Here is a 40,892-nt window from a genome sequence, read left to right as displayed (position 1 = left end):
TGAGCGGTGAGCGAGCACAGCGAGTGAACCCGAGCGGAAAAAGGTCCATCTGTGAGCCTGGCGGGTGTGGCGGTCGTCGACGCACAGCAGGAGTAGCGTGATTCGGAGCCCGAAGGGCGAAATCACGAGACACGAGCGGGGAACGAAGTGACCCGCGAGTAGCGAGGGATCGTCGATCCCTCGAGCGAACGGGCGCAAGCGCCCATTCGCCTCGAGTCACACCCAATTCACGGGAGTCTCGGTTCCGCGCAGGTAGCGCAGTCCCACCGCGCACGCGGGGCGGCCCACTCGAGCTCTCGATCCGTTCGACCGCTCGCTGCAAGGGACCCGATATTTTTTGTGCGATTATCGCCCAGCGGTGTACAGACACGCTAATGGATCCGACGACCGAGAACGCGACGTCCGAACCCGCTCGAGTCAGCCGAACGCCGTCCCGACGACGACTCCTCCAGGCGGCCGGGACGGCCGGGGCCGTCGGGCTCGCGGGCTGTATCGGGCTCCTCGAGGATGGCGGCACCGACGGCGGCGACACCGTCGAGAACTGCGCGAACGCCGAGCCCGCGGAGTCGGTGCCCGAGTACGCGACGCATCCGGACGACGACGTCTCGCTGTTCCGTCGCGGACTGCGCCGGCTCGGCTACTTCCCGGACGAGGTCGTCCCGCAGTCGGTCACCGTCGACTGGTCGGTTCCGCTCAACGAGGTCAGCCACACCGCGGCGAAGGCGAGTCCGGTGCCGACGCCCGACGGGGAGACAATCGTCTTCGCCGGCGACAACGGGGTCGTCTACGGCTACACGCCGGCGGGCGAGGAACGGTGGGCGACCCAGACGGGCGCGACCGACCTCGGCTTTCACGGCTCGGCCGCCATCGTCGGCGACACCGCCTACATCGGCGGCTACGACGGCGACCTCTACGCGATCGATATCGACGGCGGCGAGATCGTCTGGCGAACGCGCTCCGCGGAACTCGAGAACACCCTCGCGATCGGCTCGAGTCCGGCCTACTACGACGGCTCGCTGTACGTCATCGCCGAGTACGGCTCGCCCTCCTCCGGGGCGCTGTGGGAGTTCGACGCCGAAACCGGCGAGCCGACCTGGTACGACGACCGCATGTGGGGCCAACCACACCCCTCGCCGACGATCGATCTGGACGCGGGGAAGATCTTCGCGGGGTCGAACGACGGCGTCGTCTACTGCTGGGAGTTCCCCTCCCTCGAGTTCGCCTGGGAGTTCGACGTCGAGGCCGACGGCGACGAGCGCGAGGACGGCGCGTTCCGCGCGGGCGGCGAGATCAAGGGAACGGTCGCAGCGTACGACGGCTACGGCTATTTCGGCAGCTGGGACGACCACTTCTACTGTATCGACCTCGAGGACGGCTCGGAGGTCTGGTCGTTCGAGACTGACCGCTCGATCATGTCGAACCCGGCCGTCGACATCGAGGAAGCGGTCGTCTACATGGGCAGCGACGACGGCTTCGTCTACGCCCTCGAGGCCGACTCCGGCGACGAACTGTGGGCGGAGGACGTCGGCGGACGCGTCATCGGCGCGCTGAGCGTCACCGCGGGGACGGTCCTCGCGGGATCGTACGATTCGTACCTCTACGCGCTCGACAAAGAGACCGGAGACCGCTGCTGGCGCGTCGAGAACCGCGGACGCGTGACGAGCGCGCCCGTTCCCGTCGACGGGCGGATCTACTACGCCGAGCGCGGCGTCTTTTCGAACTACTACGACGACGACGCGGAGACCGTCCTCGAGGAGCCGGGTCGCGCATACTGTCTGGTCGCAGACGAATAGAGCCACCGCGCCGAGCCAGCCGAAGACGAGCGAAGCGTCGGTCTTTATTATCCGCTCGTCGACAATCGACTAGAGTTCGCAATGGAGCTTCCGAGCCGAGACGTCGAGACGCCATCAGATCGCGTTCGTGGGACCGCCCTTTCGCGGCGCCGGCTCCTCGGTGCGGCCGGGATTGCGGCGGCGTCCGGGTTTGCCGGTTGTGTCGACTCCCCGTCAGTCTTCGGCGACCGCGTCGGCGCCGACGACGACGTGTCGCTGTTTCACGGCGGGCTGCGACGACTGGGTTACTACCCCGACGAAACCGTCCCCGACTCCGTGCGCGTCTCGTGGTCGGTTCCGCTCAACGAGGTCGGCCACACCGCGGCGAAGGCGAGTCCGGTGCCGACGCCCGACGGGGAGACGATCGTCTTCGCCGGCGACAACGGCCGGGTGTACGCCTACGCGCCGAACGGCGAACTGCAGTGGTCGACGCCGACCGGCGCGACCGACCTCGGCTTTCACGGTTCGGCCGCCATCGTCGGCGACACCGCCTATATCGGCGGCTACGACGGTGACCTCTACGCCTTCGATATCGACGGTGGCGAGATCGTCTGGCGGACGCGCGCGAGCAGGCTCGACGACGCGCTCGCAATCGGCTCGAGTCCGGCCTACTACGACGGCTCGCTGTACGTCGTCTCCGAGTACGGCTCGCCCTCGACGGGCACGCTCTGGGAGATCGATCCGAACACGGGCGAGCCGACCTGGAGCGACGATCGGATGTGGGGCCAACCCCACCCCTCGCCGACGATCGACCTCGAGACGGGCCGAATCGTCGCCGGATCGAACGACGGCGTCCTCTACGGCTGGGCGTTTCCCTCCCTCGAGTTCGAGTGGGAGTTCCAGGCGGACGCGGTCGGCGACGAGCGCGAGGGCGGCGCGTTCCGCGAGGGTGCGGAGATCAAGGGAACAGCTGCGGCGTACGACGGCTACGGCTACGTGGGTAGCTGGGACAACCACTTCTACTGCATCGACCTCGAGGACGGCTCGGAGGGCTGGTCGTTCGAGACCGGCGGCTCGATCATGTCGAATCCGGCCGTCGACACCGACGCGGGGATCGTCTACATGGGCAGCGACGACGGCTTCGTCTACGCCCTCGAAGCCGACTCGGGCGAGGAGGTGTGGTCGACGGACGTCGACGGGCGCGTCATCGGCGCGCTGAGCGTCACCGCCGAGACGGTGCTGGCGGGATCGTACGACACCCACCTCTACGCGCTCGACAAGGAGACCGGCGACCGACGCTGGCGCGTCGAGAACCGCGGGCGCGTGACGAGCGCGCCCGTTCCCGTCGACGGGCGGATCTACTACGCCGAGCGCGGCGTCTTTTCGAACTACTACGACGATGACGCGGAGACAGTTCTCGAGGAACCCGGTCACGCCTACTGTCTGGTCGCGGACGAGTGAGCGGTCGGTACTCTGCGAGCGGACACAACGAGGGGCGACGGGCCACGACTCGTTGCATATAAATATCCGCCGGGACTGGTTGCGTGTATGCAAGACCAGGGACGCTCCACGCGAAAGCGAACCGGCGGCCGACTGAAGAACGTTCGAAAGCGCCGTAAAGACGAACTCGGACGCCTGCCGACGGAGACGCAGGTCGGCGAGCCTCGATTCCGAACCGTCGACGTCCGCGGCAACGGCACGAAGACCCGCGCGCTCGCGACGAACGTCGCCAGCGTCAACCAGGACGGCGAGACGGTCGCCGCCGAGATCGAGGACGTCGTCGAGAACGACGCCAACCCCAACTACGTCCGCCGAAACATCATCACGAAAGGCGCCGTCATCGAGACCGCCGAGGGCACCGCCCGCGTGACGTCCCGACCCGGCCAGACCGGCCAGGTCAACGCCGTCCTGCTCGACTGATCGACTCCGACTAACTGCTCCTGTTTCACCCCGCCGCCGCCGCTCGGCGGCGACGTTTTCACGGTCTCGAGCGATAGCGCTCGGGTTAGTCGACCCCAACCGGGTTAGACGCGAGTAGCGCCGTGACGACTCCCCTCGATTCGAAAAACCGACGGCGACCGACGTCTTAGGGTCGCGGCGCCGCCTTCTGTAACGCCGTCTCGGCGATGTTGCCGCCGTAGTCGGCGCTTCGCGAGAGGGAGTCGACGATCAATCCGAGCGACTGGGCCTGCACGGGCTCGAGGTCGCGCAGCATGTCGTCGATCGTCCGCGTGTGTTCGTCGATCTCGAGGACGGCCTCGCGGGCGGCGTGACCGAGCCGATTTGCCTCCTCGGTGTCGTCGGCGACCAGCGCGTCCATCGACTTCTCGAGGACGTCGGAGGCGTCGGCGTGGAGCGCGACCAGCGCATCGGCGACGTCTTCGGGAATCTGCTCGAGTTTGAGCGCCAGGTTCGAAATCTTGGCCGCGTGGTCGGCGACGCGCTCGAGTTGCCGGGCGCTCGAGTGGTAGTCGAAACAGTCCTCTCGGGGGACGCCGAGTTCCTCGGCGGCCCGGGGCGAGCGCAGCGTCGCGCGAAAGATTCGCGAGACGACCAGCCAGAGGCGGTCGACGTCGTCGTCGCGGTCGATCACATCCCGCGCGATATCGTCGTCGTTCTCGACAAGGCCCGTGACGGCGTCCTCGAGCATCGAGCGGGCGATCAAACGCATTCGTGAGACGGCGTTGACGATCGAGAGCTCCGAAGAGTCGAGCAAGTCCTGGATGACGACGCTGTCGGTCGTTTCCTCGAGCACCTCGACGCCGACCAGGCTCTGGGTCGCGCTCCGAATGGCGCGTCGCTGGTCCGTCGTGATCCGGCCCGCCTCGAGGCGGATGATGTCGAAGCCGCTGACGTACATCGTCATGACGGCTCGGGTGAGGCGCTCGCCCTCGAGGTCTGCGATGTCGAGGGTCCCTTCCTGACGATCGGTTTCGCTCTGTGGCGTGAGCAACAGCGAGTCCTTCTCGGGGAAGAACTCGACGATCGTCCCGGCGCTGACGTCGTTTGCCGTCGCCCAGGATTTCGGCAGCGAGACGGTATACGTTGACCCGCCCGTCACCTGGACCTTGCGCGTCTCCATACGGACCGGTTCCGACCGGATATGCATAAATCCTCCTTCCTCTATAGTCGTCGTCCCTTCGCGCGTCGTCATCCGAATCGCCGCTTCTGGTAGTCGTGATCCTATATTGACTGTTCGATGAGCACTGTTACTTTGTGTCGTACATAGGGATATATAGATAACATAGTAGGGTATTTAGACGGCACGTGGGTAGAACAGGGCGATGGGTACCGAGCCGATATCCGGTGTAGACGGCGTCTCTCGTCGTCGCGTTTTACTCGGTGTCGCAGGATCGAGTGTGATGGGGCTGTCGGGGTGTATCACTCGCGGCGAAGACAGCGGTCTCGAAGGAGAGATCGTAGTCGATGGTTCGAACACCCTTCGACCGAACACTGCCCTAGTCGCTGAACAGTTCATGTGGCAAAACAACCAGGTCGAAATTCCCGTCAGACCCGCGGGCACTGGTGCTGGATTCCAGCAGTTTTGTCGGGGTGAGACCGATCTTCAAAACGCGAGTCGTGAGATCGCCGACGACGAAGCAGAAATGTGCGAGGAGAACGGAGTCGACTGGTTCCGACTCGACGTCGTCCGAGACGGTATCGCGATTATGAAACACGAAGACAACGATTGGTGTGACTGTCTCACGACCGAGCAGTTGGGGCTGCTCTGGGAACGCGGCTCGGAGATCGAAACGTGGCGGGATTTGGTCGTTGAATCGGACGAGGACGACTGGTCCGACGACATCGACGTTCCCGATGAGAGCGACTGGCCCGACGAACCGATATCGCTGTACGGCCGCGATTCGGCGTCGGGGACCTTCGACTACTTTACCGAGGAGATCACCGGTAACGTCGGGAATATTCGGAACGATTACAGCGGAACGCCCGACACGAACGCGATCATCCGGGGCGTCCGAGACAACCGACACGCGATCGGCTTCGGTGGTGCCGGCTACTACTACGAGAACGAAGACGATCTCGAATTGATCGAGGTCGACGACGGCGACGGCTGTGAAAAACCCGAACCGGAAACGATCCGGGAGGGGACCTACAGCCCGCTTTCCCGACCGATGTACCTCTACGTACGGGAGCGTTCACTCGAACGCGAAGAGGTGCGAGCGTTCCTTCGATTCTATCTCGATAACACGCAAGCGGCGTCCCTGGACGTCGGCTTTTTCGAGGTCGAAGACGAGACGATCGAAGAACAACACGAGCGACTCGACGAACTATACGAGGACTACGAATGAGCTCGGAACCACTCGACCTCAGCCGAGAGAGCAACGACGTCGGGAACACGGTCGACAAGGCTGCAAAATGGATTTTCTTCTCCTGTGCCCTCGTAACCGTCCTCACGACGGTAGCGATTATTCTCGTGCTCGTAGACGGGGCGATCGACTTCTTCTCGGAGGTGTCGCTCGTCGAATACCTCACTGGGACGGAGTGGAACCCCCGTGACTCGGCCGATCCGAGCTTCGGCGTGTTGCCGCTCGTGTGGGGGACGATGGTGATCACCGTCGGATCCGCGCTCATCGCGATCCCGGTGGGGACGCTGACGGCAATCTACCTCTCGGAGTACGCCGACGAGCGGATTCGCAGTGCGTTGAAACCGACACTCGAGGTGCTCGCCGGCATTCCGACGATCGTCTACGGCTTCTTCGCACTCTCGTTTATCACGCCGATTATCCAGCTATTCTACCCGGACGTCGGTGTGTTCAACGCGCTTTCTGGTGCGATTGTCGTCGGCATCATGATCATCCCGATGGTTTCGTCAATCTCTGAAGACGCGATGAGCTCCGTCCCTGATTCGCTTCGTAACGCCGCCTACGGTCTCGGGGCGACGAAGTTCGAAGTATCGACACAGGTCGTGCTTCCAGCATCACTGTCGGGTATTCTCGCCGCGTACATCCTCGCTATCTCGAGAGCGATCGGTGAAACGATGGCAGTCACGCTCGCAGTCGGAATGTTACCGCAGATCACGATGAGCCCGTTCGCGGAAATGCAGACGATGACGGCGTACATGGTCGAAATCGGAACGGGTGACGCGTCGGTCGGTTCGATCGGCTACATGAGCCTCTTCGCGCTCGGACTCACCCTGTTCTTGATGACGTTTACCATGAACCTCGGCAGCATGTGGATACGGTCGCGGTACCGGGAGGAGTACCAATGAGTACGCCGGAATCCGGAACCGAGGAAGACGCGTTCGCGGTGAACGATCCATCGATCCGCCGAATGCGGCGCTACGGACGGATCTTTCTCGGCCTCTGTATGGTCGCGGCATTGGTCGGAATCGTCGCCCTGATCGCGCTACTGTACGACGTCGTTTCGGAGGCGTGGGGGTGGGTAACGTGGGAGTTTATCACACATCCTCCGTCGATGATCGTCGACCACTATAACCCGTCCAACTACGGAGACCTCCCTACCGGACCTGGTGGGATCTATCCCGCGCTCGTGGGCTCGATCTATCTGATCGTCTTTACCGCGATCTTTACCCTCGTACTCGGTGTCGGCGCCGCGATCTACCTCGAGGAGTACGCCGGCGATAATCGTCTCACGCAGTTAATCGAGGCAAACATCGCGAACCTCGCGGGCGTTCCATCGATCGTGTACGGACTGCTCGGACTCGCGCTGTTCGTTCGCGCGATAGGGGCCGGATCGAGCCTCATCGCGGGTGCGTTAACACTGACGCTGCTGATCCTCCCGATCGTCATCGTTCAAACCCAGGAGGCGCTCCGTGCAGTACCCGACTCGATGCGGCAGGCGTCCTACGGCGCTGGGGCTACCAAGTGGCAAACGATCCGTAGCGTCGTCCTTCCCGAAGCGATCCCCGGTATTATGACCGGTATCATTCTCTCACTCTCCAGAGCGATCGGTGAAACGGCGCCGATCATCATGGTTGGTGCGGCGACCTCGATGTTCGGCCCACCGAACTTGACCGATCCGACGGGGTCGTTCGCAGCGATGCCGATGCAGATTTTCGAGTGGGCGAAAGCACCTGAAGCCGAGTTTCAACACGTCGCCGCCGCTGGGATCGTCGTCTTGCTGACGGTACTACTGCTCATGAACGCGGTCGCCATCTACATACGAAACAAGTACGACCGGCGAGGCTAACCGGACAGCCGACCGGGGCGAACGCTCACCCACTTCAGTGGTGGGGTGAACTCGACGCGGTGTTGCACTACGAGCTCACTATCGCGACAACTGGGACGGTTTACAGATTGATCGCACAGCAGTCGTGCGATCGGGTGTGCAGCGACGGTCAGTGGCTACTCTCGTCACCGCGATGAGACCGCAGTTGACCGTCGATCCTCGAACGATCTCGGAATAGCCACAAGAGTAATACGCCCGTTCTCGCAATCGCTCACAGGGAGCGTCGGTAATGAGACTCGTCTATCGGTTTGGTATCGCATTCCTCGTCGTCGTGGTCGTCACCGGCGGTGTTCTGACGGTCACGTTCGATACCCACCGGTCTGGCGTCGAGCAGACAACGGACGAGGCGATCGCCGACCGAGCCGAGCTCTCGGCGTCGATTCTCGACGACCGGCTCGAAGAACAACAGCGGACCGTCGAAGTCGCCGCGACGAACGCTGAACTTCGGGGTCACGGAACCGACGAACAAGACGCGGCCCTCGAGTCGTTCGTCGCGGCCGGTACCTTCGACGGTGCGACGGTCGTCTCCGAGAACGGCACCGTGCGTTCGTACGCGACGAGCGACGACGCGACCGACGGCGGAGACCTCGTCGAAACCGAACTCGGTGACCGACCGTACGTCGATCGGGCGCTCGAGGGGGAATCATCCGTCAGCGACCCGCTCTCGGCGCGCACCGGTAACACGATCGTCGCGTTCAGCGTGCCCCTCTTCGACGACGGCGAGGTCGTCGGCGCGCTCAACGCCGCCTATCACCTCGAGGAAACAGACTTCTTCGACGCCATCGACCGCGGAACCGAGCACGACGCCGTTACCGTCACCGCCGGGGGAGAGACGGTCTATACGAGCGCAGCGGCGTTCGACGACAGCACGACGCAGAACGCGACCCTCGAGACGACCGGCTGGATGGTCACCGCCCACCGCGACCGGGCGGTGATCGACGAGCAACTGAATCGGCTGATCGTCTTCCAGGCGGGTGCCGGACTCGCCGTCCTCGGCGTCATCGCCGCGTTTGGAACCTGGATCTATCGATCGAAGATCCGTCGAATCGGGCGCGTAACCGAACGCGTACAGGCGCTCGAGCGCCGGGAGTACGACGGCGGACCGTCGGTAGACGGGCCCGCGGAGTGGCAGCGCATCGAAGACACGCTCGATCGGCTTGCAACCGCACTGTCGCGTCGCGAACAGATGCTGCTGGTGTTGAACCGAATCCTGCGACACAACCTTCGGAACACGCTGAACGTCGTCGCCGGACGAGCGAGCAACCTCGAGGGCCGCCTGGACGACGAGAACCGCGACGCCGCCCGCGAGATTCGTCTCGCGACGGACGAGTTACTCGACTTGGCCGATCGCGCGCGGATGACCGAAACGCTCCTCGAGCCGGTCGACGAATCCGAGACGACGCCGCGGACCGATCTGGCTTCCGTGGTCCGCGACCGCACAGCGGCGTTCGTTCGCGAACAAACGGACGACGATTCCGCTCCCGACGTAACCGTCGAAACGCCGGAACGAGCCGTCGCTGCCTGCGGAGACGAAGTCGCGGCCGCCGTCGACGAGTTACTCGAAAACACCGTCGACCACGCCGGTCCGGCGCCGACCGTCGCGGTCGCGGTCGAGACGACCGACGAACGGGTTCGGATTCGGATCACGGACGACGGGAGCGGAATTCCGACCGACGAGGCTGCCGTCGTCACCGGCACGCAAGCGATCTCGCAGGTCACCCACACCGGCGGCATCGGCCTGTGGCTGGTCGACTGGATCGCGACCCGGTACGGCGGCCGATTGTTGATTCCGCCTCCCCGTCCGGACGACGGATCCGACTCCGAAGACCGTGGTGCGACGGTCGTCCTCGAGTTTCCGATCGCGGACCACGACGCAGACGGTGCAACCGACCCAGACGACGCCAGCGGTGCCGACGATGTCGGCGACTGACGACTATATAGCGCTATAGAGCCGACGGGAGCAGGATAGAGCGATCATAGTATTCTACTTAGCCCGTCGGCTGCTTGGTGTCGCTAATGGTAGCAGGAACGCGAGGCGAGCGTGTATCCGACCGACGAGGGCTCGCGCGGCCGAGTTACCGGCCGTCGAACCCGAGCGAATCGAAGCGCATTCCGCAACAGGTAACTGCCCGAAGTTCGTGGATCAACTACCGCAAATGACCGCCAACGGACCCCAGACCGTCGCGTCGTCCGAATCGAGCGGTTCCGCAACCGACGCCGCGATGACCGACGACGCGCCGCTCGGATCGCCGCGGGTCGACGATGCCGTCATCGAATCGCGGGACCTCGACGTCTACTACGGCGACGATCAGGCGCTTCACGGGATCAACATGGACATTCCCGAACGGAAGGTAACGGCGCTCATCGGTCCCTCGGGCTGTGGCAAATCAACGTTCCTGCGCTCGATCAACCGGATGAACGACTTGATCGACATCGCCCGCGTCGACGGGGACCTCTACTTCCACGGGAAGGACGTTTACGACGACGACGTCGATCCCGTCGCCCTCCGACGGAAGATCGGCATGGTGTTCCAGAAGCCGAACCCGTTCCCCAAGAGCATCTTCGACAACGTCGCCTACGGCCTGCGCGTCCAGGGCAAAGACGACGGCGACGTCGAGAAGAAGGTTCGGACCGCACTCGAGCGCGCAGCCCTCCTCGACGAGGTCGAAGACCAACTCGACTCGAGCGGACTCGACCTCTCGGGCGGCCAACAACAGCGCCTCTGTATCGCCCGCGCGATCGCGCCCGACCCCGAAGTGATCCTGATGGACGAGCCGGCGTCGGCGCTCGACCCCGTCGCGACCTCGAAAATCGAGGATCTGGTCGAGGAACTCGCCGAGGAGTACACGGTCGTCATCGTCACCCACAACATGCAGCAGGCGGCCCGCATCTCCGATAAAACGGCGGTCTTTCTCACCGGGGGCCACCTCGTCGAGTTCGACGACACGGGCAAGATCTTCGAGAACCCCGAGAGCGATCGCGTCGAAGATTACATTACCGGGAAGTTCGGATAGCGAACGGCTCCGTTCTCGATTCTCTGTTCGTCTCGATCAGTCCGATCGACGCTCGAGCCCTCGGTCAGACACGAGGCTTGAGTCGCTCATCGCTACGGGACGAGAACGACCATCAGCAGCACGTAACAGACGACGGCGAGCGTCGCCCAGCGGACGCCGCGGTGATTGACGAGAAATCGGAGCGGCGTATCGTCGACCAGTCGCTCGCGAGCGCCGCGCGGTTCTCGTCGGATCGCGACCGCCGGCGAGGCGAAGAGGCTGGGTCTGACCGACGCGTCCGTTCGCCGGCGCGTCAATTCGTGGGTCGAAAACTCGTGGTTCCCGGTTAGACCGTCCCGCGTACACGCGGGTTCCGCCTCGAGTACCAATCCGGCACACGGTTTGCACAGCGTCTCGTGGTCCGTTTCGGAGCCAGATGCCGCGTCCGTCGGATCGGTCCAGGCGACGAGTTCGGTCGGATCCGCCCGTTCGCCGCCACAGCGGCTACAGCACTGATCGTCGGGCGTTCGCATTCGAGCGACCGGTGCGGGCGCCGTCCGATCGGGAAACAGCGGTGCGTCGTCGCGCACGTCGTCGAACGCCCGATTCGACTGGTGGATGACGCCGTGACAGGGCCGACAGACGGTGACGAGGTTCTCGAGTTCGTCCGGACCGCCGGCCGACCGCGGAACGACGTGGTGGGCCTGAAGGGTCCGGTCGTCGGCCCCACAGCGCCGACAGGCGTAGCCGTCACGGCGCAGCGTTTTCGCTCGCAGCTCATCCCAGCCAGGTCCGTAGCCGCGGTCGTCGGGTCGCTCGGTGTGATCCGTCCGGCCGTTGGTCCCCATCGACTCGACGAGCTACGGCTCGCGGGTCCAAAGGCGTATCGTCCGCGTCGGCCTCGAGACGTGCGGGGTCGTCGACGTCGCCCCCGTCGACAGCGGCTACGGACGGCCTCTCATGCGGCGTCGACGCTCCCGTCCGGTCGAACCGTCACGACCGGCACCGGCGCGGTCCGGACGACCTCGTCGGTAACGCTGCCGAGGATCCGCTTTCGCAGCCCGGTTCGGCCGGCGGTACCGATGACGATCATGTCGGCGTCGAGCTCTGCCGCGTAGTCGGCGATTTCTTCGGCCGGCGTTCCGGTTCGGACGACGGGCTCGGCCTCGAGCCCGTGGCGCTCGGCTTCGGCGGCGAGCTCCTCGGCCCACTCGATCGCGATCTCGGTGACGTCGTCCTTGCTCTGTGGCGGCGCGGCGCCGACGGCCGACACCTCTGCGAGGCTGACGTCGCCGACGGCGACGGCGTGGACGGTCGCGTCGAGCTTCGTCGCGAATTCGAATCCGACTTCTGCCGCTTCTTCCGCGTATTTGCTCCCGTCTGTCGGTATTATAATCGAATTAGGCATCGAATGTCTTCTGTAAACCCTTTTCGGAGGATGTTCGTATAGTAGTTTTCACTCGGGCAACGTTTCTGTCGACGGACGAGAACCGCTCCGTATGTCTGAGAGTGACACCCAACATCTCGGCCCGAGCGGCCCAGAGCCCCTCTGGTCCCGTCTTCGGGCGATTGCGGTGAGCGCAAGCTATATCTCCGCCCGGACTGGTGCGTGAACCATGGCTCGGAAATCCTATCAGGAACAACTCGCGGATCTCCGCGAGGACGTCCTCTATATGAGCGAGGTCGTGATGGAACGACTTCGAATGGGGCTCGACGCCCTGGAGCAGAAAGACGACGAACTGGCCCGGGAAGTCATCGAGGGCGACGGCGAGATCAACCGCATGTACCTCGATCTGGAACAGCAGTGTATCGATCTACTGGCGCTTCAACAGCCCGTGGCGAGCGATCTGCGCTTTATCGCCGCCTCGTTCAAGATCATCACCGACCTCGAGCGAATCGCCGACCTCGCGGTCAACCTCGGGGAGTACACCCTGGATGCGGAGGAGGACCTCTTCCCCGACGTCGACGTCCAGGAGATGGGGTCGCTCACCCTCGAGATGGTCGAAGACGCCATGATCGCCTACGACGAGGAAGATACCGATGCGTGTCGGACACTCGCCACCCGCGACGACGACCTCGACCACTTCGCCGAGCGCGCAAGCGAGATCGTCGTCCGGGATCTGATCGAGCGCGAACTCGAGTCCACCGAAGCGGTCGAACTGTTGTTACAGGACGTTTCGCGCCTGCTGCTGACGATCCGGGACTTAGAGCGCGTCGGCGATCACGCGGTCAACATCGCGGCGCGGACGCTGTACATGGTCGAGAACGACGACGAACTGATTTACTGAGTCCTCGACACGCCGTCACTTCTCGGCGAGAGTATCAGTGGTGTGTTTGATACCCCGAAGATGAATCGACCGGGGGTACCCGGTTGGATCAGGTGATCCGGTCGCCGAGGTAGCTCGTAACGATCATCAGTGCGACGAGCGCGGTCGCCAGTGCGCTGATCACGGGGCTCAATCCGGTCTGGATCTGCGTGTAGATGTAGATCGGAACCGTATCCGTCCCGACGCCGGTGAGAAACTGCGTCGCGGTGAACTCGCCGAACGAGATCACGAACGCCAGCAGCATTCCGGCGACGATCGACGGCGCGACGATCGGCAGCGTCACGTTGAACGCCGTCTCGAGTCCGTTCGCGCCGAGCGTCCGCGAGGCGTCCTCGAGCCGGGCGTCGAAGGTGAGCAGCCGGGCCCGGACGATCAGGAAGACGAAGGGGAACGTCAGCACGGAGTGTGCCAGGATGATCATCGGATAGCCGGTCGGCACGCCGATACTGCTTCCGAACCGGAGGATCGCGATCCCGATGATGACCGGCGAGATCATGATCGGTAACAGCATCACCGTCGCAAGCGACTCCTTGAACCGAATCTCGCTTCGGACGAGACCGAACGCGGTGACCGTTCCCATGATACCGGCGAGAACCGAGGCGAAGACCCCGACGACGACGCTCGTCTGGATAGCGCTAACGATCTGTCTGTCCTGTGTGAGTTCGACGTACCACTCGAGGGTGAGGCCGTCGTAGGGGATCGCCGGCGACTGCTGGGTCGTCAGCGACGTCACGACGACGATCACGACGGGCAACAGCAAGAGCGTGAACACGACCACCAACGGCGGGATAAATCCCAGCCGCTCGAGGCGCGCCCTCATAGGTCTCCGAGCACCTCCGAGACGTTCGCGAAGTGATTGAACAAACCGACGAGGATCAAGAGCAGTCCCGTAAAGACGACCGCCATCGCCGAGGCGAGCGGGATGCTGTAGCTCTGCGTATCAGCGATGATGTTCGCCATCATGTTGTTGGCGGGGCCGCCCATGATCGACGGCGCGAGGTACGAACCGGCCGCCAGGATGAAGACGAACAGCGTCGCGGCGACGATCCCGGAGAAGCTCAGCGGCAAGATCACCGACCGAAGCGTCTGAAACTGGCCGGCGCCGAGCGTCCGCGAGGCGTTGATCAGATCGTCGTCGATCGCGCGCAGCGAGTTGTACATCGGCAACACGGCGAACGGAAGTAACGCGCTAATCAGCCCCAGTACGACGCCGTTCCGGGAGAACAGGATCCCGAAATCGGTGCCGAAGAGCTGTTGGACCGGGCCGCTTTGCAGGAAGAACAGCCGGACGCCGAAAAACCGGATGATGATCGCGACCCACAGGGGTAACAGGACGAGCGCGAGCAACACCATCGGTCGCGACGACTTGAACGCGATGTAGTAGGCCGTCAGGTAGCCCAGTATCAGCGTGAGTATCGTCGTCACAAGCGCGTAAACAAACGTTCGCCCCAGCACGTTGATATACGTCCACGCGAGCGCCTGTTCGTAGTTTGCGAGCAGGTGTCCCTCGCCGAAGTTCAGGCTCTCGTAGAGCAAGAACACGATCGGGACGATGAAACACAGCGTCAACCAGAGGACGCCGATCCCGACCAACGTGCGCGGCGTAACCCGTTTTCGAACCGACGAGGGCAGGAACGAATCGGAGATCTTGACCGTCCTCATAGCACGATCACGTCCTCCGGATCGAACTGGATCGTGACCTCGTCGCCGATCTCGACGTCGACGGCGGCGTCGCCGTATGCGGTCACGTTCGTGCCGTCCTCGAGCGTCGCTTCGATCTCGTTGCGGTGGCCGAGATACTCGATGTGGTTCACCGTCGCCGAGAACGAGTTGACCGCGTCGCCGCCGCCCGGCGTCTCGTGGACGTCGATCTCCTCCGGACGAACGTACAGCGAGAGCCGCTCGTCGGCGGCGCCGCCGGCTGCAGCGGCGTGAATCTGCAGGTCGCCGACGTTGACAGCCGTGGCGTTTGCGGCGACGACCTGTCCGTCGCCGTCGCCGCCAGCGGACGGCGAGGCGGCCGTTCCGGTGAACTTCGTGGATTTGCCGACGAACTCGGCGACGAACTCCGTCTGCGGATTCCGATAGAGTTCCTTCGCGGGCCCTTCCTGTTCTTTCTGCCCGTCGTTCATCACGATGACGCGGTCGGACATCGACAGAGCCTCCGCCTGATCGTGAGTGACGTGCAGCGTCGTCACGTCGACCTCGCGTTGGATCTTCTTGATCTCGTTGCGCATCGTCTCGCGGAGCACGCGGTCGAGTCCGGTCAGCGGCTCGTCGAGCAGCAGGATATCGGGTTCGTACGCGAGCGCTCGTGCGAGCGAGAGTCGACGTTGTTGGCCACCCGAGAGCTCCGTCGGCTTGTGGTCGCCGTGATCGCCCAGTTCGACCATCTCGAGGAAGTGTTCGGCCTGCTCGTCGTGGTCGCGGCCGGTGAACTCCTGCATTTTCAGGCCGTACGTGATGTTCTCTTTGGCGGTCATGTGGGGGAACAACGCCGAGTGCTGGAAGACGAACCCGATGTTGCGTTCGTTCGTCGGGACGTCCGTCACGTCCTCTCCGCGGAGGTAGACGGTTCCCGCCGTCGCCTCGCGCAGTCCCGCGATCGCGTGAAGCGTCGTACTCTTTCCACAACCGCTCGGCCCGAGCAGGGTCGCAAACTCACCCTGCTCGAGTTTGAACGAGAGATCGTCGACTGCCAGTAGTGACCCGTAGGTCTTCGTCAATCCGGTTACTTCGAGCATAGTATGATAAGGTCGGTAATGTTTGTCTGCGGTCGTTACCCGTGTTTGATGCTCTCGAACTCTTCTTCGATCGTGTCGATCGCACCGAAGATGTGGGGCCAGCTGAACGAGACCACGTTATCGGCGTCGAGCGATTCGAAGCGCCCTTCCATGACCTCGTGATCGCCCTCGAGCGGCATCGGATAGTAGTGTTGCTCGACCAGATCCGTGGCCGTCTCCTCCTCGTAGATGAAGTTCAGCAGGTCGTAGGCCTCCTCTTTCATGTCGCTTTCTTCGATGATCGAGAAGGCGACGGACCAGCTCACACAGCCCTCTTCGGGAATCACGTAGTCGACGGGGACGTCCTCGTCGCGCGCGAGCATCTCGACGCGCCCGCCCCACGCGGAGGCGACGGTCGCCTGCCCTTCGCGGAGGTCCTGCATGAACTGGTCCCCGGCCTGCCAGTACTGGTAGACGTTCTGGTGCTGTTCTGCGACCTCGCCCATCACCTGTTCGAACGGTTCCTCGTCTCCGTCGCCGAGGTCGTCGACGACTTCCGCGACGTCCATGTCGAGCGCCGCACAGGCCTGTCCGAACCGCGTCGGTGCGCTGTCGAAGAGGCTCACTTCGCCGTCCAGATCGGGATCCTTGATGTCCTCCCACGAAGAGACCTCGCCGAGTTCGTCCGTGTTGTACGCGAGGCCCTGGTTCGAGATGTGGTAGAACATCCCCTTGTCGTCTCCCTGGAGGAAATCCGCGTTACGCCACTCCTCCTGGATGTTCTCCTCGTAGTTCGGCACCTCTCCGAAGTCGAGTTCGGCGAGGTAGTCGTCGTCCTCGTAATCCGGGTGGTGTCGTTCCAGAGCGAGGCCGTACGGCGCCAGCGTCACGATGTCGTACCCACCTGGATCAGCCGAAATCTGCTCCATCATCGCGGAGTCGTCCGCCGCCGACTCGAACTGGATGTCGATGTCGTTTTCGTCTTCCCACTCCTGGAGGACTTCTCGTTCAGCGTCTTCGATCACGCCGCCCCGGCAAAGGTAGACGAGCCCGTCCCCACTACTGAGACACCCCGCTAGCGCCACGGCCGATGCACCAGCACCGAGCTGGAGGTATTTTCGTCGTGACACGCTACGTGTGGGGGTATCCCCCGTACTAACGTCACGCATACCCAACTGGTGCTCACCCCTCCATAATTAACTTTTCGGCCACGAATCAAACAGAAGAAACTCCCGGGAGATAATGCTGAACAGTAGTAACGAAGTACCTCTCAAACCATACATCCATAACACCTGTCCCAGTAAACACCGCTGATACTGATATTATTCGAAAAGGACTGAGAGAGGCCACGATAGTTGTCAAAATATCCGTTGGGGCCGTTTCGGGGACGGTCGTTCGACTCGAATACTCACGACGGTGTCGTCGGTCGTCCGAAACGGTCAGGCCGAACGCTCCGGGACGCCAGTTAATATCTGCCCGACGTCGTCGACGTTTTGCGTCTCCAGTAACAGTTCCGCGGCGACTCGAACCGTGAACTCGGCCTCGAGGTCGACCCCGTAACACCGCGTGTAACACTCGAGCCAGCGGTTCATCGCTCGCTCGAGGGCTTCGAACTCGGCCGCAGACAGCGCAACCAGTCGGCCGCCGGTCCGGGCCTCGACGTAACACCAGATCGCCTGTCCGGCGCCGTCGCGGAGGTAGGCTGGCGCATCCTCGGGCGACGGCTCGACCAGTCCGTCCGCGACGGCCCGGCGCTCGCGTTCGGCACGGCGCTCGAGGGCGGCGATCCGCGGGCCGTACCGACTCACGGCTAGCCCTCGCGATACTCGACGCCCTTGCCGCCGCGGGGGTGTTCCCACTCGGTGTCGGCGACGATCGCACACGTTCCGCACTCGATGCAGGGCTGGGTGTCGAGGCTGACGACCGTCTCCGCGGTGCCGTTGCGTTTGATCTCCTCCGATCGGTAGCAGCCGCCGCCGAAGCTCTCGGCGCTGACCGGACACGCGCGAACCGCGTCGCCGCTCGAGTCGGCGGACTGATCCCGGAGCTCGATGTGGGGGTTGCCGACGTCCGTATCGTAGGTGAGGTCGCCGATCCGCTCCTCGAGCGAGGGCGGGTCGACCTCGCTTCCCCAGTGGAGCGTCCGGCCGTGTTCCTCGGCGACGATCGTGGGGAGCGTGACGTATCCCGTCCGCGTGTCGGGGAGCATCGAGATCAGGAACGGCGAGTTGTACGCCCGCTTCAGCGCCCAGTCGGCGATCGGGTTGCCGATCGCGAGCGAGCCCAGCCGCGAGTCGAGTACCCGCTCGACGGCGTCGGTGACGCGGTCGTCTTCCCCGACGGCCCGGACGGCCTCGTAGCGTCGCGGTCGAAGCTTGTCCATCGTCCCCGACTCCTCGAGCCAGTTCGCGTACCGTCGCCCCGCGGCCTCGGGATCGGCGCTGCCGCGCTCGGCGACGAAAGCGTCGGCCGCGAGCGCGCCGGCGGTGACGGCGTGGTTCATCCCCTTGATGATCGGCCCCTGGGCCTGCATCTGGCCGGCGGCGTCGCCGACCAGAACGAGCCGGCCGCGGTAGGGCTCGGGGTGGACGACCTTCTTCGAATCGGGGACGAGCTTCGCGGCGTACTCGCGTTCGACGTAGTCGTCGCGCAGCCACTGGGCCAGCAGGGGATGGGTGAGCAGGGCGTCGAGCAGTTCGTGGGGCTCGGCGCGCTCCTCGACGAGGCTGTCGAGGTGGAAGACGGTCCCGATCGACAGCGAGTCCGCGTTCGTATACAGGAAGCCGCCGCCGCGGACGCCCTCGAAGAGGTCGCCCGAGAACAGGTGGGCGACGCCGTCCTCGCCCTCGAGACCGAAGCGATCGTCGATGGTCTCGCGGTCCATGTCGACGACGGCCTTGACACCCTGGAACCACTCGTCGGGCTCCTCCCAGTCCATCAGGCCCGCATCGCGGGCGAGTTCGGAGTTGACGCCGTCGGCCGCGACGATCAGGTCGGCCGTGATCGGCTCGAGTTCGTCGCAGGTGACGCCGACGATCTCGCCGCCGTCTCGCAGGAGACCGTTCACGCGGACGCCGGTCAGCACGCCGCCGCCCGTCTCGCTGGTCTTCTCGTGGACCCGCCGCTGGAGCCACGAGTCCATCCGGCGGCGCAAGACCGCGTCGCACCAGTCTGTGTCGTGCTCGTGGAGGTCGGTCAGTTCGTAGCTTTTGACCGAGTCGCCCGCGACGTTGTGAATGTGGTAGTCCGTGACCGGACGTTCGGATGCCTCCTCGCGGAAGCCCTCGAAGAGGTCGTCGATCGTGTACGGTGCCGACTCCTCGGCGTAGATGAGCCCGCCGGAGACGTTCTTCGAGCCCGCCTCCGTCCCGCGCTCCAGGACGAGCGTCTCGACACCGTGTTCGGCCAGCCTGGCGGCGGCCGCGGCCCCGCCGGGACCGCCGCCGACGACGACGGCCTCGTAGTGTTCGTACGCGTCGGTCTCGTCAGTCATCCTCATCACCTCCGACGGCGGCGCCGGCCTCCACTTCGGCTTCCGCGTCGGGCGTCGGCTCGAGTGCGATCTCGGCCGCATCGGATTTCACCGCCTCGGTGAGCCGCGGGAGGACCTCGAAGAGGTCGCCCTCGACGAAGTAATCCGAGAAGTCGCGGATGCGGGCGTCGGTGTCGGTATTGATGGCGACGATGGTGTCTGACTCGTCCATGCCGACCTTGTGTTGGACGGCCCCCGAGACGCCCGCGGCGACGTAGAGGTCGGGCGCGACGACCTGTCCGGTTTCGCCGATCTGGCGCTCCTCGCTCGCGTACGCCTCGACGTGGCCCTCGAACTCGTAGGAGGAGGTGACGATGCCGCGCGTGATCCCGAGTGCGGCGTCCTCGAAGGCGTCGACCAGCTCGAGTCCGAGCTCCATCCCCCCGGTAGGATCGTCGGCGATCCCACGGCCGAGGCAGACGACGACGTCGTGACCCGTGAGGTCGACGCCCTCCTCGAGGCGGTCGGCATCGGTGATCTCGACGCGGAACCAGTCGTCCTCGAGTTCCATCTCGTGTTCGACGACCAGTCCCTCCCGTTCGGGGTCCGGTTCCATCGGTTCGAAGCTGCCCGGAATGACCGACGCCCCCTGCGGGTGGAACTCCCGGCCGGGGTTGTCCAGACAGAGGATCGTCGAGTACTCGAAACCCGAGAAATCCGGCCGCTTCATGTGCAACACCTTCTCGAAGGTCTTCTTGACGCCGGGTTCGCCGGTCTTGACCGGGTTCGAGACCTCGTTCTCCTCGATGAAGAGGTCCGAACAGTCCGAGGCGAGTCCCGAGTCGAGTTCGGCCTGCACCTTCGCCGAGAGGTCCCGCCCGTTGTTCGTCGCGGGAAACAGGACGTACCGGGGCTTATCGTACTCGCGCCAGTCGGTGCTCTCGAGTGAGCCCTCACCGCGGGCCATGTGGGCTGCGATCTCGGTGTACGGTTTGTGCAGGAATCGCTCGAGTCGCTCGTCGTCGTGATAGACGGCGACGTCGGCGCCGCGGGCGATACACTCCTCGGCGAGTCCCTCGCAGTCGTCGCCCATGAGGAAGGCGACGACGCGCTCCTCCTCGCCGTAATCATCGGCGAACTGATCCATCAGCTCTCGCGCCTTGCCGAGCATCTCGAGGGAGACGTCGAGCAACTCCCCTCGCTGGGTCTCGCAGAACACCCAGATATCCTCGTAGTGGCCGTCCTCGAGCGCTCGAACGTGTTTCTTATCGCGCGTGGGGTGGCCGAGCCCGTCGTCCGTCTCGTCGTCCGTGTTGCTGTCGCTCATCTCAATCACCCGCCTCCGTCGCGTGGTCGGACGTACCTGCCGCGTGGGGCCGAAGCTCCTCGAGAACGTCGTCCATCGCGTCCGCGTCGGTCGGATCGACCATCGTCGCCTCGCGCTCCGAGGGCGCCTTGGGGATCGGATCGACCGAGGAGACGATCGTCGGCGAGCCGTCGAGGCCGATGTAGTCGGGGTCGAGGTTCAGATCCTCGTGGTTCCACGTGGTCAGGTGGTCGTCGTGGTCGGCCGCGCGTTCTCGCGTCTCTTCGCGGAGTCGCTTGCGCGTCAGCCGGTGGGAGGCCTGCCGGTAGCTCGGCTCGAACTCCGGGTCAGTGATGACGAAACAGGGAAGCGGAGCTTCGACAGTCTCGATTTCGTCGACGTCGCCCTCGACGAGTCGCTTGGCGCGCAGTCGCCGTTCGTCGGGATCGACCTCGAGCGCGACGACGTGGGTGACGATCGGCCAGTCCATCGCCCAGGCGGTCTGCGGTCCGGTCTGGCCGGTCTCGCCGTCGGCTGTCTTGAACCCAGCGAAGACGAGGTCGATATCGCCGACCTCCGCTTGATAGGTCTCGAGGCCGGCGCTGAGCGTGATCGCCGTCGCCCACGTGTCCGAGGCCGCGAGCTCTCGGTCGGAGAGGAGGTAGTTGTCGTCGGTGTAGACCGACTCCATGGCTTCCCGGAGCACATCGCCGTAGCCGGGTGGCCCCATGCTCATCCCGCTGACGTGGCCGCCGTGGCGAACCCGCGTCTGAAGGGCCGCACGGAGCGCGACCTCGTCGTTGGGGTTCATCACGGTCGGGGTCTTCCCGCGTTCCAGGTGGCCGTCCTCGTCGAAGGAGACGGCACCCTCCGAAAAATCCGGGACGCCTTTCGTCAGAACGATGGATCGCACGGTTCCCTCCATCCCAAATGCGTGTTTTTCTCTCCCATGCTTGCGACCCACTATCGCAATTATCGGCAATAAGAACGCGGTCGGTATTCACTGAGAGAAACGCGACGGTGAACTAAGTACGCTGGATGGCGTCACGCGACGCGCGAACGCTCGACGACAGCGGGGAAGACGGCGAACCCGCGGTCACTCCGGTTCGCGTTCGGTCGTTCCCATCGTGATCTCGCCGTTGGCGCGGATCGTGCCGTCGATCTCCGCCTCGGGTCCGATCTCGAGGTCCGCACAGGAGACGTCGCCGAGGATTCGCGCGTCGCCGTCGATCGTGACGTCTCCCTTGCGGGTGGTCAGATCGCCGTGGATTCGGGTTCCGCTGCCGACGGTGACGTCGCCGCGGGCGCGGAGGCTGCCGAAGATCGTCGTGTCGGTTCCGACGTCGATCGTCTCGGCGCGGACGTTGCCGTGGAGTCGACAGTCGTCGCCGATCGTCGCCGGCGTCGAAACCCGCCAGGCGTCGTCGCTGACCGTCGCGTTCTGCGGGATGACGAGCGGTTCGGTCTCGATCTTTTCGTCCTCGTCGACGATCTCGGAGACGAGCTTCTGGGCCGTCTCGTCCTCGCCGATGAGCAGAAGGTGTTTGAGGTAGACGAACAGGAAGACGATGGTCGGCATCGGATTGCGGATGACGATCCAGCCGTTGGCCTCGAATCCTTCGTCGATCTCGACGTCGTCGCCGATGTCGAGGTCGCCGGCGACTTTCATCTCGCCGCTGACGTGGACCCGCTCGCCGATGTAGGCGTCCTGGCCGACCAGTACGTTCTCGGCGACGTCACACCACATGTCCAGCCGACAGTCTCCTTCGGCTTCGATCGCGCCGCCGAACTCGACGCCTTCGCCGGCGAGGACGTTTCGGCCGCGCACGCCGAACTCGACGGTCGACCGCCCCCCGACGAGGACGTCACCGTCGGTTACGAGGTCGACTTCCTTGGCTTCCGTCCCGTCGGGGACGACGAGTTCGTCGAGCGGATCCCTGCTGAAGGCCACACTTCGCCCCAAAGGGGGCATCCACTAATAAATCTCGCGCGTCGTCTGTCGTGCGTCTGACGTGCGTCTCACGCGAGTGACGATAACCGGCGATAATCGGACCGAGAAACGACGTCGACGGAACGATCGGTGACGTCACGGTGTCAGCACCTACTGGCGTCGACCGCTCCGAGCGATGGCAGTCGCCTCCCTTTTACTGTCCCACCCCGTAGCACCCGCCATGACGACGCTCGCGTTCGACGACGAAGGAGTCGACGTGGTCTACGAAGGAACCGAGTTCCGCCTCGAGCGCGAACTCATCGAGGAGGCCACCGAGAAGACCTACTACGACGTTACCGACCACGAAGTGCTGAAGATCGTCGCCGAACAGCCGGATCTCCAGGGCGAACCGCGACGGATCGGCGACATCATCTAATACTGCCGGACAGCACGCGTTGCCGATCGGTCGCGCGACTGCGGTCGTCGCCGTCGGAGCCGACCGCGAATTCACGACCGACGGTGCACTAACTGCTGTCCGACAGTATAACCGGCAATCTCGCGTCGGCATCCTGTCCCCGTGTTCCGACGCGACGACCGATCGTGCAAGCGGCGTGGCGAGCGGCTGGACTCGAGGCCGGCGTGGGTTCGGTCTCGCATCGGTGGAGGGGACGGCACCGAGTCACATCCTCCGAGAAGAATCGAAACGGGTAAAAACGTCTCCCGGGTATATGCGAGTGAGCCGAGATAGCCTAGCCCGGCCAAGGCGGCAGATTCGAAATCTGCTGTCCTCACGGACTCGGGAGTTCAAATCTCCCTCTCGGCGTTTTCCAGCGACAATTCCCGACGAGCACCGCATAGCGGTGCGAGTCAATCACGTCGCTGGAAAACGACTACGGGGGTTTGAACGAGAGAAGACGCAGCGGTCGAACGGAGTGAGACCGATCGTCTTCGCGTTGTTCAAATCCCCCTCTCGGCGCTTCTACGACGACTACGTCGACGAGCGACGCGTAGCGGCGCGAGATTTCTCGAATGTTTTCACCCCTCCCGCTCGGCCGTTCGCATCGCGACCCGCCACCCGCCCCAGCGGCCAAACCTCCCTCGAGCACACCACCCCAACCGCTCGAGGCGACTCGAAACAGCCGATGGTGCAGCCGACAGCGACGCGTGATCGCTCTCGCGACCGATTCACACGCCGAGAAATCGGAGGAACAGGCCGACGAGCAGGAGGACGATCCCGATCGTCGTTCCGACGAGCGGCGGTAAGACGGGAATGGGGTTGACCTCCTCCACGCCCTGAAAGACGTGGAATCCGACCATCGGATTTCCGCCGAGTGTGGCGTTCGAGGTTCCAGCCCGCACTCAGAGGGAACCGGCAGCATCTCGGAAGACACAGTCTTCCGACGGTCCGCGAGAGCCAAGCTCTCGCTTGATACCGGAGGAACTCTCGTTTCCTCCCTCGTGTAGGGCTGTGGCCCGGTCAAACAGGCCCCGTCGAATACCATGTCATCGCCGTGCGAACCACCGCTGGTCCGCTTCCCCTTGTGGTTCGGGGACGGCATCTCACGGTATTCGTAGCACTTCATGTTACGTCGGGCCACAACAAAACGATTGCGGTCGAAATCCATGTCGGCTTTCGACGCCGGACGTTCCATTGGGCCTACCGCTCGACCTGCGCCTGAAGACGCAGGTGTGCGCTCAAAATTCATATCACGAACAGCAGGAACCCGATTACGAGCGGTGGCGTCGAGAGTCGCATACGGTGGGATTCGACGGCCGACGACGAAATACTGGGGGGTGGCGGCGACTCGAGTTGCCCTCGTGTCGTCTCCGTGCGTGTCGGAGACCGAAGTCACTATTCCTGCGCCGTCCCTACGCACTCTCATGTCCGACTACGACGCGATCGTCTACGACCTCGACGGCACGCTCGTCGATCTCGACGTCGACTGGGACGCCGTCGCCGGAGATGTCCTCGAGGTGTACGAAAGCGCGGCCGTCGAGCCCCCGAGCCAGGACCTCTGGGGCTTGCTCGGCGGCGCGAGCGACGTCGGACTGGGGTCCGAGGTGGAGTCGGCGATCGCCGCCCACGAGCGCGAGGGGGCGACGACCGCGCCACGACTGGGCCACGCCGACGAACTGCTCGAGCGCTCGGTGCCCGTAGGCGTCTGTTCGCTCAACTGCGAGGCGGCCTGCCGGATCGCGCTCGAGGAACACGACCTCGTCCACGCGGTCGACGCGGTCGTCGGGCGCGACACGGTCGCGACGCGAAAGCCCCATCCCGAACCGCTGCTCGAGGCGGTGGATCGACTCGAGGCCGACCCCGGGGCGTCGCTGTTCGTGGGCGACTCGGAGCGGGATCAGGTGACGGCAGAACGGGCGGGCGTCGCCTTCGAGTACGTCGGTGACGGTCCGTCCGGCGTTTGACGTCTCGGAGGCGCTGGCTCGAGGACGCTGACATGGACCGCGGCCGTACGGGTCGACGCGAGGCTACTCCTGCTTCCGTTTTGCGTACGCGAAGACGGCGAGTGCGGTCAGAAACCAGATCGGCGCACCGACGCGGATCGCGAACTCGGCGCGGGCGCCCCACGACGGAAGGTCCGCGTTCAGCGAGAGCACCGCGACGATCGGCGCGCCGACGAGGATCGTGACCACGAAGGTGACCTGCATCACCCAGCCGTAGTCCACGCCGTCGGGAGTGGTCGTTTCGACGGGTTCTGGCACGAGCGACAGTCGCGACGCAGCCCTCTTAAGTGCCGCGGCTTCGGCGATCGGGACCGACGCAGGCGGACCGTTCGACACAGTGTCGCGCGGAGAACGGTACCATTTACTCACCGGCAACGAACGCTCGAGTATGCCCACCGTACGGGACGTCAGAGAGAAGGCAGGCGAGGAACCGATCACGATGCTGACGGCCTACGACGCGCCGACGGCCGCCATCGTCGACGATGCGGGCGTCGATATCATTCTCGTCGGCGATAGCGTCGGCAACGTCGTGCTCGGCCACGAGACGACGGTTCCCGTCACCGTCGACGGAATCGCCCACCACGTCGGCGCGGTCTCGAGGGCGACCGAGGACGCGCTGGTCGTCGCCGACATGCCGTTCCTGTCGTTCGGCGTCGACGAGGCCGAGAGTCTGGAAAACGCCGGTCGGATGCTCAAAGAGGAGGACGCGCAGGCGGTCAAACTCGAGAGCGGTCCCCACACCGTCGAGCTCACGGAAAAGATGGTCCAACTCGGCATTCCGGTGATGGCCCACCTCGGACTCACACCCCAGCACGTCAACCAGTACGGCGGCTACCCCCGCCAGGGGACCGACCAGGCCGCGGCCGAGCAGATGCTCGAACTCGCACGCGCCCACGAGGAGGCCGGCGCGTTCTCGCTCGTCTTAGAGCACGTGCCCTCGAACGTCGCCGCCGAGATCACCGACGCACTCGAGATACCGACGATCGGCATCGGCGCCGGGCCCGACTGCGACGGACAGGTGCTCGTCTTCGACGACGCCGTCGGCATCAGCGAGTGGACGCCCTCCTTCTCCGAGCAGTTCGGGAACGTCCGCGCCGAGATGGAGTCGGCCGTCGACGACTACGTCGACGCCGTCGAGTCGGGCGCGTTCCCCGCCGAGGAACACAGCCACGAACAGAGCGACCTCGAAGACCTGTACTGACGATCGGTAGCACCTTCGGGTACCGTCTTCCGTGTCACCGTGTCGTTTCGGTTGGCTGTACGGCCGCTGGACCGTTCCGTCCTCCCGCCACCAAACATATTATCCCATTTTATGGTGGTTTAGGAACATATACCATCTGCCGGAATAATTTATATACTTCGGTCGGCTACGGACGACCATCGAACGATGACCGAACATCCGTCAAACGGCCCCGAGTCCACGATCGAAGCGGTATCCGAACCGACCGGCTCCGGCGCAGCGCCCGGTCGCGGAACGTCCCTCCAGCACGTCACCGTCGAACGTGACGGGGTCGCCGTCTGTACGATGTTTCCGTCGCGACTCGATCGAGCGGACGCGTCCGCGGCGTGGCTCACGGCGACCGACGAGTCGTTCGTCGCGCTCGCCGACGCTCGGTGACGAGTTCGGTTTTCGAGACGAGCGGCGTCGGTCACGCGGGTGACTGATCGACCGCTACGCTCATTTGTTGACTCGGTCTCCCGACCGACCGGCGACGGGACGACTCGATGCGTTTCGCGCGGCTCAGTACTCTTCGGTCCGTTCGGAAACGACGTCCAGAAACTCCGCGAGCGCGGCGTTGAACGCCGCCGGCTGCTCGAGCATCGCCAGGTGGGCCGCGTCCTCGAGGCCGGCGATCCAGGCGTCGTCGATCTCGTCGGCGAGGTACTCGTGGTACCGCGGCGGCGTCAATCGATCGCCCTCACCGTAGATCGCGAGGGTCGGGACGTCGATCGCCGAGAGATCAGCGCGTACGTCGAATCGGTGGCAGGTCAGGAAGTCGCGGTGAGTGACCTGTCGTCCGGTTTCGCGGAGTTGTTCCATCGATTCGTCGCGCAGTTCCGGGTCGGGATCCTCGAAGAGGCGACCCGGCTCGTGAAGGAAGTCGATCGCTCGCTCGAAGTCGTCCTCGAGCCAGTCGAGGAGGTCTTCGAGGACGCCGAGACGGGCGCCGGTACCGGCCAGTACCGCCGCGTCGAGGTCGGGGTCGCGCTCGATCAGGAGTTGCATCGCGACGGCGCCGCCGAGCGAGTTGCCGACGAGCACGCGGCTGTCGGTCGCCTCGAGGACGGCGGCGACATCGTCGACGTACGCCGACAGCGTCGCGTAGCCGGGTTCGGCGTCGATATCCGCGGACTCTCCGTGTCCGCTCAGATCGAGCGCGACGATCGGGTTGCGGTCGGCGAGGCGGTGTTGCCCTTTCCAGACGTCGCGAGAGCCGCCGCTCCCGTGGACGAAACAGAGCGGCGGTCCGTCGCCGCCGCGGTCGGTGAGCTCGTAGGCCGTCTTGCGACCGTGGTGTGTGACCGTCTGCATACGTCTACGCACGAGCGGGACGGGCTTAAACACTCGAGGGGAAAAACTCTCGACCACGACTGGTCCTGTCTCGTCGACGACATTACCTCGAGCGCGGCGCCGGCAATTCTGGTGTGAACTACGAACAACCAACTTTCCTCGAACACGCCCCCGTATCGCGATCGACTGGCACAAGATTTATATACTAAGACCACTTACTTTGGGTTAGTTGAAGCATGACTCTCGAGCAATTCACCCGTGAGGAGGGACAGGTGGCGCGGCGCTACGAGTACGACGAGTGCTCGGTGCTCGCCGTCGACTTCGGGGCCGATCACGCGGAGGCTTCGGTCGACCTCGTCGACGGGACGGTTATCGTCGTCGTCGAGGATGAACAGTACGAGATCGAACTTCCCGACGGTGCAGGCGACGCGCACACGTTTATCAAAAACGGCGTCCTCACTGTCGAACTGGAGGGCGATCTATGAAACTCACCGTCAAACCACTGAAACAGAAGGACGCAGGGCGCGGACTGGCCGCGATCGATCGCGTTTCGATGCGCGAACTCGAGCTCGAGAACGGCGATTACATCGTTATTCGCGGCGGCGGCGACAGTCAGGCCGTCGCGCGCGTCTGGCCGGGCTACCCCGAGGACGAAGGGCGCGGGATCGTCCGGATCGACGGCCGGCTTCGGCAGGAAGCCGACGTCGGGATCGACGACCGCGTCGAGATCGAACCCGCGGACGTCAACCCGGCCAAGTCGGTGACGGTCGCGCTCCCCCAGAATCTACGCATTCGCGGGGACATCGGCCCGCTCGTCCGGGACAAGCTGTCCGGACAGGCCGTCGCCGAAGGCCAGACGGTGCCGTTCTCGCTGTCGTTCGGGCCGATGGCCAGTTCCGGCCAGTCGGTGCCGCTGAAGATCGCGAGCACGTCGCCGTCGGGCACCGTCGTCATCACGGACTCGACGAACATCGAGATCTCCGAGACGCCGGCCGAACAGGTCAGCTCCGGCGGCCCCGGCGCTTCCGCCGAGGGCGTCCCGAACGTCACCTACGAGGACATCGGTGGCCTGGACAGCGAACTCGACCAGGTTCGCGAGATGATCGAGCTGCCGATGCGCCACCCCGAGCTGTTCCAGCAGCTGGGCATCGAGCCGCCGAAGGGCGTCCTCCTGCACGGCCCGCCGGGCACCGGGAAGACGCTCATGGCGAAGGCCGTCGCCAACGAGATCGACGCCCACTTCGAGACGATCTCCGGACCGGAGATCATGTCGAAGTACTACGGTGAGTCGGAAGAGCAGCTCCGAGAGGTGTTCGAGGAGGCAGAAGAGAACGCCCCCGCGATCATCTTCATCGACGAGCTCGACTCCATCGCCGCCAAGCGCGAGGAGGCCGGCGGCGACGTCGAACGACGCGTCGTCGCGCAACTGCTCAGCCTGATGGACGGCCTCGAGGAACGGGGTCGCGTCACCGTCATCGCCGCGACGAACCGCATCGACGACATCGACCCCGCGCTGCGCCGCGGCGGCCGCTTCGACCGCGAGATCGAGATCGGCGTCCCCGACAAGGACGGCCGCAAGGAGATCCTGCAGGTTCACACCCGCGGGATGCCGCTCTCGGAATCGATCGACCTCGATCGCTACGCCGAGAACACCCACGGCTTCGTCGGCGCCGACCTCGAGAGCCTGACCCGCGAGGGCGCGATGAACGCCCTCCGGCGTATCCGTCCCGACCTCGATCTGGAGGAAGACGAGATCGACGCCGAGGTCTTAGAGACCCTGAAGGTCACCGAGAACGACTTCAAGGAAGCGCTCAAGGGTATCCAGCCCTCGGCGATGCGCGAGGTCTTCGTCGAAGTGCCCGACGTCACCTGGAACGACGTCGGCGGCCTCGAGGGAACCAAAGAACGCCTCCGCGAGAACGTCCAGTGGCCGCTTGACTACCCCGAGGTGTTCGACCAACTCGACATGCAGGCCGCCAAGGGCGTCCTCATGTACGGCCCGCCGGGCACCGGGAAGACGCTGCTCGCGAAGGCCGTGGCCAACGAGGCCCAGTCGAACTTCATCTCGATCAAGGGGCCGGAGCTGCTGAACAAGTACGTCGGCGAGTCCGAGAAGGGCGTCCGTGAGGTCTTCGAGAAGGCCCGTTCGAACGCCCCGACCGTGATCTTCTTCGACGAGATCGACTCGATTGCGGGCGAACGCGGCCAGCGACAGGGCGACTCCGGCGTCGGCGAACGCGTCGTCAGCCAGCTGCTGACCGAACTCGACGGGCTCGAGGAACTCGAGGACGTCGTCGTCATCGCGACGACTAACCGACCCGACCTGATCGACTCGGCGCTGCTCCGTCCCGGCCGGCTCGACCGCCACGTCCACGTGCCGGTTCCCGACGAGGACGCACGCAAGAAGATCTTCGAGGTTCACACCCGCAACAAGCCACTGGCCGACGCGGTCGACCTGGACTGGTTGGCCGCCGAGACCGAGGGCTACGTCGGCGCCGACGTCGAAGCCGTCTGTCGCGAGGCCTCGATGCAGGCCAGCCGCGAGTTCATCAACTCGGTCGAGCCCGACGATATCGACGACACGATCGGCAACGTTCGCCTCAGCAAGGAGCACTTCGAGCACGCCCTCGAGGAAGTCAACGCGAGCGTGACCGCCGAGACGCGTGAACGCTACGAGGAGATCGAACAGGAGTTCAACGCGGCCGAACCGGCACAGGAACAGGACCAACTCGGTCGCACGTTCCAGTAACGTCGCGGTCGCCGTAGCCGATCTCTCTCGATTCTGTTTTGTTCGGTCCGTTTTCCGATCGTACTCGTCTTCGGATCCATCCCAGCCGATCGTTCGGGGACGTAGCGACCGCGTTTCATACGGGGTACTGTCCGTCAGGCCCGGCGCACCCACGACCCGGGCGGCGGTTGCGCCGGGACATCGGGACAGCAATCCGTCTCAGTCGTCGGCAGCGTCTTCGGTCGCCGCCGTCGACTCCCCCGTTCCGATACCGCTCGGAATCGGACGAGCGAGCAACGCGAGCGCGGTCCCAGCCCCGATCAGGGCGACCACCGCGAGCGCGCCGAAGAACGCGGCCATCGTCGCGTACTCGAGGACCGCGCCGCCGACGGCGATGCTGATCGCGCCCAGTCCGAACATCCCGAGGTAGGTGTAGCCGTAGGAGAGCCCCCGGGAGTCCGGCGGCGTGTAGACCGCGACGGCCTCCTGGTAGAACGGTTCGATCGCGAACAGCGCGAAGCCAAGGACGGCACAGTACGCGACGACCGCGGCGATCCCCAGCCCGGAGACCGGAACGAACGCGACCGCCAGAACGGCGAGCCCGACGAAGACGACGACCAGACCGCGAGCGACGGGGACTCGGTTGGTCAGTTTTCCGCCGACGTACTGGCCGGCCATGCCGGCGACCAGCAGCCCGACGTAGATGTAATCGCCCAGTTCGAGTTCCTCGAGGCCGCCCGGCGGTTCGATACCGCTCATCGCCGGCAGGTCACCGAGCAGTTCGGGCAGGTAGGTGAGAACGCCGCGGTAGTAGAGGCCGACGAACGTGACGACCGCGAAGACGAGCACGAACGCGCCGGCGAACAGCGAGCGGGAGTTCTCGAGGAATTCGGAGCCGGAGAGCGATCCGGCCGAGCCGGCGTCGGTGGAGTCCGTGGCGGCCGTCGGGTCGAACTCGAGTCGAAGCCCGTAAAGGGCCGCCAACAGGCCGGGAACGGCGAGTGCGACGGCGACGAGTCGCCACTCGAGGACGAGCAGGAGCGTCGCGGTCGCGAACGGACCGAGCGCGATGCCGAGGTTGCCAGCGATTCCGTGGCGGGCGAAGACCGTCCCGCGGTCCTCGACGCCGGTGCTGATGAGTGCGAGTCCGGCGGGATGGTAGACGCTGGCGACGATCCCCCAGACGAGCAGGCTGGCCGCGACGGCGTAGATCGACGGGGCGAGCGCGAGCGTCGCGAACGCGAGGCTCATCCCGCCCAGACAGACGAGAACGAGTCGGCGCGGCCCGTAGCGATCGACGAGCACGCCCGCCGGGAGCGCGCCGAGTCCGAACGGCGCGTAGCCGAGCGCGACGATGAGGCCCACGAGCGCGACGCTCACGTCGAAGACGTCGAGCCAGACCACCAGAAAGATCGGAATCGCCAGTTCGAACCAGTGGACGATTCCGTGTGCGAGCATCGTAAACCGCGCGATCGCCCTGTCGTTGTCCGAGAGTGTCATCCCGTCAGATCCCTTCTCGAGTAGTCGGTTCGCGGCCGGTCACTTAGGCGCTCGGAAACCGCCTCGAGTCGGTGAGAGTCGACGATTTGGCCACCGCAGACAGCCCTCGTCAGGGCGTCGCTTCGGTCGTCGAATCCTCGAGATCGGCGAGGATCTCCTCGGCGTGACCCTCGGGCGTGACGTTCTCGTAGACGGCCTCGACGCGACCCTCGGGATCGAGGACGTAGGTGTTGCGGAAGACGCCGTCGAACGTGTTGCCGAACATCTGCTTTTCGCCGTAGGAGTCGTACAGCGTCGCGACCTCGCCCATCTCGTCCGAGAGCAGGTCGAATCCGAGATCGTATTTCGCGGCGAAGGACTCGAGGTCGTCGACTGGATCGTCGCTGATGCCGACGATCGAGACGCCGCGGTCGCCGAAGTCGGCTTTCGCGTCGTCGAACGCGCGTGCTTCGGTGGTGCAGCCGTCGGTGTCGGCCCGCGGATAGAAGTACACGACGAGCCGCTCGCCTTCGAAATCGGTTCGCCGGACCGTTTCACCGTGCTGGTTTGCCAGTGCGAACTCCGGTGCTTCGTCGCCGACGTCGAGCATAGCCGTCTGTTAGCGAGTCCTGTTGTATGTGTTGTGGTTTAGGACGGTGCTCGTAGAACCTCTCGAGACAGTCGTCGACTTCGAAATCATCGACCGTCCAACAATCCGCGTGCGAATGCGACTCTTTCGCGAAGTTATCGCGGCTGACAGCAATCGAATTTGGGGAAGATCGGTTGAAAAGACCTATATCTGATCTTTCGATAGACGGTGCTATCGTTCGATACATGAACCGACTCAGGAACACCCTCCAGTCCCAGCAGTCGCTGCTCGTCGTTATCGTCGCTACGATCGCCGGTGTGGCCGTCCCCGGATTCGCCGCACCGCTCGAACCGCTCATCCCCGTCCTCGTCGCCGGCTTGATCTTCACCGCGTTTTACGGATTCAGCGTCGGTGAACTCTCGAGTCGACGTCTCTCGAGGCCCGTCCTCGCCTCGCTCGTCTGTCTCTACCTGCTCGTTCCCCTCGCGCTGTATCCGGTCGCTGCCGTGGTGCTTTCCGGAGAGCTCTTACTCGGCGTGCTAGTCGTTCTCTCGGCGCCGCTCGCGGCCGGCAGTTCGATCATCTGGACGCGTCTCGGCGGCGGAAACACGCTCCTCGCGACGGTTACCGTCCTCGCGTCGATGGTCCTCGCACCCGTCGTCATGCCGTCGCTCATCGCGGTCTTCGCGGAGTCGACGGTCGAACTCTCCGTCGGTTCCCTCGTCGCCGAACTCGCGGCGATCATCGCGATCGGCGGCGTCCTCGCGTACTTCGTCCCGAACGGGACCGTCACCGAGCGCCAGCTGGACGGCTTTTCGGTCGCCACGCTCGGCGCGCTGATCTACGTCGGCGTCGGCGGGTCGCCCCTCTCGGTCGATCCCGTCGACCTCGCGTTCGTCGGCCTCCTCGCCGTCGCCGCGCTCTGTCTCAGCGCGGGACTCTCCTACGGCTGCTACGCTCGCGGGATGCGAAGCGACGACTGCGTCACCGTCCTTTTCTCGAGTTCGATGAAGAACATGAGCGTCTCGGTGATGGTCGGTGCCGTCGTCGGCGGCGGTGCGGTTATCGCCGCGATCACCGCGTTCCACGTCGTCCAGCAACTCGTGAGTAGTTCGCTCGTCCACCGACTCGCCGAGGCGACGGCGCAGTCGCGTTCGCAGGCGGTCCCCGCGCAGACGCCCGAGCCCGGGCCCGGGCCTGGGACGGGTCACGCACAATCGGAGACCACGACGGCCGGACAGTTCGGCGACTGACCGTCGGCGACTGTCGCGTCGATCCGCTCTCCTTCTCTTCGCACTCGAGTCGCAGCGATCGTTCTCACGCTCGTCGTGCAGTCCCACTCGCCAGACACTCGCGGACGTACCGAGCGACGCGACTACTCGAGGGACTCGGCTGCTTCCTGCTCGAGCAGCGGCGTCGCGTTCTGCTCGGGAAGCGTGACGACGTCGTCGGTCGACAGCGAGTACTCGCGGTCGTCGACGCCGAGAATCGAGCCGATATCGCGGGTGATCCGGACGGTCACGCGCTCGACGTCGTCGGTCGTCCCGTCCTCGCGGCCCGCCTCGTCTCGGCTTTCGGACGCCGCCGGGCTCGAGTCGGTCGCGTCGGGCTCGCCCGGCGGACCGTCCGCCGGCGGCTCGGGGGGCTGGGGCTCGTCGATCGAGGGGCCGTCGCCGCCCATGACGTCGGCGGGAGAGACGGAATCCGAGTCGGCGCTTGCGGTATCGGACTCGCCGCTTGCGGCCGACGCGGCGGGATCGACGTCGGCCGGCGGCTCCTGCGGCGGAACCGGCGGCGCGTCGTCTGCGGTGGTCGCGTCGTCCGCACCGGCCGCGTCGGACGGTGCGGGCGCGTCGTCGATCGGACCGGCCCCGTCGACCGGATCAGCAGCCGTCGGGTCCGAGCCCGGTTCGGCTGGCTCGTCGCCTCGAGCGGGTTCGGTCGCCGCGGATCGCTCGTGGTCGGCTCCCGCTTCGCCGGCCCCATCCGCGGGGTCGACGCCCTCGAGGACGTCGAGCACTCGCGATTTGTTCGAGCCGATGCGGTCGACGAGGTCGTCGAAGAGGTCGGCCTCCTCGGCGGTAAGTCCCTCGTCGTTGGCCGCCATCCCCGCCGCGGCGAGGCTGGCCTGTTTGACGAGTTTGCCCATCCGGCGCTCGTAGATGGCTTCGACGACGTCCTTGGCGGTCTCGATCTCGTCGGTGAGTCGGCCGACCTCGGGCGAGGAAAAGGGGTCGTCGACCTGGTCGGCGACGCGGTCACGTTCGTCCTCCAGATCGGCGATGTACTCGCCGACCTCCTGGTAGAACGAGGGGCGCAGATTCTGGAGACTGTCCTTCTGGCGCTCCTTGCTCTGGACGGAACGTAACTCGTCTAGATTCATTCTTTCTCCTTCTCGGCGCGGCCGCGTGCCATCAAGAACACGGCAACGTACTCCGGTAGCGACTGGTCTCCCTCCGTGACCGTAAAGCTATCTCCTCCGAGTTCGACCTCGCCGCCCCGGCTCACGTCGACCGTGATCTCGTGGTTCGTAAACGTCTCCGGAACGGCGTCGACGAGCGGATCGAAGTCGGCGATCGCGTCGCGCTCGAGACGCATCGTCTCGAGACCGCTGCCGCCGTGGAGACTCCCCGGCAGGCGGATGAGCCGGTTCGTGTCGGTCGTGACGGGTTCGTCGATGGGCGCGTTGTCCCGTTCGACGGCCCGCGAAGCGAACCGTTCGGCGAGCTGGGAGATGGCCGTGTGGACGGTCACGTTGCCCGATTCGATCCCCTCGCGGTTGTTTCGGGCCGCGTTCAGGGCTGCCTGCGCTTTCCCCTCGCCGAAGCCGTCGAACTCCTGGAGCCGATCGAGGGCGTCGTCTTCGTCCATCTCGAGGAGGTCGTCGACGAACGCCAGCAGGTGATCGTGCGTTCGCTTGCCCCAGCCGCCGTCGATCTCCAGGGTGCGGCGCTCGGTCGGCGTCTTCCGCCCCAGTCCAGCGACGGTCTCGGTCTCGATCAGTTCCTCGTACTCCATGCCGATCCCGCGGACGTAATCGACGATCTCGCGGCGGTGTTCCCGTTCGAGGTGCAAGACGGATTCGTCGCGAACGTGGACGTGATACCCGCGTCCGCCCGAGAAGACGACCTCGAGGTCCTCGAAACCGAAGTCGTCCTCGAGGAAGTCGAGCAGCCGCAGGAGCGCGTCTTTACACTTCGCGAGCATCTCCGCGTAGGAGTCCTCGCCGAGGGTGACACTCGGCAGGTGGTCGGCGTCTAAATCGAAGACGAGGTCGGCCGACTGCCAGTCCTTGGCGGCCATCGAACTCGCGCCGGGATCGCGAAATCGGCCCGCGGAGAAGTAGACGTGTCGCGGGCGCTTGCGGACGAGGAACTCCGAAAGGTCGCCGAGCTCGAGTAAGGATCGGTGGCGGACCATCGTGGTGTCGGGTCCCTCGGTCCAGGGGATAAAGCCCCACTCGCGCTCGTTGGCCGCCGGCGGCGGCGTGATCTCCGTCCGTCGGTAGTGATCGCGGAACCGCCCCCGAAGGTAGGCCCTCGTTCGCTCCTCCATACGACTCGAGTAGTCGTGGATGGGGGCGTATAATCCTGCCGAATGGTCGACTTCGTGGACGGTCGATTAGCACGCGACCTGGCGACTCGCGAGACTGCAAACCGCCGTCGACGGAGACGGTTACCGCCGCATCAGTTCCGAAATCTTGTCGGTGATTCCGACGTCGGAGCCGAGTTTCAGATAGTAGGCGTCGCCGCCGTCCTCGTAGTAGTCGTCGATGCGGCGCTTGATCTCGAACCCGAGGTGTTCGTAGAACTGGAGGGCGTTTTCGTTGCTGGTCCGGGCGTGGCAGGTGATCGTATCGTGGTCTTCGGCCACGCGCGCGATGAGTTTCTTGCCGATCCCTTCGCCACGGAAGTCGGGGCTGACCGCGAGAAAGAGAATGTAGCCGTCGCGTCGGACGGCCGCAAACCCCACCAGCTCCCCGTCCTGGACGTAACAGTGGACCTTCGAGCGGCGATACGCATTCGTGAAGAAGTCATATCGCTGCTTGAGCACGCCTTCCTGCCTGTTGATCGCCTCTTTGAGCTGCCAGGCTTCGTCGACGAGGTCGTCGCTCCCCGGGGCGACGACGCGACTGTCGATGTTGACGCTCACTGTCTCACTCTATCACCGTCGTCAATATAATTCCACCGGCAAGCGTCGATACCTAACCGCTGACAGCGATCGTGAATGAACGGCGCAGCTGACAGGTACCGTCGGCCAGTGTCTGTGTTTCCACCGGTCGCCGGAGGGGTGTGACGGCCTCAGACGCAGCGACGCGGCCGTCGCCGAGACGATCTGTCGAACCGACGGGCATACGGCGACGGCTCCCCAAGGATCGCACAGCTATGACCGGAGCGCAGGGCCGACGGTTCGAACTCAGAGCGCACACCGCTGACGTCGCCGTCGCGGCGACCGGCGAAACCCTCGAGGACGTCTTCGCCGCGGTCGCCGACGGACTCGCGGCCGCCTCCTGCGACGACATCCCCGACGGAGTCGGCGAGCGAGAGACCCTTTCGGTGACCGCGGAAAGCCGCGAGGCCCTGCTGTTCGACTACCTCGACGAACTGATCTACCTGCGGGACGTTCGGGTGGCGCTGCCGGTCGACCACCGCGTCGACTCGATCGAGCGCCCGGACGGCGAGCGCGAATCCGAATCCGAGTGGTCGCTCGAGGCGAGCGCCCGCAACGTCCCGCTGACCGAGGTCGACGCCCGCGAGGTCAAGGCCGTCACCTACTCCGAGATGCGACTCGAGCGCGTCGGTGGCGAAGACGAGCGGACAGCGGCCGACGGAGACGAATCGGACGACGGCGGCTGGGAAGCGTACGTCGTTTTCGACGTGTGAGACGATACGGTCCGCGGGCTGTCAGTGCCGGAGTGACCGTCGTTTTCCGCGACAGTTTGTCGAACGGTCGGCCACAGAGACGAACATCTTTCTTCGTTCGGCGTTGAACGCCACCTATGAGCAACCCCACGTTCGACGCGGACGGGATCACGCTCGAGCAGGTGCGTGAGTACGTCTGGGAGGTTCCACAGGAGGGAGACATGCGCGTGCCGGCGCGCGTGCTGGCGAGTGAGGCCCTCCTCGAGGAAATCTCGGAGGACAAGACCCTCGAACAGATCACGAACACGACCCACCTGCCCGGCATCACGAACTACGCGATCTGCATGCCCGACGGCCACCAGGGCTATGGCTTCCCCGTCGGCGGCGTCGGCGCGCTGGACGCCGAGAACGGCTGTATTTCGCCGGGAGCGGTCGGCTACGATATCAACTGCGGCGTCAGGATGATGCGAACGAACCTGACCTACGACGAGCTCCAGGGTCGCGAAGAGGAGCTGGTCGACTCGCTGTTCGCCAACGTTCCATCGGGGCTCGGCGGCGGCGGCATCGTCGAGTCCGGCGTCGACACCGTCGACGAAATCTTAGAACGGGGCGTCGACTGGGCGCTCGAGCACGGCCACGCCGTCGAGGAGGACCTGCTCCACTGCGAGGACGAGGGCATGCGGGAGGGCGCCGACGCCGACAAGATCAGCCAGAAGGCCAAGGATCGCGGGAAAAACCAGATCGGCTCGCTGGGTTCGGGCAACCACTTCCTCGAGGTCCAGCGCGTGACGGACGTCTTCGACGACGAGGTCGGGGAGGCGTTCGGCCTCGAGGAAGACCAGATCGTCGTTCTCATCCACTGCGGGTCGCGCGGACTCGGTCACCAGACCTGCAACGACTACCTGCGCAAGATCGAGCAGCAACACCAGGGCCTGCTGAACCAGCTGCCGGACAAGGAGCTCGCGGCGGCGCCCGCGGGCTCGCAGTTGGCCGAGGACTACTACGCGGCGATGAACGCGGCGATCAACTTCGCGTGGGTCAACCGCCAGCTGATCATGCACCGCACGCGGCAGGTGTTCGAGCGCGTCTTCGACCGCTCGTGGGAAGACATGGAGATGGAGCTGCTGTACGACGTCGCTCACAACATCGCGAAGAAGGAGACCCACACCGTGGAGGGTAAAGAGCGCGAACTCTACGTCCACCGCAAGGGCGCCACGCGGGCGTTCCCCGCTGGCCACCCCGAAGTGCCGAAGGCGTACCGCGACGTCGGCCAGCCGGTCATCATCCCCGGCAGTATGGGTGCGGGCAACTACGTCCTCCGAGGCGGCGAGAACTCGATGGATCTGACGTTCGGTTCGACGGCCCACGGCGCGGGTCGACTGATGAGCCGCACGCAGGCCAAAGACGAGTACTGGGGCGGCGACGTCCAGCAGGAACTCGAGGAGCAGGACCAGATCTACGTCAAGGCCCAGTCGGGCGCGACGGTCGCCGAGGAGGCACCGGGCGTCTACAAGGACGTCGACGAAGTCGTCCGCGTCTCGGACGAACTCGGCATCGGCGACAAAGTGGCGCGGACGTTCCCCGTCTGTAACATCAAGGGCTGATTTGGGGACACCGAACCCAGTTCCCGTCTAGAGCAGATTTTCCGTACGGACTCTATTTCTCCGCCAAGGCCGGTGTGACGGAAGAACGACCTCTCTTTGGAGCGTAGCGAACCGCATGCGCGTCAGCGACGACGACGGACGCCGAAACGACTTTTTGCTCGCGTTGATCACGGAGACGATCGGTTCGCAGAGGCGGCCGAACGCGCCTACGAGGATCGCCGAGACGTGTTGTGGACGGATCGAGTGACGTCGATCGAATTGATGCTGGTCGCGTACCGCGAGAAATGGGACGTCCTTCGGCGGTAACTGCCGCCAGATCACTCGTCGAAATCCGGAGACGATCCGATCGCTCCGAGTGAGTCGGATGACGACAGGTATTCCGAACGGATCGTACTCGAAGGGCGACGGTGACCGATCACTTCAGGCGAAAGGGATTCTCGTCGTCGTCACCGTCCTCGTCGCCGTCGTCTCCACCCTCGCTCTCGTAGGGTTTCCGCGCCGTAATCGTCACCGTCGCCTCGGGGTCGTCCTCGTCCGCCCAGGGGCTGTCGTAGGCCGAAATCTCGAGATCGGTCACGTCCCAGCCCTCGCTCTCGACGAGTTCGACGAGTCGGCGCTGGTCCTCGAGCATGGTCTCGTCCATGCGCTCACGTTCGGCCGTCGGGGAGGTAGTTCTTCTGCCGCGGCGAGGTGACCAGGACTCGTCACCGACGCACCGATTCGCTGTTACGTTCCGTGGATCCACGAAACCGAATTCGGTTACTATCCACCTGAAATACCCTGTCTGCTTAAGCGGATCCGCCTGCAATCAGTAGCTATGCTCACCGACGAGTTCGAGCGGGAGGTGACCGGGGTTCGAGTCTCGCTCACCGATCGGTGTAACTTCGACTGCGTCTACTGTCACAACGAGGGGCTGGGTGATACGCGGGGACCGATGGATCCACAGGACGACGAGATGTCGACCGACGACGTCGTTCGGTTTCTCGAGGTCGCCGCCGAGTTCGACGTCGACGCGGTGAAGTTCACCGGCGGGGAGCCGATGCTCAGGCAGGATTTAGAGGAGATCATCCGCCGAACGCCCGAGGAGATGGAGGTCTCGCTGACAACCAACGGAACCTTCCTCCCCGGCCGGGCCGCGGACCTCGTCGACGCCGGCTTAGAGCGGGTCAACGTCTCCCAGGACGCGCTCGATCCGGAGGACTTCGCGGCCGTCACGAAAAGCGGCGCCTACGAGAAAGTGCTCGAAGGCGTCGACGCCGCCCTCGAGGCCGGCCTCGATCCGGTCAAACTCAACATGGTCGTCTTCGAACACACGGCGGGCTACGTCCCGGAGATGGTCGACCACGTCGCGGAAAACGAGGGGCTCCAGTTGCAGTTGATCGAGTACATGCCCGAACTGACGGGCAAGCCGGAGTGGAACATCGATATTCAGCGCGTCCACGACTGGCTCGCAGAGCAGGCCGTCGAGGTAGAACACCGCGAGATGCACGACCGAAAACGGTACTGGGTCGGCGGCGAGGCCGGCGACGAGGGAAGCGGGATGGTCGAGATCGTCGACCCCGTCGAGAACCCCACCTTCTGTGCGAACTGCCACCGGGTTCGCGTCACCCACGAAGGCTACCTGAAGGGCTGTCTGAACCGCAACGACGACCTCCGGCCGATGGGCGAGATGACCAAACCCGAGATTCGCGAGGCGTTCCGCGAGACCGTCGAGAACCGGGTTCCCTACTACGGCGAGTACATGATCAAGAACGGCGACGGCGAGTGGGAACTCAACGAGAAGTACCTCGAGGTCGAGCGAGCGGCGGACTGATCGCTCGGCCGTCGTACGATCAGTGCTTGACATCCTCCTCCGCGTGAACACGGAGGAATCCTGAGCGTTGGAGATTTTAGGTTTACAGCTCCACCGAGCATCCAACCAGTACGAA

At 64.7% G+C, this 40,892-nt stretch carries 40 protein-coding genes and 1 tRNA gene; 20 read left to right on the top strand and 21 right to left on the bottom strand.

Annotation, left to right across the window (positions count from 1 at the left end; translation table 11 throughout):
- Positions 1 to 374 precede the first annotated feature (374 nt).
- The 3 genes from C493_RS20100 to C493_RS20090 all read left to right on the top strand — a co-directional run bounded on the left by C493_RS20100 (position 375) and on the right by C493_RS20090 (position 3,692).
- Entirely contained in the window at positions 375 to 1,793 is a 1,419-nt protein-coding gene (locus tag C493_RS20100) for an outer membrane protein assembly factor BamB family protein (RefSeq protein ID WP_007261332.1), read from the top strand.
- A gap of 81 nt (positions 1,794 to 1,874) precedes the next feature.
- Positions 1,875 to 3,233 (top strand): outer membrane protein assembly factor BamB family protein, encoded by a 1,359-nt coding sequence (locus C493_RS20095; RefSeq protein WP_007261331.1) that lies wholly within the window; start codon positions 1,875 to 1,877, stop codon positions 3,231 to 3,233.
- A gap of 87 nt (positions 3,234 to 3,320) precedes the next feature.
- Positions 3,321 to 3,692 carry a 30S ribosomal protein S8e gene (locus C493_RS20090; protein ID WP_007261330.1) on the top strand — a complete coding sequence of 124 codons (372 nt, stop codon included), beginning with the start codon at positions 3,321 to 3,323 and terminating at the stop codon, positions 3,690 to 3,692.
- 166 nt (positions 3,693 to 3,858) lie between these two features.
- Here C493_RS20090 and C493_RS20085 read toward each other — a convergent pair whose 3' ends face one another.
- Positions 3,859 to 4,854, bottom strand: a complete 996-nt coding sequence (locus tag C493_RS20085) for a phosphate uptake regulator PhoU (RefSeq protein WP_007261329.1) — start codon at positions 4,852 to 4,854, stop codon at positions 3,859 to 3,861.
- A 202-nt stretch (positions 4,855 to 5,056) separates the two neighbouring features.
- Here C493_RS20085 and C493_RS20080 point away from each other — a divergent pair, with 202 nt between their 5' ends.
- From C493_RS20080 to pstB, 5 genes are all read left to right on the top strand, one after another.
- Positions 5,057 to 6,079, top strand: coding sequence for a PstS family phosphate ABC transporter substrate-binding protein (locus tag C493_RS20080; protein WP_049889530.1), 1,023 nt, complete (start codon positions 5,057 to 5,059; stop codon positions 6,077 to 6,079).
- Positions 6,076 to 6,999, top strand: coding sequence for a phosphate ABC transporter permease subunit PstC (gene pstC, locus C493_RS20075; protein ID WP_007261327.1), 924 nt, complete (start codon positions 6,076 to 6,078; stop codon positions 6,997 to 6,999). The genes C493_RS20080 and pstC overlap by 4 nt, the downstream gene beginning before the upstream one ends.
- Positions 6,996 to 7,940 (top strand): phosphate ABC transporter permease PstA, encoded by a 945-nt coding sequence (gene pstA, locus C493_RS20070; protein ID WP_007261326.1) that lies wholly within the window; start codon positions 6,996 to 6,998, stop codon positions 7,938 to 7,940. The genes pstC and pstA overlap by 4 nt, the downstream gene beginning before the upstream one ends.
- A gap of 268 nt (positions 7,941 to 8,208) precedes the next feature.
- Complete coding sequence (locus C493_RS20065) at positions 8,209 to 9,909, top strand: sensor histidine kinase (RefSeq protein ID WP_007261325.1); 1,701 nt, start codon at positions 8,209 to 8,211, stop codon at positions 9,907 to 9,909.
- Between the two features lie 226 nt (positions 9,910 to 10,135).
- Positions 10,136 to 10,993, top strand: a complete 858-nt coding sequence (gene pstB / locus C493_RS20060; protein WP_007261324.1) for a phosphate ABC transporter ATP-binding protein PstB — start codon at positions 10,136 to 10,138, stop codon at positions 10,991 to 10,993.
- A 92-nt stretch (positions 10,994 to 11,085) separates the two neighbouring features.
- On the opposite strand, the gene C493_RS20055 is transcribed toward pstB, so the two are convergent.
- Together C493_RS20055 and C493_RS20050 are read right to left on the bottom strand one after the other, a co-directional pair.
- A complete protein-coding gene (locus C493_RS20055; protein ID WP_007261323.1) occupies positions 11,086 to 11,820 on the bottom strand; it encodes an HNH endonuclease in 735 nt (244 codons plus the stop codon).
- 110 nt (positions 11,821 to 11,930) lie between these two features.
- Complete coding sequence (locus C493_RS20050; RefSeq protein ID WP_007261322.1) at positions 11,931 to 12,380, bottom strand: universal stress protein; 450 nt, start codon at positions 12,378 to 12,380, stop codon at positions 11,931 to 11,933.
- 208 nt (positions 12,381 to 12,588) lie between these two features.
- Here C493_RS20050 and phoU point away from each other — a divergent pair, with 208 nt between their 5' ends.
- Positions 12,589 to 13,260 (top strand): phosphate signaling complex protein PhoU, encoded by a 672-nt coding sequence (gene phoU, locus C493_RS20045; protein WP_007261321.1) that lies wholly within the window; start codon positions 12,589 to 12,591, stop codon positions 13,258 to 13,260.
- An 88-nt stretch (positions 13,261 to 13,348) separates the two neighbouring features.
- On the opposite strand, the gene C493_RS20040 is transcribed toward phoU, so the two are convergent.
- The 9 genes from C493_RS20040 to C493_RS20000 all read right to left on the bottom strand — a co-directional run bounded on the left by C493_RS20040 (position 13,349) and on the right by C493_RS20000 (position 22,751).
- Entirely contained in the window at positions 13,349 to 14,119 is a 771-nt protein-coding gene (locus C493_RS20040; protein WP_049889529.1) for an ABC transporter permease, read from the bottom strand.
- Entirely contained in the window at positions 14,116 to 14,961 is an 846-nt protein-coding gene (locus C493_RS20035) for an ABC transporter permease (RefSeq protein WP_007261319.1), read from the bottom strand. Before C493_RS20035 ends, C493_RS20040 begins: the two co-directional genes overlap by 4 nt.
- A complete protein-coding gene (locus C493_RS20030; RefSeq protein WP_007261318.1) occupies positions 14,958 to 16,043 on the bottom strand; it encodes an ABC transporter ATP-binding protein in 1,086 nt (361 codons plus the stop codon). Before C493_RS20030 ends, C493_RS20035 begins: the two co-directional genes overlap by 4 nt.
- A 35-nt stretch (positions 16,044 to 16,078) precedes the next feature.
- A complete protein-coding gene (locus tag C493_RS20025) occupies positions 16,079 to 17,152 on the bottom strand; it encodes an ABC transporter substrate-binding protein (RefSeq protein WP_161606922.1) in 1,074 nt (357 codons plus the stop codon).
- A gap of 309 nt (positions 17,153 to 17,461) precedes the next feature.
- Positions 17,462 to 17,830 carry a hypothetical protein gene (locus C493_RS20020; RefSeq protein ID WP_007261316.1) on the bottom strand — a complete coding sequence of 123 codons (369 nt, stop codon included), beginning with the start codon at positions 17,828 to 17,830 and terminating at the stop codon, positions 17,462 to 17,464.
- Positions 17,831 to 17,832: 2 nt separating this feature from the next.
- Positions 17,833 to 19,515, bottom strand: coding sequence for an FAD-dependent monooxygenase (locus tag C493_RS20015; RefSeq protein ID WP_007261315.1), 1,683 nt, complete (start codon positions 19,513 to 19,515; stop codon positions 17,833 to 17,835).
- A complete protein-coding gene (locus tag C493_RS20010) occupies positions 19,508 to 20,821 on the bottom strand; it encodes an electron transfer flavoprotein subunit alpha/FixB family protein (protein WP_241430927.1) in 1,314 nt (437 codons plus the stop codon). The genes C493_RS20015 and C493_RS20010 overlap by 8 nt, the downstream gene beginning before the upstream one ends.
- 1 nt (position 20,822) lies before the next feature.
- On the bottom strand, positions 20,823 to 21,713 hold the full coding sequence (locus C493_RS20005) for an electron transfer flavoprotein subunit beta/FixA family protein (protein ID WP_049889532.1): 891 nt from the start codon (positions 21,711 to 21,713) through the stop codon (positions 20,823 to 20,825).
- 183 nt (positions 21,714 to 21,896) lie between these two features.
- Positions 21,897 to 22,751, bottom strand: a complete 855-nt coding sequence (locus C493_RS20000) for a polymer-forming cytoskeletal protein (RefSeq protein ID WP_007261312.1) — start codon at positions 22,749 to 22,751, stop codon at positions 21,897 to 21,899.
- 220 nt (positions 22,752 to 22,971) lie between these two features.
- On the opposite strand from C493_RS20000, the gene C493_RS19995 reads away from it, so the two are divergent.
- Positions 22,972 to 23,166: a DUF5800 family protein gene (locus C493_RS19995; protein ID WP_007261311.1), complete on the top strand. Its 195-nt coding sequence runs from the start codon at positions 22,972 to 22,974 to the stop codon at positions 23,164 to 23,166.
- Between the two features lie 302 nt (positions 23,167 to 23,468).
- Positions 23,469 to 23,553 (top strand) — tRNA-Ser (locus C493_RS19990).
- A gap of 362 nt (positions 23,554 to 23,915) precedes the next feature.
- On the opposite strand, the gene C493_RS24105 is transcribed toward C493_RS19990, so the two are convergent.
- Complete coding sequence (locus tag C493_RS24105; RefSeq protein ID WP_275039842.1) at positions 23,916 to 24,047, bottom strand: hypothetical protein; 132 nt, start codon at positions 24,045 to 24,047, stop codon at positions 23,916 to 23,918.
- Between the two features lie 564 nt (positions 24,048 to 24,611).
- On the opposite strand from C493_RS24105, the gene C493_RS19985 reads away from it, so the two are divergent.
- On the top strand, positions 24,612 to 25,151 hold the full coding sequence (locus C493_RS19985) for an HAD family hydrolase (protein WP_007261310.1): 540 nt from the start codon (positions 24,612 to 24,614) through the stop codon (positions 25,149 to 25,151).
- 63 nt (positions 25,152 to 25,214) lie between these two features.
- On the opposite strand, the gene C493_RS19980 is transcribed toward C493_RS19985, so the two are convergent.
- Complete coding sequence (locus C493_RS19980; RefSeq protein WP_049889531.1) at positions 25,215 to 25,448, bottom strand: DUF5822 domain-containing protein; 234 nt, start codon at positions 25,446 to 25,448, stop codon at positions 25,215 to 25,217.
- 130 nt (positions 25,449 to 25,578) lie between these two features.
- Between C493_RS19980 and panB the strand changes: the two genes are divergently transcribed.
- Complete coding sequence (panB, locus tag C493_RS19975) at positions 25,579 to 26,391, top strand: 3-methyl-2-oxobutanoate hydroxymethyltransferase (protein ID WP_007261308.1); 813 nt, start codon at positions 25,579 to 25,581, stop codon at positions 26,389 to 26,391.
- 186 nt (positions 26,392 to 26,577) lie between these two features.
- Positions 26,578 to 26,808 (top strand): DUF7511 domain-containing protein, encoded by a 231-nt coding sequence (locus C493_RS19970; protein ID WP_007261307.1) that lies wholly within the window; start codon positions 26,578 to 26,580, stop codon positions 26,806 to 26,808.
- Between the two features lie 123 nt (positions 26,809 to 26,931).
- Here C493_RS19970 and C493_RS19965 read toward each other — a convergent pair whose 3' ends face one another.
- The gene (locus C493_RS19965) at positions 26,932 to 27,723 is read right to left on the bottom strand and encodes an alpha/beta fold hydrolase (protein ID WP_007261306.1); all 792 of its coding nucleotides are present in this window, start codon (positions 27,721 to 27,723) and stop codon (positions 26,932 to 26,934) included.
- A gap of 215 nt (positions 27,724 to 27,938) precedes the next feature.
- Between C493_RS19965 and C493_RS19960 the strand changes: the two genes are divergently transcribed.
- Both C493_RS19960 and C493_RS19955 read left to right on the top strand, forming a co-directional pair.
- Entirely contained in the window at positions 27,939 to 28,187 is a 249-nt protein-coding gene (locus tag C493_RS19960; RefSeq protein ID WP_007261305.1) for a DUF7127 family protein, read from the top strand.
- Positions 28,184 to 30,451, top strand: a complete 2,268-nt coding sequence (locus tag C493_RS19955) for a CDC48 family AAA ATPase (RefSeq protein WP_007261304.1) — start codon at positions 28,184 to 28,186, stop codon at positions 30,449 to 30,451. Before C493_RS19960 ends, C493_RS19955 begins: the two co-directional genes overlap by 4 nt.
- Before the next feature lie 198 nt (positions 30,452 to 30,649).
- Here C493_RS19955 and C493_RS19950 read toward each other — a convergent pair whose 3' ends face one another.
- Both C493_RS19950 and bcp read right to left on the bottom strand, forming a co-directional pair.
- Positions 30,650 to 31,930 (bottom strand): MFS transporter, encoded by a 1,281-nt coding sequence (locus C493_RS19950; RefSeq protein WP_007261303.1) that lies wholly within the window; start codon positions 31,928 to 31,930, stop codon positions 30,650 to 30,652.
- 109 nt (positions 31,931 to 32,039) lie between these two features.
- Positions 32,040 to 32,519, bottom strand: coding sequence for a thioredoxin-dependent thiol peroxidase (gene bcp / locus C493_RS19945; RefSeq protein WP_007261302.1), 480 nt, complete (start codon positions 32,517 to 32,519; stop codon positions 32,040 to 32,042).
- A 224-nt stretch (positions 32,520 to 32,743) separates the two neighbouring features.
- Between bcp and C493_RS19940 the strand changes: the two genes are divergently transcribed.
- Entirely contained in the window at positions 32,744 to 33,751 is a 1,008-nt protein-coding gene (locus C493_RS19940) for a bile acid:sodium symporter family protein (RefSeq protein WP_007261301.1), read from the top strand.
- A gap of 122 nt (positions 33,752 to 33,873) precedes the next feature.
- On the opposite strand, the gene C493_RS19935 is transcribed toward C493_RS19940, so the two are convergent.
- The 3 genes from C493_RS19935 to C493_RS19925 form a co-directional block, all read right to left on the bottom strand.
- Positions 33,874 to 34,881 carry a hypothetical protein gene (locus C493_RS19935; RefSeq protein WP_007261300.1) on the bottom strand — a complete coding sequence of 336 codons (1,008 nt, stop codon included), beginning with the start codon at positions 34,879 to 34,881 and terminating at the stop codon, positions 33,874 to 33,876.
- Complete coding sequence (gene priS, locus C493_RS19930; RefSeq protein WP_007261299.1) at positions 34,878 to 36,053, bottom strand: DNA primase small subunit PriS; 1,176 nt, start codon at positions 36,051 to 36,053, stop codon at positions 34,878 to 34,880. Before priS ends, C493_RS19935 begins: the two co-directional genes overlap by 4 nt.
- 120 nt (positions 36,054 to 36,173) lie before the next feature.
- Positions 36,174 to 36,650, bottom strand: a complete 477-nt coding sequence (locus C493_RS19925; RefSeq protein WP_007261298.1) for a GNAT family N-acetyltransferase — start codon at positions 36,648 to 36,650, stop codon at positions 36,174 to 36,176.
- 233 nt (positions 36,651 to 36,883) lie between these two features.
- Here C493_RS19925 and C493_RS19920 point away from each other — a divergent pair, with 233 nt between their 5' ends.
- Together C493_RS19920 and C493_RS19915 are read left to right on the top strand one after the other, a co-directional pair.
- The gene (locus C493_RS19920) at positions 36,884 to 37,381 is read left to right on the top strand and encodes an archease (RefSeq protein ID WP_007261297.1); all 498 of its coding nucleotides are present in this window, start codon (positions 36,884 to 36,886) and stop codon (positions 37,379 to 37,381) included.
- Positions 37,382 to 37,497: 116 nt separating this feature from the next.
- On the top strand, positions 37,498 to 38,964 hold the full coding sequence (locus C493_RS19915; protein ID WP_007261296.1) for an RtcB family protein: 1,467 nt from the start codon (positions 37,498 to 37,500) through the stop codon (positions 38,962 to 38,964).
- 415 nt (positions 38,965 to 39,379) lie between these two features.
- On the opposite strand, the gene C493_RS19910 is transcribed toward C493_RS19915, so the two are convergent.
- Positions 39,380 to 39,607: a hypothetical protein gene (locus C493_RS19910; RefSeq protein WP_007261295.1), complete on the bottom strand. Its 228-nt coding sequence runs from the start codon at positions 39,605 to 39,607 to the stop codon at positions 39,380 to 39,382.
- 174 nt (positions 39,608 to 39,781) lie between these two features.
- On the opposite strand from C493_RS19910, the gene moaA reads away from it, so the two are divergent.
- Entirely contained in the window at positions 39,782 to 40,777 is a 996-nt protein-coding gene (gene moaA, locus C493_RS19905) for a GTP 3',8-cyclase MoaA (protein ID WP_007261294.1), read from the top strand.
- Positions 40,778 to 40,892: the final 115 nt, after the last annotated feature.

This window comes from Natronolimnohabitans innermongolicus JCM 12255 (genome assembly GCF_000337215.1).
In the GTDB taxonomy this organism is placed as follows: domain Archaea; phylum Halobacteriota; class Halobacteria; order Halobacteriales; family Natrialbaceae; genus Natronolimnohabitans; species Natronolimnohabitans innermongolicus.
The sequence above is the reverse complement of the archived record's forward strand: the minus strand, read 5'-3'. Positions and strand labels throughout refer to the sequence as shown.

What these genes read in the sequence shown, in the direction of transcription:
- C493_RS20100 (WP_007261332.1), top strand. Translation starts at nt 375, where the DNA reads ATGGATCCGACGACCGAGAACGCGACGTCCGAACCCGCTCGAGTCAGC.
- C493_RS20080 (WP_049889530.1), top strand. Translation starts at nt 5,057, where the DNA reads ATGGGTACCGAGCCGATATCCGGTGTAGACGGCGTCTCTCGTCGTCGC.
- C493_RS20085 (WP_007261329.1), bottom strand. Translation starts at nt 4,854, where the DNA reads ATGGAGACGCGCAAGGTCCAGGTGACGGGCGGGTCAACGTATACCGTC.
- moaA (WP_007261294.1), top strand. Translation starts at nt 39,782, where the DNA reads ATGCTCACCGACGAGTTCGAGCGGGAGGTGACCGGGGTTCGAGTCTCG.
- C493_RS19995 (WP_007261311.1), top strand. Translation starts at nt 22,972, where the DNA reads ATGACGACGCTCGCGTTCGACGACGAAGGAGTCGACGTGGTCTACGAA.
- phoU (WP_007261321.1), top strand. Translation starts at nt 12,589, where the DNA reads ATGGCTCGGAAATCCTATCAGGAACAACTCGCGGATCTCCGCGAGGAC.
- C493_RS20055 (WP_007261323.1), bottom strand. Translation starts at nt 11,820, where the DNA reads ATGGGGACCAACGGCCGGACGGATCACACCGAGCGACCCGACGACCGC.
- C493_RS19940 (WP_007261301.1), top strand. Translation starts at nt 32,744, where the DNA reads ATGAACCGACTCAGGAACACCCTCCAGTCCCAGCAGTCGCTGCTCGTC.
- C493_RS19955 (WP_007261304.1), top strand. Translation starts at nt 28,184, where the DNA reads ATGAAACTCACCGTCAAACCACTGAAACAGAAGGACGCAGGGCGCGGA.
- C493_RS19985 (WP_007261310.1), top strand. Translation starts at nt 24,612, where the DNA reads ATGTCCGACTACGACGCGATCGTCTACGACCTCGACGGCACGCTCGTC.
- pstA (WP_007261326.1), top strand. Translation starts at nt 6,996, where the DNA reads ATGAGTACGCCGGAATCCGGAACCGAGGAAGACGCGTTCGCGGTGAAC.
- C493_RS19910 (WP_007261295.1), bottom strand. Translation starts at nt 39,607, where the DNA reads ATGGACGAGACCATGCTCGAGGACCAGCGCCGACTCGTCGAACTCGTC.
- C493_RS20015 (WP_007261315.1), bottom strand. Translation starts at nt 19,515, where the DNA reads ATGACTGACGAGACCGACGCGTACGAACACTACGAGGCCGTCGTCGTC.
- priS (WP_007261299.1), bottom strand. Translation starts at nt 36,053, where the DNA reads ATGGAGGAGCGAACGAGGGCCTACCTTCGGGGGCGGTTCCGCGATCAC.
- C493_RS20050 (WP_007261322.1), bottom strand. Translation starts at nt 12,380, where the DNA reads ATGCCTAATTCGATTATAATACCGACAGACGGGAGCAAATACGCGGAA.
- C493_RS19960 (WP_007261305.1), top strand. Translation starts at nt 27,939, where the DNA reads ATGACTCTCGAGCAATTCACCCGTGAGGAGGGACAGGTGGCGCGGCGC.
- C493_RS24105 (WP_275039842.1), bottom strand. Translation starts at nt 24,047, where the DNA reads ATGGTCGGATTCCACGTCTTTCAGGGCGTGGAGGAGGTCAACCCCATT.
- C493_RS19915 (WP_007261296.1), top strand. Translation starts at nt 37,498, where the DNA reads ATGAGCAACCCCACGTTCGACGCGGACGGGATCACGCTCGAGCAGGTG.
- panB (WP_007261308.1), top strand. Translation starts at nt 25,579, where the DNA reads ATGCCCACCGTACGGGACGTCAGAGAGAAGGCAGGCGAGGAACCGATC.
- bcp (WP_007261302.1), bottom strand. Translation starts at nt 32,519, where the DNA reads ATGCTCGACGTCGGCGACGAAGCACCGGAGTTCGCACTGGCAAACCAG.
- C493_RS19965 (WP_007261306.1), bottom strand. Translation starts at nt 27,723, where the DNA reads ATGCAGACGGTCACACACCACGGTCGCAAGACGGCCTACGAGCTCACC.
- C493_RS20095 (WP_007261331.1), top strand. Translation starts at nt 1,875, where the DNA reads ATGGAGCTTCCGAGCCGAGACGTCGAGACGCCATCAGATCGCGTTCGT.
- C493_RS20065 (WP_007261325.1), top strand. Translation starts at nt 8,209, where the DNA reads ATGAGACTCGTCTATCGGTTTGGTATCGCATTCCTCGTCGTCGTGGTC.
- C493_RS20040 (WP_049889529.1), bottom strand. Translation starts at nt 14,119, where the DNA reads ATGAGGGCGCGCCTCGAGCGGCTGGGATTTATCCCGCCGTTGGTGGTC.
- C493_RS20035 (WP_007261319.1), bottom strand. Translation starts at nt 14,961, where the DNA reads ATGAGGACGGTCAAGATCTCCGATTCGTTCCTGCCCTCGTCGGTTCGA.
- pstC (WP_007261327.1), top strand. Translation starts at nt 6,076, where the DNA reads ATGAGCTCGGAACCACTCGACCTCAGCCGAGAGAGCAACGACGTCGGG.
- C493_RS19970 (WP_007261307.1), top strand. Translation starts at nt 26,578, where the DNA reads ATGACCGAACATCCGTCAAACGGCCCCGAGTCCACGATCGAAGCGGTA.
- C493_RS19950 (WP_007261303.1), bottom strand. Translation starts at nt 31,930, where the DNA reads ATGACACTCTCGGACAACGACAGGGCGATCGCGCGGTTTACGATGCTC.
- pstB (WP_007261324.1), top strand. Translation starts at nt 10,136, where the DNA reads ATGACCGCCAACGGACCCCAGACCGTCGCGTCGTCCGAATCGAGCGGT.
- C493_RS20030 (WP_007261318.1), bottom strand. Translation starts at nt 16,043, where the DNA reads ATGCTCGAAGTAACCGGATTGACGAAGACCTACGGGTCACTACTGGCA.
- C493_RS20010 (WP_241430927.1), bottom strand. Translation starts at nt 20,821, where the DNA reads ATGAGCGACAGCAACACGGACGACGAGACGGACGACGGGCTCGGCCAC.
- C493_RS20090 (WP_007261330.1), top strand. Translation starts at nt 3,321, where the DNA reads ATGCAAGACCAGGGACGCTCCACGCGAAAGCGAACCGGCGGCCGACTG.
- C493_RS19935 (WP_007261300.1), bottom strand. Translation starts at nt 34,881, where the DNA reads ATGAATCTAGACGAGTTACGTTCCGTCCAGAGCAAGGAGCGCCAGAAG.
- C493_RS19920 (WP_007261297.1), top strand. Translation starts at nt 36,884, where the DNA reads ATGACCGGAGCGCAGGGCCGACGGTTCGAACTCAGAGCGCACACCGCT.